Origin of the sequence: Aequorivita todarodis, assembly GCF_028561335.1 — a bacterium.
GTDB lineage: Bacteria > Bacteroidota > Bacteroidia > Flavobacteriales > Flavobacteriaceae > Aequorivita > Aequorivita todarodis.
This window is the reverse complement of the sequence record NZ_JAQQTG010000018.1, coordinates 57,672-115,342: the sequence shown is the minus strand read 5'-3', so window position 1 is coordinate 115,342 and position 57,671 is coordinate 57,672. Positions and strand designations below refer to the sequence as shown.

Genomic DNA, 57,671 nt, shown 5'->3' with positions numbered 1-57,671 from the left:
TTGGCCTCGGTGGTTGCCGGCAAAGAGGAATATGAAGTAACCAGAGGGTATATCACTTTTGAAAATGAGGATATTTCAGAATTGGATCCCGAGGAAAGGGCGCACAAGGGCATCTTTCTTTCGTTCCAATATCCTGTGGAAATTCCTGGGGTTTCGGTGACCAACTTCATAAAAACGGCCATCAACGAAACCCATAAGTCGAAAAAGATGGACGATATGCCTGCTTCCGAAATGCTAAAAATGATTAAGGAAAAGGCAGATATGCTGGAAATTGACCGCAAATTCCTTTCCCGTTCATTGAACGAGGGCTTCTCCGGAGGCGAAAAAAAACGCAACGAAATTTTCCAAATGGCAATGCTGGAGCCAAAGCTCGCCATCCTCGACGAAACCGATTCTGGGCTGGACATTGATGCCTTGAAAGTTGTTGCAAACGGTGTGAATAAATTGAAGAGCAAAGACAATGCAGTAATAGTAATTACACACTATCAGCGTCTGTTGGATTATATAATACCAGATTTTGTCCACGTAATCATGAACGGAAGAATCGTAAAATCCGGCACCAAGGAACTGGCTTACGAGCTGGAGGAAAAGGGGTACGATTGGATTAAGGAAGAACTGGTTTAAACTATTCAAAATTTAAAATTCAAGATTCAAAATAAGGACCTTGAATTTTAAACCTTGAATCTTGAATTAAAAGAAATGAGTTTTAAAGACAAATTATTATCATCATACATCGCCCTCGAAGATTATTTGGAGTTCGATTCGCCATTGCACGATGTGCGGAACAACGCCATTAAAATTTTTGAGGAAAAAGGATTCCCAACAAAAAAAGAAGAGGCTTGGAAATATACCTCCCTCAATTCACTGTTGAAACCCGATTACACCGTCTATTCAAATAAAGAACGGAACGTAGAGCTTAAAAATGTACGCAAGTATTTCCTGCACGAAATAGATACCTACAAATTGGTTTTTGTGGACGGCGTTTACAGTTCCTTCCTTTCAGAAACTACGCACGACACGCTGGACGTTTGTTTGATGTCCGCCGCGTTGAACAAAAGCAAATACAAACCTGTGATTGAGGCCTATTTCAACAAAGTGGCGAAGAGCGACAGTCTGACTTCGCTCAATACCGCTTTTACCAAAGAAGGGGCCTATATCAATATTCCTGCGCACAAAGAAGTTGAAAAGCCTATTGAAATCATCAATTTTTCCACGGGAAATGAAGCTGCAATGTTTCTGCAACCACGAAATTTAATTGTGGTGGGCGAAAATGCGCACGTTCAAATTATTGAACGCCACCAAAGCCTTTCCGGCAATGAGGTTTTGACCAATTCAGTAACAGAGATTTTTGCCGAAAAGCGCGCTTTTGTAGATTATTATAAAATCCAGAACGACGAAGCAACCGCTTCTTTGATTGATAACACCTATATTTCGCAAGAGCGCGATACAGTTTGCCGCGTGCATACGTTTGCCTTTGGCGGCAATTTGGTCCGCAACAACCTCAACTTTTACCAAAAAGGCGAAAACTGCGATTCAACGCTGAAAGGTATTACGATTTTAGAAGGCAAGCAGCATGTGGACCACAACACTTTGGTACACCACATTGCGCCAAACTGCGAAAGCCACCAAGATTATAAAGGGCTATTTGCGGAATCTTCCACGGGCGTTTTCAACGGAAAAATAGTTGTTGAAAAAGATGCCCAAAAAACAGACGCTTTTCAACAAAACAACAATATTTTGATTGATGACAAAGCCACGATAAACGCCAAGCCCCAATTGGAGATTTTTGCCGATGACGTAAAATGCTCGCACGGTTGCACCATAGGCCAGTTTGACGAAGATGCCTTGTTTTATCTGCGAAGCCGCGGCATTGGATTGAAAGAATCACGCGCTTTGTTAATGTACGCCTTCGCGAACACCGTTTTGGAAAGCGTAAAAATTCCCGAACTTAAAATGCGGATCAACAAGCTTATAGCCAATAAAATTGGGGTTAGTTTGGGGTTTGAGCTGTAAATTTTATCAAATGGATACCACACATAAAATAATAAATGGAGATAGTAGAGACATGAGTCTTTTAAAAGACGGGGCTGTGCAATTGGCCATTACTTCCCCTCCGTATTGGCAGCTTAAAGATTATGGTATTCAGAACCAGATTGGTTATCATCAATCTTATGAAGATTATATAAATAATCTGAATTTAGTTTGGAAGGAATGTTACCGAGTCCTGGAAAACGGTTGTAAACTCTGTATAAATATTGGCGATCAGTTTGCAAGAGCGGTTTATTACGGCAGATATAAGGTTATTCCCATTCGGACGGAAATTATAAAATTTTGTGAGAGTATCGGCTTTGATTATATGGGTGCCATAATTTGGCAAAAACAGACCACCACCAACACCACGGGAGGAGCCTCACTCATGGGAAGCTACCCAAACCCACGGAACGGTATTTTATCAATAGATTATGAGTTTATCTTGCTTTTCAAAAAACTTGGGACACCAAAAAAAATAGACAAAAAAACAAAGGAAGAATCCAAAATGACCAAAGAAGAGTGGAAAGAGTATTTTTCTGGCCATTGGAATTTTGGTGGTGCCAGACAGGACGGGCATATAGCGATGTTTCCCGAAGAGTTACCTAAAAGACTTATAAAAATGTTCTCGTTTAAAAACGAAACTATATTAGACCCCTTTTTAGGAAGTGGCACAACATCTCTTGCCGCAAAGAATCTCGGCAGAAATTCAGTTGGATTTGAAATAAACAAAGATTTCATTCCTTTTGCAACAGAAAAATTACAGAAAAATGATAACTGCAGTCTTGAGCATATCATCCATAGAACCAATAAAGATTTTGAGACAGAAATTGAAAAATTACCCTATGTTTTTAAAGACTACCATAATTTAGACAAAAAAGTAGATCCAAAAAAACTACAGTTCGGTTCAAAAATAGATAACGCATCCAAAAAAAGGGAGCAGTATTATTCCGTAAAGGAAATTGTGAGCCCGGAAATTGTAAAACTCAACAACGATTTAACAGTAAGGCTTATTGGGGTAAAAGAAGATAAAAAAGTTAATGGGAAAGCCGCTAAATTTTTAGAGGAAAAAACCAAAAACCAGCAGGTCTATTTAAAATTTGACGCAATAAAGCACGACGCGAATAACAATTTATATTGCTATCTGTATTTAAAGAACAAAACGTTTATCAATGCACACCTTATAAAAAAAGGCTATGTGGATATTGACACCTCTTTCGATTATAAATTCAAGGAAAAGTTTCTTGCATATACCGAACAATCGCAATGACAAAGATTAAACTTAAAAACGCCGAAATTCAAGAAATTTTAACCGATGAAATTTCAGATTATCCCAAATATACGACCCAGATCATAAACCTCGCCAATCAAAATGCCCAAGGCACCCGTCCAAAAGTGGTGGGCCAATTATCCGACCTTATAGTTGAGTTTGAAGGAAAATCGTTAAATGAATGGAAAGAATGGTATCTTAAAAAACACCCGAAAGCTATTGAAAATGCTGTTGACAAAATTTTTCCGATGATTGAGCGATTAAAAGACGCCATTCAAAAAATTGACAAAAAAATGGTCGAAGCCTGGGTAACCGATTTAGTAATTTTGAAAACATTTACTGGCTTGAAATTCCAAGAGGCAATTTTACATAAAATAGCTTTTATTAAAGGCCAAAATTACAGATTGGCCACCCCAAAAGAAGAGTCAAGAGGAATCGATGGGTTTATAGGAAACACTCCCGTAAGCATTAAACCGGACACTTATAAAGTCAAGGCCTCCCTTTCCGAAACTATTGAACAGCACATTATTTATTACAGCAAGAAAAAAGACGGTGTAACCATCAAATTTAATTTTTGATATGTCCTTCAACCTCCAGAAAATCCGCAACGATTTCCCCATCCTTTCCCGAAAGGTAAACGGCTATCCGCTGGTGTATTTGGACAATGCGGCCACTTCGCAAAAGCCGCAACAGGTAATTGATGCCATTGTGGATTATTACAGCCGTTACAACGCAAACATCCATCGCGGCGTGCACACCCTTTCGCAGGAAGCTACCGATGCCTATGAGGCGGCTCGCAAAAAAATACAAACCCATTTTAATGCGAAGGAAGCCTACGAAATCATTTTTACAGCGGGTACCACCCACGGAATAAATCTGGTGGCAAATGGTTTTTCTGAAATTCTAAAAAAAGGCGATGAAATTATCGTTTCGGCAATGGAACACCACAGCAATATCGTGCCGTGGCAAATGCTCTGCGAAAAAACGGGTGCCATTTTGAAAGTGATTCCAATGAACGAGGAAGGCGTTTTGGTTTTTTCGGAATATGAAAAATTGCTTTCCCAAAAAACGAAACTGGTTTTCGTAAACCATATTTCAAACGCCCTGGGCACTATCAACCCCATCGAAAAAATTATTGAAAAAGCGCACGAATTTGGAGCGTCCGTACTTATCGACGGCGCCCAATCCTGTTCGCATATAAAGCCCGATCTCCAAAAATTGGATGTAGATTTCTACGTAACCTCGGCTCACAAAATGTGCGGGCCCACGGGCGTGGGGATTCTTTATATGAAAGAGGAATGGGGCAACAAACTCGCACCCTACCAAGGCGGCGGCGAGATGATTGCCGAAGTTACTTTTGAAAAAACCACCTATGCCGGACTGCCGCATAAATTTGAGGCGGGAACCCCCAATATCTGCGGCGGTATTGCTTTTGGAGCCGCAATAGATTATTTGAACCGGATAGGTTTCGACGCGATCGAAGCCCACGAAACCGAACTCTTGAAATACGCCACTGAGAAACTTTTGGAAATTGAAGGTTTAAAAATCTACGGCACGGGGCCTGATAAAACCTCGGTAGTTTCTTTCAATATTGAGGGCATCCATCCGTACGATATTGGAACGATTGTCGACAAATTGGGCATTGCCGTGCGCACCGGCCACCATTGCGCCCAGCCCATTATGGATTTTTATAAAATACCCGGAACCGTGCGCGCTTCCTTCGCATTTTACAATACGCTGGAAGAAGTGGATGCCTTGGTTAACGCCGTGAAAAAGGCGAAAATGATGTTGGAATAAAATTCCAAATTTCAAAAACCAAATTCCAAAAACTCAAAGTATAGTCCCAAAAACTTGAAACTTGTAACCTGAAACTTGAAACAATAAATTATGAAAACACTCGCCACATTATCACTAATCCTGTTTGCCGTAATCGTTACGGGTTGCGACGAAACCAAAAAAGTAATCGACGTTGCCGGAAGTGTCCAGCTTACGGGCAGTTATACGGTAACCGCACTTAACGGAAAGAAATTGGTAAATACCACGAATCCTACCTTTACATTGTCGGCTTTGGACAATTCCTTCCGTGGCACAACGGGCTGCAATTCGGTGTTTGGCAACTATACCATTGATCTCTATACAATTAACTTCGGCCAACTCGCGGTGAGCGAAAAGATGTGTATGGACAAAAACATTATGAAAACCGAGCGGGACTTTTTGGACGCCCTAAACAATACCGGTTCCTATGCATTGGAAAACAATACACTTACACTGTATTCAAAAACAGACCGCAGTGTACTGTTAAGTGCGAAGAAAGACGAAAAATAATTGAACAAATTATGACGATTGAAGCAATACAGGAAGAATTGATCGATGAGTTTTCCATGTTTGAAGACTGGATGCAGCGCTACGAATACATGATAGAACTCGGCAAATCCCTTCCGTTGATTGACGAAAATTTAAAGACCGACGACAAGCTGATAAAGGGCTGCCAGAGCAAGGTGTGGCTACATTCAGAAATGAAGGATGGAAAAATAATTTTCACCGCAGATAGCGACGCCATCATTACCAAGGGAATAATCGCGGTTTTGGTGCGTGTTTTTTCGAACCAAAAACCGCAGGCAATTCTGGATGCAAACACCGACTTTATTGACGAAATAGGCTTAAAGGAACATCTTTCACCTACCCGCGCAAATGGGTTGGTATCTATGATAAAACAGATGAAAATGTATGCCTTGGCATACCAAACACAACTTAAAAATTAATACAATGGAAACAGATATAAACATGGCCGAACTTGGCGAAAAAATAATTGAAGTCATAAAAACCATCTACGACCCCGAAATACCCGTGGATATCTACGAGCTCGGACTTATTTATGACGTTTTTATAAACGAAGACCGCGAGGTAAAAATATTGATGACCCTTACCACGCCCAACTGCCCCGTAGCCGAAAGCCTGCCGATGGAAGTGGAGGAAAAAGTAAAATCCATGAAAATGGTAAAGGACGCCGAAGTAGAAATAACCTTCGACCCACCGTGGTCGCAAGAGCTCATGAGCGATGAGGCAAAACTGGAGCTCGGAATGCTTTAGCCCCTAAATCCCCTAAAGGGGACAATTAAGTAACTTATTAACCCAATAACTTTTTTTTCCTTTGTCCGAAGAAATAATAAACCGTGTAGCGAACAGCAAGCTTGTAACCTTTAACCTTGAGGATATTTATCCAAAAGGCGAAAGGGTTGCTTTTGATATTTCGCAATGGTTGCTGGAAGGCATCGTGCTGCGCGAAAGTGATTTTCGGGAGCAGGCAAAACAGCACGATTGGAGCCAGTACCAAGATAAATATGTGGCACTTTTCTGCAGTACCGATGCCATTGTTCCAGGTTGGGCGTATTTGCTATTGTCGCTGCATTTGGCTCCCTTTGTAAAAAAAGTAACCGTTGGAAGCTTGGAGGAACTGGAAAGCACACTTTTTGCCGAATTGCTTCAAAACCTGGATGTTTCGGAATACACAGACAAACCCGTAATCATAAAAGGCTGTGCCCACAAACCCATTCCGCAGAACGCTTATGTGCTTTTGGCGCAGAAACTGCAGCCTGTAGCAAAAAGCATTATGTATGGCGAGGCTTGCTCTTCGGTACCCCTTTATAAAAAAAGATAGCAGGTTTCGCTGGAAACAGTTTTCAATCTTAAAAAAACCCCAATTTTACTTGTTGTTTGGCCATCCTCCAAAAAGAGTTCTTATTTTTGCAAAGAACCAAATTCTTTATAAGATGAAAAAACTTTTACTTCTTGCAGTTCTTTTAGCTGCTCCATTGGCCGTCTTCTCACAGGAAGAAACTCCAAAAGATTCTATTCCGAACGGCTGGACGCGTGCTGGAAACATTTCGTTATTGTTCAACCAAGCCGCATTTAACCACGAATGGACCGGTGGTGGAACTTCCAATTATTCCGGAAACCTTTCATTGACTTACGATTTCAACTATAAGCAAGACAAAATTTCTTGGAACAACCGCTTGATTGGCGAATATGGCGTTACCAAAAACAAAGACGATAAATATTCCCGAAAGACCAATGACCGTTTGGAGCTGAACTCTATCTTAGGAAGGCAAATAAAGGAAAGTAACTGGTATGCCTCATTGTTTTTGAATTTCAAGACCCAATTTGCAAAAGGGTATGAATTTAATGAAGACCTTAATCCTGATGATGCAGGGTATCGAACTGAGACTACCCATATCCTCTCACCAGCTTATATTCAATTTGGCCCTGGTTTGCTTTGGAAAAAAAACGACAATCTTTATGTGAACGTTTCTCCCGCAACCGCAAAGTTTATTCTTGTTGATAAGGATTTTACCTCTGTGAACGAAGCTATTCCAGGGGCATTGGATGCCTATAACGAAAACAAATACTACGGGGTTGATGCCAACAAAAGCAGCCGTTTTGAATTTGGAGCTTCCCTTTCAGGCTATGCCAAATTTAATATTATGGCGAATATTTCCGCAGAAAACATTTTGAACCTCTATTCAAATTACCTTGAAGATCCACAAAATGTTGATATTGATTACACTTTTAACCTCGTGATGAATGTGAACAAATACATTACATCAAACGTTACCTTTCAAGCAATATATGACGACAATGCCGTACAGGGTTTCCAAATTCGGGAAGCTTTGGGGATTGGCGTAACTTATGGGTTTTAGGCATTAGGCATTAGGCATTAGGCGTTAGTTAGGCAAAAATAAAAAAGCTGTCAGGTTTTATTACTTGGCAGCTTTTTTATACTCTTACTACAAACAATTTTTAATCTTCCTCCGTGTATTCATCGTACAGAAAGTTGTTGTACGGGAAACGGGTGGTGTGGATTTCCTTCACTTTTTCATAAACCAACTTTCGGAACTCACTGAAGTTTTCTTTGTTCAAAGCTGAAATAAAAATGGCGTCACCATTCAGTTTTGCCATCCAAGTTTGTTTCCACTCCTCTAAAGTGTAGTGGGCCTTGGTTTTTTCGGTCATTAAATCGTCTTCTTCAATTTCCTCTGCTTCGTAAGCGTCAATTTTGTTGAAGACCATAATTGTGGGTTTGTCCGCACTGCCTATTTCTTCTAGAATTTTGTCCACCGAATCAATGTGATGTTCAAAGGAAGGATGGCTAATATCTACCACGTGCAGCAACAAATCTGCTTCGCGAACCTCGTCCAACGTGCTTTTAAAGGATTCTACGAGCTGGGTTGGCAGTTTTCTGATGAAACCAACGGTATCGGTAAGTAAAAATGGAAGATTGCCAATAACCACTTTCCGAACGGTGGTATCGAGCGTTGCGAAGAGCTTATCTTCTGCAAAAACATCGCTTTTACTGATCACGTTCATCAAGGTAGATTTTCCCACATTTGTGTAACCTACCAAAGCCACCCGCACCAAAGAACCGCGATTGCCGCGCTGCACCTCCATTTGGCGGTCAATTTTTTTCAATTTATCCTTCAGCAAAGCAATCCGGTCGCGAACAATCCGCCTGTCCGTTTCAATCTCCGTTTCCCCCGGACCGCGCATCCCGATACCCCCGCGCTGCCGCTCAAGGTGGGTCCACATCCCAGCAAGACGAGGAAGTAAATATTGGTATTGCGCAAGTTCAACTTGCGTTCGGGCGTAGCTGGTTTGTGCACGTTGTGCGAAAATGTCGAGAATTAAGTTGGTGCGGTCTATAATTTTGCACTGAAGGATCTTTTCAATATTTTTTTGTTGTGCAGGCGAAAGTTCGTCATCAAAAATGGCAACCCCCACTTCGTGCGCGTCCACATATTGTTTAACCTCCTCCAACTTTCCGGTGCCAATAAAGGTCTTCGGATTGGGCACCTCTATTTTTTGGGTGAAGCGTTTCAGCACCTCCCCACCCGCAGTGTATGCCAGAAATTCCAGTTCATCGAGGTATTCTTCAGATTTTTCTTCGTCCTGAAATTTTGTTATCAATCCAATTAAAACTGTTTTTTCGTAGGAAATGTCCGTTTGCTCTATCATATATTTTTATTGATGCTTTGATGCTTTTGATTCCGTAGATACTATTGCCACAGATTACTGACCACTGAATACTGAATACCCGCAAAGGTACAAAACACAAGTTTAGACTTCCATCTCCCTTAGGAGCAATTTAAGATGGTCAGACCGATATAGATGTTTTTTAAAAAACGGAAAGAAAATGAAAGGGATATTATTTAGAAAATTCATATATTTCGCTGTTAAAAAAAAGTTAACACGCAATAAAATACAATAATCACCAACAAAAACTTTATGAATAAAAAATTACCCCTCTATTTACAAAGTTGCCACTATTATTTTAAAGTCAACTTTAGACCGCACACGCTCGCACTTATTAGTTTCCTATTACTTTCTTTTTCTGCATTTGCACAAGGACCGGGATGTCCAAACGTTTATGCCGGTGAAGATGTGGAGCTGGACTGTGGGCAACCTTGTACAGACCTTACGGCAAGTTTTCTAAACACTGGAGAAACCACCAGTTATGCTGTTTCATCCATTCCTTATGATCCTCCTTTCCCGTTTACGGGAGGAACACCTGTGTCTGTGGACACAGATGACATTTGGTCCGATGCCATCCAATTGCCTTTTGATTTCTGCTTTTTTGGCGAAACCTATTCGCAAATGGTCATTGGTTCCAACGCAGTGGTTTCGTTCGACCTAGTCAATAATCCACCCGGCGGCTATTGTAGTTGGTTGTTTGATGAATCAATTCCAGATCCCAACCTGTTTTTTACAACCATCTTTGGCCCCTATATGGATGTAGATCCATCTGTAGGCGGTTCTGGCCAAATAAATTGGACCGTTTTTGGGGAATCACCCTGCAGAACAATGGTGGTTAATTTTCCGGGAATCCCATATTTTGACTGCAACAATCTTTCCCTAACCTCCCAAATAGTTATTTATGAAACTACAAACGTAGTGGAAGTTTATGTAGAGGATAGGCCGGATGGCTGTACCTGGAATGACGGAAATGCCGTATTGGGAATTCAAAACCAAAACGGTACGGTAGGTTATACCGCTCCTGGAAGAAATACCGGAAATTGGGCAGCTTCCAACGAGGCATGGCGCTTTACGCCAAACGGCGCTTCAAATGTTGTTTTTTCTTGGTTGGATTCAACAGGGACAGTTATCGGTACCGATCCAACGATAAATGTTTGTCCAACAGACCCTTCAACCACATACACCGCCCAAGCAGTTTACACAAATTGTAACGGCGATGTGGTTACGGAAACCGATGAGGTTACCGTAACAAGAATAGGCTCCTTTACAGTAGATCTTGGCGGCGACCAAGAACTTTGTGATGCCCAAAGCTATGATATTACTGCCGAAATAATTGGCGGAAACCCTGCCGAGGCTACGTTCCTATGGAATACAGGTGAAACTACACAAACTATTACCGTAACCACTTCCGGAACCTATACCGTGGAAGTAACCATTGGCACTTGTACCGTTAACGCCTCCGTGGTAATAAACTTTAACGAACTTCCTTTGATTGAACTGGGAGATAATATAGAAACCTGCTTCACTGAACCCGTGGTTTTAGACGCCTCCCCTTCCAACTATAACCCCGCAGATGCAACTTATGAATGGAGTCTTGACGGAAACGTTTTAGTCGGAGAAACAAACCCAACACTGAATGCTACTCAATATGGCGTTTACAGCGTAATAGTTTCAGTGGCCGATTGTGCCGCAACGGATGAAGTGACACTTTCACAACAAAACATTCAGGTTTCATTGGGAAATGATTTTACGTCTTGTTTTGAAACACCCGAAACCCTTACGGCTGAAGCAATAGATTACGATCCAACCTTAGCAACGTACGAGTGGAGCTTGAACGGGGTAATCCTTACTGGCGAAACCAACCAAACCCTCAATATTACCCAGCCCGGAACCTATGCGGTTACGGCTACTGTTAATCTCTGTACTACTACGGACAGCGTTGTGGTCGGTTTGGGGAATATTGAAGTAACAGTTAATGAGGATTTCCAAACCTGTTTTGATTCCCAAGTTGTTTTGGAAGCTTTGCTTACCGTTCAAAATCCAGATGCAACTTACGAGTGGAGCCTTGATGGTACCATTTTAGCCGGCGAAACAAATTCCACATTAATAATCACTGAAATTGGAACTTATACCGTAACGGCAACTGTTGGAAGTTGTACGGCATCAGATAGCGTAACGGTTTCCTATAGGGATGATCTTGAGGTTACTCTTGGCGACGATTTACTAACATGTCCTAACGAACCACAAACACTAACTGCAACTACCATTGAAGAAGGTGCAACCTACCAGTGGTTTTTGAACGGAACTTTATTGACTGGAGAAACAAATAGCACGCTGAATTTTATGGTTGAACCGGGAACGATAGGTACCCAAACCTATTCCGTGGTAATTTCAGTGGGCGGATGTTCCGGTACGGATTCAGTGGATGTTAATTTGTATGCCGTTGGAAATTGCGTAATTTCTGAAGGGCTTTCACCAAATGGAGATGGCTTTAACGATACCCTGGACCTTACCTTCCTAAATGATAGAACCGGAATCAATAAACTTCAAATCTTCAATAGATTGGGGACACAAGTTTATGAACAGAACAATTACATCAACCAATGGAAAGGCCAAACCAATGATGGTGAAGCGCTTCCCACGGGAACCTATTTCTACGTAATTGACCTTGCAGGGAACGATGCTGTCTACGGCTCACAGGCCACAGGTTGGATTTATCTTAACCAGAAAGCGAACTAACCCATTAAATACTTTTTAACTACCAAATAGATAAAAATGAAATGTCCACCAATTATTTCCAAAATGAATGCGAATACATTATCTGGACATTCCATCTTCCAATTTATCAAATATTTTATACAGATGAAAAAACATATATATAGCATAATAGTATTGATGGCGGTGCTGCTCTTTCAGGAAGCACAGGCGCAGCAGGACCCTCAATATACCCAGTACATGTACAATATGAACGTGGTGAACCCGGCCTATGCGGGCTCCAAGGAAAGTCTTTCGCTCACCGCACTTTACAGAAACCAATGGTCTGGGCTGGACGATAACCCAGTTACCTTTACCTTTTCGGCACATTCGCCCATTAGCGATAAAATAGGTCTGGGCCTTTCCGCCATAAAAGACGAGTTGGGTCCCGTAAGTGAGACCAATGTGTATGCGGATTTCTCCTACACCCTGCAATTGGGCAGCACCGTAAAACTTGCCCTGGGTCTAAAAGCCGGGGCCACCTTTCACGAGGTGGGCCTAAGCGGTCTGGAACTTCAGGATCCCAATGACCCATTCTTTTCAGAAGATATAAATAACACTTACCCAAACATTGGGGCAGGTGCTTTTCTGTACGGCGATAAGTTTTACGTAGGGTTCTCGGTTCCAAATATGCTGAAATCGGTTCACCTTGATGAAAACGGAATCAAGTACGGTTCCGAGACCAACCATTACTTCGCCACTGCCGGATACGTCTTCCAAGTTTCAGAAAACTTTAAGTTGAAGCCTTCCGTAATGGTGAAATCTGCCTTTGACGCTCCCATTTCCTACGACGGAAACCTGAACGCGCTGTTTTATGATAAATTTGAACTTGGGGCATCCTACAGATTGGACGATTCCTTTAGCGGCTTGGTTGGGTTCCAGATTACCCCAAACATCCGCGTGGGCTATGCTTATGACCACGTAACCTCCGACCTTAAAACAGTAGGTCCGGCCTCACACGAAGTGGTGCTGACCTTCGATCTGTTCTTTAAGCCGCGCGTTTTACGTTCACCAAGATTCTTCTAATAACCAAACAAATTTCATTTAAGATGAACAAGATATATACAATCCTTTTACTCATAGCGGTAAGCAGCACAATGGCTTTCGCACAAAACAGTAAAACAAAAAAGGCCGATCAGTATTACGACCGCCTGCAATATACCGATGCCGCCGAAGCCTATCAGAAATTGCTGAAAAAGGGCGAAGGCAGCACCTACGTTTTTGAACGTTTGGGAAACAGCTATTTCTTTATAAACGATACCAAAAAGGCCGAAACCTATTACAAACGCGTGGTAAAACGCAAAGATGTAGATGCCGAAACGGTTTACAACTATGCCCAATCGTTAAAGGCGAACGGCAAGTTTGGCGAGTACAATACCTATATGAAGCAGTTTGCCGAAATGAAACCGAATGATTCCAGAGCAGTGGCGTTTATGAAGAACCCTGACTACCTACCTAAAATTATTGACGAAAACGCCCAGAAATATGCTGCCACAAATCTTGATGCTCTCAATTCAAAATATTCAGATTTTGGCGGAACGGTTGTGGGGAACGATTTCTACTTTACTTCGGCGAGAAACACTTCCCGCAAAAAGTACGGTTGGAACGAAGAACCGTTTTTGGACATTTACAAGGCTTCCATCGTGGGTGGTGTTGAAAAAAATGAAGTATTGCTAAAAGGCGACGTAAATACGAAATACCACGAAAGCACCGTAGCCATTACCGCAGACGGCAAGCGCATGTATTTTGACCGAAACGATTATTACAACGGGAAGTACAAAAAAGACGAAGAAGGCATTAACCAATTAAATATCTATTGTGCTGAAAATATAGATGGTGAATGGAAAGACATTAAACCTGTACCTTTTAACGACCATCAATTTTCAAACAGTCATCCGGCTTTAAGTCCAGACGGAAACACCTTATATTTTACCAGCGATCGCCCCGGAGGAAAAGGGCAAGCCGACATTTATAAAGTATCTATTTCAAAAGACGGTACCTTCGGCACTCCCGTAAACCTTGGCGACAACATCAATACGGAAGGAAGGGAAGGTTTCCCGTTTGTGGATGCCAACGGCACGCTCTACTTTAGTAGCGATGCGCACTTGGGTATGGGCGGTATGGACGTTTTTGCCGCAGAGCCTCAAGGCGATGGTTTTGGGAAAGTGAGAAATCTTGGGCTTGGCGTCAACAGTAGCGATGACGATTTTGCGTATTCTTATGATCCTGCAACCCAGGAAGGCTATGTTTCCTCCAACAGAAAAGGCGGCAAGGGAAGTGATGATATTTACAAAATCAAAAAACTTGATATTTGTGATGTTATCATTAACGTAATCGTTGTTGATGCCAGCAACGACGAACCAATCGGCGGCGCACGTTTGGATCTGTTTGACAATCTTGAAAACAAACTGAAAAGCCAAACTACCGGTCCAAACGGAATCGGCAAAATTACCGTAGCCTGCAACCAAGAGCACGTTGTGCAAGCGTTCAAGGAAGGCTATGAAAGCAATGCCGAAACGGTTGCATCTTCCAAAGAAGGTGAAAAGAGCATCCGCATAGCGCTTCGACCAATAGACGAAATTGTGAAAGGCGATCTTGTAAAACTGAACCCAATTCTTTTTGACTTCGATAAGCACAACATCAAGCCACAAGCAGCCTTTGAATTGGACAAGCTGGTAGAGTTGATGAAGAAAAACCCTGAAATGGTTATAAAGGTTGAAGGCCATACCGACAACCGCGGTAGCGATGCCTACAATATGGACCTTTCGGAAAGACGTGCGCGCAGTACTGTACAATATGTAATTTCAAAAGGAATTGCGAAAGACAGAATTAGCGGGCAAGGTTTTGGCGAAAGCAGACCGGCCGTTGATTGTGGCGATAATTGTACTGAAGCCCAGCACCAACAAAACAGACGTTCCGAATTTATTATTGTGAAAAAATAAAGAGCACCATCTATTATTAACTGGAAAACCAACCAGAGAAAAAACCCTTGCTTGTCCATTATTTGGATTTCGCAAGGGTTTTTAACTTTCTATGTATGGCACAAAATAAAAGATGTTTTTTTTAATCATTAATCTGAGTTGATTACTATTTCATCAAACTCATAGGTTCCATCAAAAGCTTCTTCACCGCTGCCCACATATTTTAAGGCGATATAACCGCTTCCTGAAATACAGTCCAAATCAACATTTCCCGAAGGAAACCATGGCCCAAAAGCATCATCGTCCTGCGTTATGTATGCCGCGGAAAGTATGTCCCAAGTAGCGGAAGTAATATTCTCGGGATTTCCGTCCCAATCTGTTGATATAAACAATTCCAACGTGCTTCCGTCCGCAAAACTGTTTGAGGTTTTAAAGTTTAGGGTTTCGCCTTCTTGGGCATCAAAGTTTATTTGGGGCGTAATTAACCAAGCGATATTGCTGGCATCGCCAGAATTGTAAGCCTGCATTCTGGCAGAAATACCGAGCGATGGACTACTGCCCGTTGAGGTGAATGCTTCCCATTGCTCGGAACCGGCTTCTATATAATTTGTCCAACCGTTTCCTGAGATTGGATCTCCCGGAGTTTGTGTTTCGAAAAAATCACTAAAAAGCACATTTGTTCCGGTTGAAGCTGCCAAACCGCAATCAATTTCGCCCGGATCGCATCGTTCTTCACTGTCAAAATGTATTGTGGAAGGATCGCTTACGGTAATATTGAAGTCTTCTCCGTAGAAATCATAGGTTAAAATTGCGTCCATTGTTCCCCTTCCACTTGGCAAAAGCACGGCTTTATAATCAGCGTAGGTGCTGGTGCTAAAAATTGTGGAATAGCCAGTTTCACAATTTTCAAGTTTACGTTCAGCGTCAAATTGATCACCCGGTTCCGCGGCAAAGGTTTTGCGATTTTCGCCAACGGCCTCATGGCGGTCAAATTGAACATCCGTCAAACGAACAAAGAGGTTTGTTTTAGCATCTGAAAAATCAAGAATTGTGATGGGAAGTGCTTCAATAGTCGCAACTTCAACATCGCGAATCAAAAAATCAAACATAGCAGATTCCGGAATTTTCTGAATATTTGTTCCGTCCCGAATTCCCAAAGTCAACACGCCACTGTTTAAGCCGACGGTCAAGCCATCGAGTTTTACGTATATTTTTCTTCCAAATTCAAAAGAAGTGAAAAGCGGATTCGCATCAATCAAAATTTTCACACCCGTGTTTGGGTTTGATGCGCTGTTCTGGATAATTAATTCCTCAAAAAAGTTTCCGCCTTCATCGCTGGAAATTACATAGCCTGTGATGTATTTATTTGTTTCTTCCAAAGTTAAAATTGCATCCGGATTTCCAGTATTTGTTTGTTCCTGCTGCAATAAACTTCTTAATGAAGAAATTTCGATTATGTCATTTGGGTTGATATTGGGCGCGACTATTTCGGTATTCGGCACTTCAAAATCATCCTTTTTTACGCAAGAAACTACTGTAATTAATACGAAGAATAGCGTAAACACTTTGCAAAATTTTCCTGTTTTCATAGCTCAAGTATTTTATTGTTAAAACCGTACGTAAACATTTGCGTAATATGTGGTTCCATAGCCAAAGAAATAGCGATTGCCAAAAATGGGCGTATTTCTATTTTGATCTTCCTGCACTTTTTTATAATCTGCCAATCGCGAATCTTCAAAACCACCAGTTTTGTAGTGTTGGTCCAAAATATTATTGACGGTTGCAAAAAATCCAACGTAATACCCTTTGATTCTCCACGATTTTCCGCCGACAATATTTACAAGCATATATTCTCCAAAATCCTCTTGTTTTAAAAGGGTTTTGGCTACTTCGGGGTCATAATCGCTATAAGTTTGTCCATCGCCATCAAAAGTGAAAGCGTCGGATCTTCGCAACGTACTTACATCTATATATGCGTTTGAAAAATAGTTGGCCGTAACGCCAACCCACCAAAAATTGGGGTCGCGATATTCCAATCCTACTTGATACGCCCTTTCGGGACCGCCGGCTACGTGATAATTTTTCAGCTTTGTGGTTTTATCGCCGAAAGTTAGAATATCGAAATCATCGCTCGTTAAATATTGGTTCGGATTGTTTGTGTAAACATTTTCGCCAAAAGCTGCCGCTGCTTTCAACTTAAACGTTGGGGTAATTTGCGCTTCAATGCCCAACTCCGCGCCCATTTTTCGGGTGTCAATTCCTGTAATTACTTCCTGTACGAAAGCATATCCGTCTTTGTAACCTTGGGCAGATTCGGTAAAAAAGAAATTGATATCCGTCTGATTTTTGATGGTATTGAAATAACCCGTGAGCCGTGCTTTCACAATGGGTGAGCGGAAAATATAACTTAAATCTACATTCTGGATTTTTTCAGATTCCAGCCCGATTACGGTTGCATTGCTCTGTCGGGAGTTGCTGAAAGCATTTCGAAGCGTTGGCGCTTTGGTGAAATAGCCAGCATTAAAATCAACCAAATGTCTTCCAGAAATTTTATAAAGAAGACCGGCTTTTCCTCCAAAATTGGTAAAACTCAAGTTTTCACTTTTCCCTAAGGAAAGATTTCCGGGAAAATTGCCGTTTTCGAAAAGACCGTTGCGTTGGTAACTGGTCTGTGAAGCAGTTGCAGCGAAATACAAATCCGTCCGGCTATATTTAAACTGCCCCTGCACAAAACCCGAAATTACGCTGGCGTTCAATTCATAATTATATTTGTAGCGTTCGCCTTCGGTAACGATTCGGTTTCGGTTTTGCAAATCGCTTTGGGCCACATCGCCGATGATTGTATTGTTTACGCCTTCGGCAAAATAATCGATGTCCAAATAGCCCGTTCCGCCCAAAAGATCGTTCAGTTCGGCAAAGTTTTCACTTTTTAGATTGCGATAACTGAGGCTTCCGTTTAGGGTAATATTTTCGTTAACCCGGCTGTTTAGAATTGTATTCAACGTTAATTGGGTGTCATCCTGCCTATCTTCCTGAATGGCATATATGGAATTTCCGCCGCTATCCTTTGCAATTCTATTGGCTTCGTAAAGCGAGTCCCAGTCCAGTTGGCCATCATTTATAAACTCCCGCCCCGCCAAATAGGCAAGTTCATAATCATAAGCCGAAGGGTTTTCAAAGCGAAGAAAATAACTGGGCAAGCGTTGGTAATAATTGGGATACGGATTTCGGGCGCCCCCAATATATGCCTGCTGGCCGTCCACTTCAATCAAACGGGTCCCGCCGTAATCAATGCGGGTGTTTCCTATTTTTCCAAATTGATACCCAAGGTTTGTATTCAACGAAGTTTTATCGCTTAAATTCCAAAAATGATTGAGCATAATTACGGGCTCCTCCACCGTTTTTGTTTTTGAATTGCGAACATCGCCACTTTGATAGCCCCAATTTGGGTTGTAATCAATTCCTTTTAAATCTTCAACCTCAGCGGTTATGGGAGCTGATTTTCCACGATGGTTCGGCGTGTAAAATGCCGTGAAATTAAGGCTGCTGTTTTTGCCAAAATTTTTCTCCACGGAAGCGAAAAAGGAATTGGCATCATATATCGTTCCTTCCTGAAAACCACCGTTTCCAAAACGCCGCGAAAGCAACACCGAATACGCCCAACCATTTTTCCCCAAACCGCTATTATAAGAACCCATTACGCGTCCGCGATAACTTCTATTGGAAGATGCATACGAAACCCGTCCACCTTTGCGGTATTGGGAAGCACGCATAATTATATTGGTGGTTCCGGCAACATCTCCAAACGCATAGTCATTGGCCTTCAAGCCCATCGAGAATTCCTGGTTGCGCTGTACATCGTTCAACCCGCCCCAAGCTGCCCATTGCGGCCGGCCGTCGTATTGTTTGTTTATTTCAATACCGTTGATCAATACTTTTCCATTTGCATTGTCAAACCCGCGCGGCTTGAAAAAAGTAGCACTGAAATCATAAGCGGCGGCATTCAAAAAAATATCGTCTGATGCCTGCAACAGCCCGGAAATAGTATAAGAAGTGCCGGCGTCATCATCCAATTCGTTATCGGAAAGACTGATAACCCCAATTTGTTGCTCCACTTCGCGCAAATCTATCTCCATTAAAACCGGGTCCAAATTGATTGGCGCATCGTTTTGAATAATTATGGGAAGCTTTAAAGTAATGTAGCCTGATTTTGAAACAATCAGTATTTGCTGCCCTTGCGGAAGATTTTCCTGAAGAAAATTAAACTCGCCCAAAGCATCGGTTGTGGTATTGAAGCTACTGCCCTGAATGCTGATCCCGACATCAGGAATGGGCTCATAAGAATTGGTTTCCAGTACCCGCCCTTTTACGATGGCCTCTTGGGCAAATGACGAGAGCCCAGCCCAAAAAAACACATATCCTATAAAAATGAAGCGTTTCATCTTTAAATATGAATTTTACTGGGGAGAATATATTTAGGGGAGAATTTTAATTATAACGTCATAAATTTAATAAAAAAAGTGTCGTATATAAAATATATTTGTTAACTTTTTAAGAATAATAATCTTGCGGAAAATGGATCGACGCTTTCAATACCCTCTTTTTCTTTGCCTGTTTTATATTACTTTTTCATTTTCCCAAAGCGAGAAGGCATATAAAATAAACACGATTGCCTTTTACAACCTTGAAAATCTTTTTGACTACGAAGACGACCCAATAACATTTGACGATGACCGTACCCCTGAGGGCAAAGATCACTGGACCAAGGAAATCTACGAGGCGAAATTGGCCAATATGGCAAAAGTAATTTCTGAAATAGGCGAAGACGTTACGGGAACTTCCCCTGCAATTATTGGGGTTAGCGAAATTGAAAACCGTCGTGTGCTGGAAGATCTTTTGAACCAAGAACCCCTGGTAAACAAAGATTATGGTATTGTCCATTTTGACAGCCCGGACCGTCGCGGGATTGATGTGGCGCTATTATATCGGAAAAAACTCTTTACGCCCACAAATTATAAAGCCTATGAGCTTGTACTCTATGACGATCAAGACCGCAGCAAGCGCATTTATACACGCGACCAACTTTTGGTAAGCGGTATGCTCGATGGAGAAAAAATTAGCATTATTGTAAATCACTGGCCCTCCCGAAGCGGGGGCGAAGAGCGCAGTCGCCCAAAAAGAATAAAAGCCGCCGAACTGAACAAACATATAATGGATTCACTGTTCAGTGAAGACCCGTACGCAAAAATTATTACCATGGGCGATTTGAATGACGATCCAATAAGCCCGAGCGTAAAGGATGTGTTGAAAACCAAAAACAAAAAGGAAGATTTAAAGCTCAAGGAACTCTACAACCCAATGGAAAATATGTACAAGAAGGGAATGGGCACACTTGCCTACCGTGATGCCTGGAATCTTTTTGACCAAATAATTATTTCAACGGAATTGGCCAAAAAAGAGTATTCCTCCTATCGTTTTTACAAGGCTGGGATATTCAATAAAAATTATTTAACCACGCCCCGTGGGCAATACAAAGGATACCCTTTCCGAAGTTTTGTAAATGGTTATACAGGTGGGTATAGCGACCATTTTCCGGTCTTTGTTTATTTGATAAAGGAGAAATCGACTGCCAATTAAAACATGTAGGCGCACGATTAATCGCGCGCCTACATGTATGTATATAAATCCGAGGTTATTTTAGAACCAATGGTCCCAAGGAATCCGGCTGAGCATTAACACCAATGCAATGGTATAGAATATTGCCAAGGTTTTGAACTTGCCGTGCGAAAGGAGTTTCTTTTTGTGTTTTGAATAGCCAATTGTGATAAAGATCACCGTCAAAATCATTACGAAAGGGTGCTCTACCGCATAAAGCCTGAATTCAGAATTCTTCATTACTTCTCCCATTCCTACTTTGGCAATGTTTTGGAACCCTAAAGGGGAAACAAAATAAAGAACCAGCCCAATGAGAATCTGAATGTGTGTTACAATAAGTGCGAATAGTGAAATTCTAAAATCTTTAGCCCCGTATTCTCTTTTTGAGAAAAACCCGGCAAGTGCATTGAATGTTGCGAGCAGAACGATCAAAAGAACCAAATATGCCCAATAGGAATGGACGAATTGTAAGGAAGTAACCATAGTATTTATTTTTTATAAGTGTTCCAAAGATAAGGTTTATAAATAATAAAAATGCCCCAAAAGTCTGGGGCATTTTTTTAAAACAATAGTCTGTTTATTAAAAATCGTAACGAAGGCTTGCATTCCAAGTTCTTCCATTACCGTAAAAATAACCGAAAGAATCTTTTTGGCTCAAATACATTTCGTTAGTGACGTTGTAGCAGTTTGCCCTGAATGTAAAATTATTACCTCCAAAATCAAATTTGTAAGTAATTCCCGCATCCAATACACTGTATGCCGGCAAGCGCTCGGCTTGGTACACAACACCGGCCTGAGCGGCATTGGTCACTTCTTCGGCATCCACAAAACCATAAAGATCTGTATAAATGTTATAGTCTGCATCAACTGTCAAACCTCCAAAAATGTTGTATTTGAAGCCAAAACCAAAAGAAGTCTGTGGCGCGTTGCCTACTTTGGTACCGCTAAGGTTTACCGTTCCTTCTTCCAGCAATACGTTGGTCTCATCTTCTCGGGTCTGATACGGGGTTTCACCGTCATATTTCCAGTTGCCGATGCTTCCAAAAGCTCTAAGCATAAACGCGCTTGAGTATCTGTATTTCCCTTCAAATTCAAATCCTTTGTGAACTTGGGTAATATCAGTGAATCTTTGGTAACGATCTTTTTGATTGACAGGGTTGGGATCGTTTGGATTTCCTTCAATAAAACTTCCTGAAAGGAAACGGTTACCCCAACTGGTGTAGTAGCCATTTAAGTCTAAACTAAATGCTCCCGCACGAAGTCTATACCCAACTTCAACACCTAAAATTTCCTCATTGTCAATTTCGTTTTCGCCTTCAAGTATATAGTTTGAGTTTCTGATATCAGAGAAAATATTATCCAAGAAAGGTTGTCTTGAATAGTAACCTGCATTGGCAAAAAGGGTATTGTTCTCAATAAAAGTATAGCCCATACCCCCTTTAATGTTGTAGCCCATTTTGTTTACTTTGTCAGATTTTCCAAGACCGTTAACGCCTTCTACTTCCCTACCTTCGGCACGACCTTCCCTTTGGTAGCTTTGGGTTGAAACGGCTCCCTGAACAAAGGCTGAGAAACTATCGGTCTTGTATTCGGCTTGACCGAAACCACCTATGTAATTTATGTTTTCTGAATAATCGTAATTGAAACGTTGGCTCTCATCTGCAGAATTGAACAAAGCCGCCCAAGGATTTGCTTCAAAAGTATCGCTAATTACGTAATCGCTATCTCTTGCATCGCCATATCCACGGTTGTCCGCATAGCCTTGAAGGCCCAAAAGATTGTTCATTTGGTACCAGTGGCTTCCTTTGTAGAAACGGGTATCCACACCAAGATTGAAGGTGAAGTTATCACTTACGGCACTTTCAAGGTTTGTAAGGAAGCCGAACCAGTTGTGGTTATTTACGGACATTCTTCTTGCTACTGAACCCCTCCGAAAGCTTCCTATTCCGTTTTCGGCGCTTGCAATGTTGTTTTCTTCCAGTTCATTAAAATCTATTTCGCCATGATTGTCGCGTACCGCATCAATGTTTCGAGAACTTCCCGCAGGGCCCGTTCCGCCGCCACGGCCAAAAGAAGCATATGCTACGGAAGACAGATTTGTTCTATCGCTAATGTTCCAGTCCCAGTTAAGGTTGATGATTGGCTTGTGGTAGTAATTTCTTCTAAAGGTAAATCTCTCGCCGTTATAGAAACCGGAGTTGCTGTTATATCGTTTTCCGTACAGATCGTAATCTTCCAAAGAATCTGAGAAGTTTTGGTCGTGCCATTGTGGCGCTCCCGTAAGTAAGAAGTTAAAGGAATGGGTATCGTTAGGAACATAACCTATTCCCACAAAATAGTTTTGGCCCTGCCCAGCAGTTCCGTCAGAATATTTTCTGTGTGCTTGCCAGTGGTCCAGCAAAAAGCTGTATGCCCATTTTCCTTTAAGGCCGGAGTCATAACTTATTGTTCCTTTGAAATAGCTATCGTTACCGGTCATAAAACGCGCAAAACCACCTTCTTTTCTACCGGCGGCACGCGAAATGATGTTTACAGTTCCGCCCACTGACGAAATGGCCAGTTTTGAAGAACCCAAACCACGCTGAACCTGTACTGCGTTTGCCACGTCAGACATACCGGACCAGTTGGACCAGTACATTTTTCCGTCTTCCATTCCGTTGATCGGCTGTCCGTTCAAAAGGAAAGCGGTGTTGGTTTGGTCAAAACCGCGCAAGAACATTTGTGAATCGCCAAAACCTCCGGCTTGGTTAGAAACGTAAACACTCGGGGTGCTTTTTACGGCCTCTGGAAATTCTACGTTACCAATTGCCTTCGCCTGAATTTCAGCAGAAGTAATGGTAGAAACAGCAATAGGAGTTTGACGGTCCTTCGCCAAATCTATAATTCCTTTTCCAACTATTACAACTTCTTCAAGAGCATCAGAATCCACTGTAATTTTAACTGTGCCAAGGTCTGCAGTTCCATTTACGATCTTGAACGGCACTTTTTCAATAGTGTATCCAATGTATGAAATGGTAAGTGTACCCGTTTTAGCGGAAGTCTCTAAAGTGAAATTTCCGTCAAAATCGGTAATGGCGCCATTTGTTGTGCCAGTCTCAACCACGTTGGCTCCTGCCAAAGGGTCGTTTGATTCAGAATCGATTACCGTTCCAGTAACCGTTGATTGTGAAAAAGCGGCAAAACCGCCCAGTAAAAAAACAAGTAGTAAAAGTTTTCTCATGAATTTAAATTTTAAGTTTAAAAATTTCGGCAAAAATACAACCTTAAATAGGTTATTTAAAACAAAAATGACCAAGAAATGATCACGTAAAAATAACCGTAAATAAAGGTAAAATTTAAAAGCTAAAGAGCTGAAAAGTTGAGTGTTAGTTAATAACAAGGTTATCAACATTTTGGGAAATCGAGAAAATTAAAAAGAAATGCAATCCAATTGTTCCTTCATTGGGAGCATATTTGCGGAAAATTGTTCCTGCAATTCCTTAGGAAGTGGTTTTGAAAAAGGGGTGTCTTCCTTAAATGGATCTACTTCTTTTCCATTTTTCCAGAAGCGGTAACACACGTGTGGGCCGCTGGTGTTTCCGGTCATCCCGATCCAGCCAATTACATCGCCTTGGCTCACGTGTTGGCCTACTTTAACGTTCCGGGCTTTCATATGAAGGTATTGCGTTTCATAGGTGCCGCTGTGTCTTATTTTAACATAGTTTCCGTTGCCGCCGCGGCGTTCAGATTTAGTTACCACGCCATCTGCCGTTGCCAAAATGGGCGTACCTATGGGGGCGGCAAAATCGGTCCCTCGGTGCGGGCGAAGTTTAAAACCGTAGTATTTTATGCGTCTGTTCAGGTTGTATCGGGAAGATATTCTGCTGAATTGTACAGGAGCTTTTAGAAAGGCGCGCTTCAAATTGTTGGCCTGCTCATCGTAATAACCAGAAATTTTACCCAAAGAATCCGAAGAAAATTTAAAGGCGTAAAGCGGTTTTCCACGGTGCTCAAAATAGGCGGCTTTTATTTCCTTTAGACCTCCGGGAATGGTGTCATCTATAAACTTTTCAGTATAAATTACCTTAAAGCGATCGCCGGGCTGCAGCTTAAAAAAGTTGATGGTCCAGGCATAGATATTTGCTAATTGATCCGTCATATAAGGGCTTAAATTCTGCTCCTCCATTGTGGCGGAAAGTGAACTGGTAATGACCCCCGATGCCTCCCTGTCCTCATACCGGACCGGTTTTTGACTGTTGAAGATGGAAAGGGTGTCCCTAAAATCCACCACGGCATAGTCCACGTTATTCGTTTCATAAATAAAAACCTGGGTCTTGTTCAGCGAGTCTTTGGAATTAAGCAGGACGTAAGGTTTTCCTACCACTATTTTCCGAACATCAAAGCTGTCGCGGAATTTGGTGGCCACCTCCATGATTTTTTCCTGTGAAACGCCATTGGCGAAAAGAATATCGCCAAAAGTATCGCCTTTCCGAATAGTGTCGCGAATTACATTAAAATCATTCAACACGTAACCATATTGTTCAATTATTGCTTCCTCCGCCACGATATTGGTATCGGTCAACTCTTCTTTCTTATTTTCACAAGCGGTGGTAAGCAGGGTAAGTGATAATACAATTAAAATTAAATTCTTCAATGTTGGGGAGTTTTCGGTATTATATTTTATTGATTTGCCAATATTTTGAAGGAATGTTGCAATCCCTTAAATTCGGTCAATGTCGCTTTTAAAGAGCCTACGGCCAAATCTGCCTTTACCAGCAGGGGTATTTTGTTTTTATCATCACTTATCCAGACCGTTAGGCTTTCCTTTTCCTTAAAAACCCGGCCCGATTGAACGTAAGGCCTAAAAATCAAGGTGCGGACGCGGCCAAAATTAGTATCTAAAACTTCTTTTCCAAGGAATTTTAACCTGAATTTGTAATTTTCTTTATCAAAAAACATATTCATCTCCACCACATCGCCTTCTTTTATGTTTTCGGTGTCCAATTTATTGCGAAGGTAATAAAATGCCGAAATCATATCCTGCGTTTCTTTAGGGAAGGAAAGCACGGTGGTTTCGTTGTGCTTTCTGTCGTTTACCGTGGCTTTGTTGTTGGAGTGGTTAAAATCAATTTGAATATCCTTGGTATAACCGCCTTCGTCAATCTTCCGAATAAAACGATAGGGGATATCCTTTTCCTTGTCAATATAGGATTGGTAATCGTCCTCCACTTTAAAAAACCATTTTGAAACGCCCACGGTTTCACCAAAACCGCGCACATGGAAAACATCCTTTCCGTTTATAGTGGCATTCTTGACCTTTAAAGTTGCATAACCTGCAGTTACAAAACCATAATGAACCCTGAATTTAAAAAATTCGCCATCGCCATAAGCCCGTTCTTGTGCCGAAAGGAGAAATATATTGCCAAAAAGAAATAAAAGCGTGAGCAGCTTTTTCATAGATAGAGACTTTGGGTTTTAACGGTTCGGAAATTACAACTATTGTTCCAAAAAGAAAATGGGGGTTTTTGACGGATGACAGAAGACGGATGACAGAAGTTTACACTGCTGTCATCCGTCTTCCGTCTTCAGTTCTCTGTTTTCTCAAAGTGTTCCTCTTTGGGCCTGTTCGCGCTCGATAGATTCAAAAAGTGCCTTAAAGTTTCCGGCACCGAACCCTTTTGCACCCATGCGCTGTATGATTTCAAAGAAAAGGGTCGGTCTGTCCTGCAGGGGTTTTGTGAATATCTGCAACAGATAGCCGTCTTCATCGGCGTCAATCATAATTGAAAGTTTTTTTAGCTCGCTGATGTCTTCCTTCATCATTTTCATATGATCTCCCAAACGACGGGGAATGTCGTCGTAATAGGCTTGTGGCGGTGGCGGCAAAAACTCGATACCGCGTTCCTTCAATTGGCTTACTGTTTTAATAATGTCGTCTGTGGCGACCGCTAAATGCTGCACTCCGGAATCTTCGTAGAAATCGAGATATTCCTCAATTTGCGATTTTTTTATTCCTTTGGCCGGCTCGTTTATGGGGAATTTGATGCGCCCGTTGCCATTGCTCATCACCTTGCTCATCAAGGCCGAATATTCGGTGTGTATCTGCTTGTCGTCAAAGGAAAGGAAATTCACGAAGCCCATCACGTCCTCATACCATTTTACCCATTTGTTCATTTGGCCCCAGCCTACGTTGCCTACCATATGGTCTATATATTTTAGGCCTGTTGGGGTTGGGTTGTAATCGCTCTTCCATTCGCGGAACCCGGGTAAAAATGTTCCTTTGTAGTTTTTGCGTTCCACAAACATATGTACTGTTTCGCCGTAGGTATAAATTCCACTGCGGACCACTTCGCCGTGTTCGTCTTTTTCAACGGTGGGTTCCATATAAGGTTTTGCGCCGCGTTTGGTGGTTTCTTCAAAAGCACTTGTGGCATCGTCCACCCAAAGGGCAATTACCTTTACCCCATCGCCGTGTTTTACGATGTGGTCGTTAATCGGCGATTTGCTGTTTAAGGGCGTTGTTAAAACAAGCTTGATTTTATCCTGCTTCAGTACATAACTCACCGAATCGCGCGAGCCGGTTTCCAAACCTTTATAGGCGTATGATTGAAAACCAAAGGCCGTTTTATAGAAATGTGCGGACTGTTTAGCATTGCCCACGTAGAATTCTACATAATCGGTGCCCAATAAGGGCAGAAAATCTTCTGCGCCCTCAAATATTTTTTCCAGTCCGTAATCGACTGATTTTACTTCTTTGCTCATAATTTAAGTTTTCAATAATCTTATTAATTTAACTCAGAATATTTCAGATAGAACAGCTTCATTTATAAAGAAAATAGTTTCCAAATTCCTTTAACCGCAAAGGCGCAGAGAACGCAAAGACCACAATCTACTGCTTACTGCGACTACCAACTCATTCCTCCAACCAGCTCTGGTAATACGTACCATCCGAAAGTTTTAAACCATCTTCGGTAACCTGTAACGGTTTAAAAGTATCTACCATAACGGCCAGTTCTTCCGTTTCTGTTTTACCGATACTTCTTTCCGCGGCACCGGGATGCGGGCCGTGTGGAATTCCTGCCGGGTGCAACGTTATTTGGCCCGCTTCAATATCGTTTCGGCTCATAAAATCGCCGTCAACATAATAGAGGACCTCATCGCTATCTATATTGCTGTGGTTGTACGGTGCGGGAATACTGTCTGGGTGATAGTCGTAAAGCCGCGGCACAAAACTACAGACTACCATCGCATCGGTTTCAAACGTTTGGTGTACTGGTGGCGGTTGGTGGATTCTTCCGGTAATTGGTTCAAAATCGTGGATTGAAAAGGCGTACGGAAAATTGTAGCCATCATACCCAACCACATCAAAAGGATGTGTGGCATAGACCATTTCAAAAATTTCGTCGCGTTTTTTCACTTTTACCAAAAACTCACCTTTTTCATCGTGTGTCTCCAGTTCCTGTGGCTTGCGGATGTCGCGCTCACAATAGGGCGAATGCTCCAACAATTGGCCAAACCAGTTTCTGTAACGTTTCGGCGTATAGATGGGTCTATGCGATTCTACGATAAAAAGACGATTGTCTTCCGTATCGAAATCTATTTGATAGATAATTCCGCGTGGCACCAATAAATAATCTCCGTATTTAAAGTCTAAATTTCCTAAAAAAGTCCTCAATTTTCCGCCGCCTTTGTGGATGAAAATCAACTCATCGGCATCGGTATTTTTATAAAAATAATCTTTTAATGATTTTTGGGGTGCAGCCAGGATAATACTGCAATCGCTATTGGTAAGTACCGTTTTTCGACTGTCCAAATAGTCTTTTTCAGGTTTTACATCAAATCCTTTAAGGCGAAGCGAATGCAAATTGTTCGATTTTGCAATCTTTGGGGCCACGCTGTATTGCTTCTTGATCTCCTTTACCTGAGTAGGCCTATGTTCGTGATAGATGTTACTGTACATCCCATCAAAACCAACGGTGCCGAAAAGTTGTTCAGAATAAAGGCTCCCGTCCGGTTTGCGGAATTGCGTATGGCGTTTGGGCGGTATCTTGCCCAGTTTGTGGTAGAAAGGCATCTTTTATTGTTTATTGCTTATTTTTATTTTTTATTGATTCTTAGGCATAAAATACGTTAAAATCAAGCTTCCCACAAATATCGGAAAAATATTGAAGCCAGACCTTTAAGTTTATGCTAAAACCGATACCCCAGCGCCACATACCATTCGCTTTGGTCCCTTTCGGGAGAATAGGAATATTTAATCTCCATCGGGCCCAAAACGGTTTCCAAACCGTAGCCTGCCGAAAAACCTGAATAATCCACTCCATCTATCCACTGACCGTTCTCAAAAAGATCGTTGCCCACATTGGCAATATTAGCCGAAATATTGATATGGTTCTTTCTGAATATTTCATAATCAAAGGTAAGTGTCGATTTCAGATAGGTATTTCCGCGGAGCGAGATGGCCTCATAGCCCATAAAAGGAACAATGTTGTTCATCTCCTTAAAACCATAACCGCCCAAGGCAAAGTCCAAGGAAGTGGTTTCCGGTCCGCCCCATTTAAATCCGCCCTCGGTTGTTAAATTTGCCGAAATTGTGTTGAAAAAAGTATGGGCATACCCCAATTTGGCCTTTGCCAACGAAAAAGGCTCAAAATCTTTATTGCGTCCATTGGCCAAAAGATACCAATGAAAGTCGCCCGAAAAATAGGCCCCGCTTTTTGGAAAGAAACTATTGTCGTACGTATCATATTTCAAAAAACCGAAGGCGCTGTAGTAATTGGTACTTTCAAAAACGGTTCGCGGCAGGTTATTGGCATCGGTCCCAATAGTTTCGGACAGATACCGAAGGTATTTATGTTCCCCTCCCAAACCTAAAATAAAAGTTCTGCGGAAGAGGGTTTCAAAATAAAGCTGATTGGTAAAATCGCTATACTTTATTGAAATGCTGTTTATGGGCAATGAAAGCTCGGCATCCAAATCTGCCCCAACAAAGCTTAACGATACGTCGGTTTCAAAAAAGTGGTATCTTGAGTTGAAGCCAACGCTCCAATAAAAACCCTTGTCTATATAATATTCAAAGTTGTACCGCAGGTTGTCCCCCGCTATAAGATCTAGCGAAGCAATATCGTTATTGGTTAAAAGTCGTTTTTTTGTAATATTCACCAAGGCTGCAGTTCGGAACAAATCGTCATAATGTGCGGCAAACCGCAGCATCATGGACGAGTTGCTCTCCCTTAGGTGTAAAAACAGTACATTTTCATTCTTTTCATCTTCAATAAATTTATAATTGATATCCTGAAAATTTCCTGTTGCCGAAAGATTGTTGATACCTTCACTAAAATCCTCGTAAGTAATCTTATCTGGGATCCGCAATTTCAGTTTTCCCAAAACGTAACTACGGGTATATTTTTTGTTCCCCTCAATTTTTACTTCTTTTATAAAAATGGTGTCATTGGTTTCAAACTTAATTTTTTTATGCTTTACTAATTTTTGCCTCAAAGCAATTTTTTTAAGCTCCTCTAGTTTCAATTCGGCCGCAACAACACCGGATGCCACAATGTTTTTACCTTCATCAAAAGAAACTACCGAGAAATTCTTAATATTTGGGTGAATGTAAACGTCGGTTTTTTTGCGTTTTTCCGTCATATCCTTGATGGTGCGGTAGTTGTTTATCTGTACCAAGACATCAAAAGCCGAACTCAGGTTATCACGGGTCTTTAGGCTATCCTGCACGTCCACGCCAATAATGATGTCCATTCCTTTTGATTTCACCTCACTCACGGGATAATTGTTTACCACCCCGCCATCAATGAGCACTTTGTCGTCAATCACTACGGGGCTAAAAAGCGAAGGCAAGGCTCCACTAGCGGTAACTGCCCGTGGAAGATAACCATGGTCCAAAATCACTTCCTGTCCATTCTCAACATTGGTGGCAACACAGAAAAAGGGAATGGGAAGCTTACTGAAATCTGAAATCGTGCTAACGTGGCTCGTTAATTTGGAAAGTAGGTTGTAAACATTTTGCCCCTTTGAAAGTCCCGAGGGGAAACCAATTTTGAAGCCATCAAACGGAAGCACCAAGGCATATTTTTCAGCTTCCTTTTTTTCGTAAAACGTTTTTGCGCTTCGCGGAATATCGTCCTGTATCAAGGTGCTAAAATCTGTTTGTTGAAAAATACTGTCCAACTGATGTGCCGAATATCCCGAAGCATACAGCGCGCCTATAATTGCGCCCATGCTCGTGCCGCCAATATAGTCTATACGAACGCCCGCCTCCTCAATTACTTTTAAAGCTCCGATATGCGCGAGGCCTTTGGCACCGCCGCCGCTCAAAACAAGGCCTACTTTTACATCCTGTTCGCTTTTTTCCTGTGAGAAGGAAAGGGTTGAGATTATTAGGAATGCTATGAGGAGTAAATACTTCATTAACGTGGTTATTGTTTATTGCTATTAGTATTGCTGAAATGTTCAACCAACTTCTTCGCCCGGCTCGGACCGATCACTTTTGAAAGCTCCTCAAAACTTGCCGAGGCAATCCGCTTCGTGCTTTTAAAGTGTTTCAACAATTCCACGACCGTTTTTTCGCCAATGCCGGGAATGGTTTCCAGTTCAGTATTTAAAGCCTGCTTGCTGCGCTTGCTGCGGTGAAAGGTAATGCCAAAACGGTGCGCTTCGTTGCGCAATTGTTGTATTATTTTTAAAGTCTCGCTCTTCTTGTCCAAATACAGCGGGATGGGGTCGTCCGGATAAAACAATTCCTCCAAACGTTTTGCAATACCAATAATGGCAATTTTCCCGCGTAAGCCCAACTTGTCCAGACTTTTTAGAGAAGAAGACAACTGCCCCTTTCCCCCATCTATGATGATGAGTTGCGGCAAGGGTTGCTCTTCTTCCAGCAATCTTTTGTAGCGGCGATAAACAACTTCTTCCATCGAGGCAAAATCATCGGGTCCTTCAACCGTTTTAATATTGAATTTGCGATAATCCTTTTTACTCGGTTTCCCGTTTTTAAAAACCACACAGGCCGCCACGGGGTTTGTGCCCTGAATATTACTGTTGTCAAAACACTCTATATGTCGTGGTTCCTCGCTTAACCTTAAATCTTTTTTCATCTGCGCCATAATGCGCTTTTCATGACGGTCGGGGTCCACAATCTTTGCCTGTTTAAACCGCTCCATGCGATAATACTTGGCATTTCTTTCGGAAAGGTCGAGGATTGCTTTTTTATCCCCCAGTTTGGGAATATGCGTTTTTATGTCCTCGCCCAATTCCACCTCAAAAGGCACATAAATTTCCTTTGAAAGCGAATTGAACCGTTGCCGGATTTCCACAATGGCAAGCTGAAGCAGTTCCTCATCGGTCTCGTCCAACTTCTTCTTTATTTCCAACGTATGCGAACGGATAATCGCCCCGTGCGAAAGCTGCAGAAAATTAACATACGCATAGCTTTCATCAGAAATTATCGAGAAAACATCCACGTTGTTGATCTTCGGGTTTACCACCGTGCTTTTACTTTGGTAATTCTCCAAAATATCGATCTTCTCTTTTACCCGCTGTGCCTGCTCAAACTTCAGATCAGCCGCCAATTGCTTCATTTGGTTTTTAAATTTGTGCAGCGAATCCTTAAAATTTCCCTTCACAATATTGCGGATGGCCTCAATATTTTCATTGTAATCTTTTTCAGACTGAAGCCCCTCGCAAGGCCCCAGACAGTTTCCCAAGTGATATTCCAGACACACTTTATACTTGCCTGCCCTAATTTTTTCTTCGGAAAGATCGTAGTTGCAAGTGCGCAACGGATACAGGCCTTTTATCAAATCAAGCAGCGTGTGTACGGTTTTCATACTCGTGTAAGGCCCGTAATATTCACTGCCGTCCTTTATCATGCGCCGGGTAGGGAAAACCCGCGGAAAGCGTTCGTTCTTAATGCAGATCCAAGGGTAGCTTTTGTCGTCCTTCAGCATCACATTGTAGCGCGGCTGATAGTTTTTTATCAAATTGTTTTCCAGCAAAAGCGCATCGGTCTCGGTCTTTACGACGATGTGCTTAATGGTCGCAATTTTCTTTACGAGAATTCGGGTTTTACCGTTGTCCTGCGTTTTGTTGAAATAGGACGAAACGCGTTTTTTCAGGTTTTTTGCCTTGCCCACATACAGCAGTTTCCCGTCCTTATCGTAATATTGATAAACACCGGGCGAATCGGGAAGAGTTGCAATTTGAAGTGTTACCGAAGCATTGGCCATAGGCTCAAAGATACTTGCTATTTTGTTTTTTAAGGAATTTTTCCGCTATCAAAAATAGTTAAGAAACGGTTAAATGAAGCTTATTCAAAATCCAAATTCCCCAATCTTGCGTATCTATTTACAACCAACCCAAAATAATGCTTAAAAGCAAATTACATATTTCCTTTAAAAAGTATTTTGTGCTTTCCCTGTCGATTTTTTATCTGCTCAACCCGATGCAGAAACAGCTTTCGGAGGGAATGCACACTTTTTCGCACGTAATGACGCATACCGATTATGGGCATCACGAAAAAGACCATGTGTTGGGCCACGAACACACGCACGAACACAAACTGATTACATTTTTCTCAAAAATATTTTCTTCGGAAGAGACCAGCGACCACGATGGCGTGTTTTTCAATTATACTTTTGATAAACATTTTGCACAGGAATATCCCCCAATCGATTTCAAAAAAGAAACTAATACCAAACACAATTTCTTTTATGTTTTTCATATTCCGAAAAGCGTAAAAACCATCCCCAGCCCGCCTCCGGAAGTATTTATTTCATAAACCTTTAGTTGAATTCATAATGCTTTAAAAATGTCGATTGTATGCAATGTGTCAGTCTGAGCTTGTCGAAGACATTTCGCTTGGCGCTTCGACAAGCTCAGCGTGACATACAATATCAAATTAGCATTTTAAAATTCATTATTGTCAAAGTTCATTGCTGAAAGAAACCGTCTTTCAGTCATTTAAATTATTTAAATTTTTTAAACCAATCACCCATGAAAAGAATACTCTTAATGGGGCTGCTGCTATGCTTTGGTATTGCGCAATCGCAATCACTAACAGGAAAAGTAGTAGGCCCAAATAACAACCCGCTGGAAAATGTGGCGGTTTTTGACCGAACCTCGGGCAATCACACGCACACCGATACCTCGGGAAAATTTTCACTTGAAAATGTGAAGGAAGACGACATCATCAGCTTCTCCTTTTTAGGTTTCGCAACCTATGAATATTCAGTTACCGTTGAAAGTTTTGCGGAACCCATAAACATCACTTTAAACGAAGCCGCGGTTTCTTTGGAACAAGTGACCATCACGCCCGAAGTGAACACACTCAGCCAAATAGTGGCGGTAGATTTAAAGACCGCGCCCGTAAAATCGTCGCAGGAAATCTTGCGAAAAGTCCCCGGACTTTTCATTGGCCAACATGCTGGTGGCGGAAAAGCTGAGCAAATATTTTTGCGAGGCTTTGACATTGACCACGGCACCGACATCAATCTTTCGGTGGACGGAATGCCGGTAAATATGGTATCGCACGCGCACGGGCAAGGGTACAGCGACCTGCACTTCGTAATTCCCGAAACGCTTGATAAAATTTCCTTTGGAAAAGGGCCGTACAATGCGGAATACGGCGATTTTGCCACTGCGGGTTACGTGGCGTTCAAAACCTTGGACAAGCTCGACAAAAGCTCCGTTTCCGTGGAATACGGGCAGTTTGATGCTTTTAGGACCGTTGGACTTTTCAATCTTTTGGATACCAAAACCAGCAATGCTTATGTCGCTGCTTCACTCAATACTTTTAACGGTCCGTTTGATTCGCCGCAGAATTTTAACCGTTTCAATATGATGGCGAAATACAATCTGAAATTGCCCGACAACCAAAAACTGCAACTTACCGCTTCGCATTTCCAAAGCAAGTGGGATGCTTCGGGGCAGATTCCGCAGCGCGCCATTGATGATGGTTCCATCGGGCGTTTTGGCGCCATTGACGATACCGAAGGCGGAAACACCAGCCGCACCAATTTGCTGATAAACCATTCCAAATTGCTTTCGGAAAACAAAAAGTTGGAAACCCGTGCGTATTATTCGCATTATGATTTTGAACTGTTTTCAAACTTCACTTTCTTTTTGGAAGACCCAGTAAACGGCGACCAAATTGCACAGCGCGAAGACCGAAATATTTTGGGTTTCCAAACGGAGTTTTCAGATAAAATAAATTCTGAAACGCTCGATTTTAAGTACACCGCAGGAATTGGCGTTCGTTACGACGATGTGAACGACGTGGAGCTTTCGCACACCAAAAACCGTTATGAAATTTTGGACCGGATTGCCTTCGGAAATGTGGACCAAATAAACAGTTTTGCGTTTTTGAACACGGAATTCGGTTTGGGCAATTTCAAAATAAACCCCGCCGTACGATTGGATTATTTCAAATTTGATTACGAAAACAAACTTTCGCCAACCTACGATAACCGAAGTGAAAGCAAGGTTTTCGCCAGCCCGAAGTTGAACTTTATTTACAGCCCCAACCGCGATTTCCAATTGTTTTTGAAAACGGGAATCGGTTTCCATTCCAACGATACACGCGTAGTTGTTGCCAATGGCGGCGAGGATATTTTGCCCGCAGCTTACGGCGCAGATTTGGGCGGAATTTACAAACTGACGGACAATCTAATTTTTAATACAGCCTTTTGGGCGTTGTTTTTGGAACAGGAATTTGTGTATGTTGGCGATGCCGGAATTGTGGAACCCAGCGGAAAAACCCGCCGATTGGGCGTTGATTTTGGCCTGCGTTACGAAGCCTTGGACTGGCTGTATTTTTACGGCGATGCAAACTATACCTACGCGCGAAGCATCGAGGAACCCAAAGGCGAGGATTACATTCCGTTGGCGCCGGATTTTACCTCAACAGGTGGAATTGCCGTTGAAAATCTCGCAAATTTTTCGGGCGGATTGAACTATCGCTATATTAAGGATAGGGCCGCAAACGAAGACAAAAGCATTATTGCCGAAGGTTATTTTGTAACTGATTTCAACATAAATTATACTTTTAGAAACTTTGTTTTCGGGATTGCAATTGAAAATCTCTTCGATACCGAATGGAACGAAACCCAATTTGCAACCGAAAGCAGGTTGTTTGACGAACCCGAAGCTGTGGAAGAAATACACTTTACGCCCGGCACGCCTTTTTTCCTTAGAGGAAAGGTAACCGTTAATTTTTAACTAATGATTTTAGGGGCAATGTTCTTTTTGGTTAAATTGCACGCACAATAACCAATTATGAACATTGCCATTTTATCGCGTGGGGAAGCGCTTTATTCCACCCAAAGTCTTTTAAAAGCTGGCGAAGCGCGCAACCACACCATGGAGGTTTTGGACCCTTCTTATTGCAACCTCGCCGTGGAAAACGGAAAAGCCGTCCTCTATTTTCAAAATGAATTGGTGGATGACCTGCACGCGGTAATTCCCAGAATTGGTGCCTCAAATACTTATTTTGGTACGAACGTGGTCCGCCATTTTGAATCGATGGGCGTTTTTAGCGTGGTTTCTTCCGAAGGAATTACAAACAGCCGCGACAAATGGACTTGCTTTCAAATTTTGGCAAAACATCAAATTCCCGTGCCACGCACAATATATGCTTCATTTTTTGAATTTGAGGAACAATTGAAAACCTTTAACGGCAAGCCAATAATCATCAAACTTTTGGAAGGCACGCACGGCGAAGGCGTTATTCTTACCGAAAGCCCGCAGAATGCTTTGGCAACGATTGAAACCTTAAATGCCGCCGGCGTGAAATTTCTATTACAGGAATATATTGAGGAAGCCAATGGAGCTGATGTTCGTGCGATTGTGGTGGACGGCGTTGTGGTTGCGGCGATGAAACGCAAATGCAAAATTGGCGATTTCCGTAGCAACCTACACCGTGGCGGCACTTCGGAAATGATTTCGCTCTCTTCCGCAGAGGAAAAAATTGCCATAAAAGCAGCAAAAGCGATGAATTTGGGCTTTTGCGGGGTGGATATTCTGCAATCCAAAAACGGGCCTTTGGTTTTGGAAATCAACAGTACGCCGGGACTGGAGGGTATCGAAAATACCTCGGGAAAGAATGTTTCGAAAAGCGTGATTGGGTTTATTGAGCGGAATAGAAAGTCGCAGTAGCCAGTCGCAGTTTATAGTAGGCGCGCGATTCATCGCGCGCATCTTAATCAAATAATTTAATGGAAAGTAGAAAGTCGCAGTTTGCAGGCTTCAAAATTTTGAATTTTTTTGTTTTTTGGGATTTATTTGGAATTTGTTATTTGCCAATTGGAATTTATATTAGTTAACTTGCAATTACAAAATTTCTATAACATTGAAAAGAAACATCGGCAGAATAGACAAGGCAGACTTTCCATTGCTGAATCTATATGATATTGAAGTGAAAATTGACACGGGCGCCTACACTTCTTCCATACATTGCAAAAACATGAAAGTTGAGGATAACTATCTGAAATGCAACTTTTTGGACGAAGAGCATCCTAGCTACCACGAAAAGGAAATCATTTTTGACGAATATGACGTAAAAGTGGTAAGAAGCAGCAACGGCCAGTCTGAAGCGCGATATAGAATTAAAACGGAAATTGTTCTTTTTGGAAAGACACATCCCATTTATTTAACATTGAGCGACCGCGAAGAGATGCGTTTTCCCGTACTTTTGGGGCGAAATTTCCTAAGCAAGAAATATATGGTTGATATTAACAAAACCAACCTTTCCTACAAACTAAAAACCAAAAAATGAACATAAAGATATTATCGGCAAACGCAAATTTATATTCCACCAAACGTCTTGTGGAAGCGGCAAAAGCCAGAAAACACGACGTAGAGGTTATAAATCACGCAAAGTGTGATATTGTTATCGAAAAGAAAAATCCGGTAATTATTTACAAAGGCCACAAATTAGACCACACCGATGCCATCATTCCACGGATTGGGGCGTCCGTAACTTTTTACGGCACCGCGGTAGTGCGACAGTTTGAAATGTTGCGCGTTTTTACCACGACCGAATCGCAGGCCTTGGTCCGTTCCCGCGATAAATTGAGAAGTCTTCAAATTCTTTCCCGCGCGGGATTGGGGTTGCCGAAAACCGTTTTTACCAATTATTCCAAAAACGTAAAGGAAATCGTGGACCAAGCCGGTGGCGCACCCGTAATCATTAAGTTACTGGAAGGCACACAGGGAATTGGCGTTATTTTGGTTGAAACCAGAAAAGCCGCGGAATCTGTGATTGAAGCCTTTAACAATTTACAGGCGCGGGTTATCGTTCAGGAATTTATAAAAGAGGCCGGAGGCGCAGACATACGTGCGTTTATAGTGGATGGACAGGTAGTTGGCGCAATGAAACGGCAGGGAAAGGAAGGCGAATTCCGAAGCAATCTGCACCGCGGCGGAACAGCTTCAGTAATAAAACTTACCGACGAGGAAGAGACCGCCGCCCTGAAAGCCGCAAAAGCCATGGGCCTCGGAATTGCTGGGGTTGATATGTTGCAATCGGCACGTGGACCGTTGATTTTGGAAGTGAATTCATCTCCCGGTTTGGAAGGAATTGAACAAGCCACAGGCAAGGATATCGCAAACTCAATCATAAAATATATAGAACGCAACGTATAGAGATTGCAAAATTGAATGATATTTCTTTATCATTAAAAGTTGAGTATTTATTAAATCATTTTAAATAGATAATTATCTTTACAATTATGTACAGAGAAAAACTAAAATTTATTGACCTATTTTGTGGAATTGGCGGGTTTAGAGTAGCTTTTGAGGAGGCTTGCGAGGAAAATGATATTCAACCAGATTGTGTTTTTTCCTCGGACATTGACAAATATGCCCAAGAAAGTTACGAAGCAAATTTTGGGGAAAAACCAAAAGGCGATATCACAAAAATAAATGAAAATGATATCCCAGACCACGACATTCTGTTTGCTGGTTTTCCTTGTCAACCTTTCAGCATCATCGGACAGATGAAAGGTTTAAATGATACGAGAGGAACTCTTTTCTTTGATATTGCCCGAATTATCGAGGCAAAAAAGCCTAAAGCCTTTATTTTGGAAAACGTTAAACAGCTTGTTGGACACGACCAAGGAAAGACTTTAAAAATCATCGTTCAAGCCTTACAAGACTTAGGTTATCACGTTCAATATAGTGTATTAAACGCATTGGACTACGGTTTGCCACAAAAGCGAGAAAGGGTTGTAATTGTTGGACACAGAGAGCCGATAATGTTCACATTTCCAAATCCTGAAAAGCCTTATAAATCGTTAAACGAAATACTGGAAACTAAAGTTGATGAGAAATACTTTGCTTCCGATTTTATTCAAGAAAAACGAAAAGAAAAACACAAATCTTCATATTATCCATCAATTTGGCACGAAAACAAATCAGGCAATATCTGTTCATATCCATATTCTTGCGCACTTCGTTCAGGAGCATCACATAATTACCTTTTGGTAAATGGCGAAAGACGTTTAACACCAAGAGAAATGTTTAGATTACAAGGTTTCCCAGATTGGTATAAAATTGTTGTCAGTGATGCACAAGCGAAAAAACAGGCTGGAAATGCAGTTCCTGTAAATATGATTAAGGCAGTTGTTCAAAAATTACTTCCTTACGTGGCAAGTTCACTCGAACCAGCATCCGTTTTGAGAGAATATGATTTAAAGTACAATCCAAGTTAATGGCAAAACGCAACTCACCAAAATTAAGAACAGTCAACAAATCTGTTGCTGCATTTCCACTAAACCAATTCAATTCGGATTTTCCCTACTTGCTCGGACAAGAAATTGTTTATCTTTTAGCAAGTAAAGGACGTGGCGACCTTGAAGGTTCAGAATGGGAACAAATTTTTGCAATTTGCATCGGAGCAGATTGGAAACCTTCTAACGTTGGACTTGACGATGTTGTAATGGGAAATACAGCTTGGGGCGCAAAAACTGTAAAATCTTCATTAAAAGATTTCAAAAATCTAAAACAAATTCGACTTATTTCGGGTAGAAACTCGCCTGTCTATTCTTATGGCGGAACAATCGATATAACCGCTGACCCTAATGAAATTGGAGAGCAAGTTTTGGAAATATGGAACGAACGCGTCTCTGCAGTTCGTGAAAAATTCAAGAATTTACGAACTGTAGTTCTCGTTAAGTCAAATAATCTTTCTCAAGTAGCTGTTTTTGAATTTGAAACAATACGTTACGACCCGGAACTTTTTGACTTCGTTTGGAATAGTCGAGGAAATTTAGAGGGTTTTGTTAAAGGAACCAAAACCAAACGCTTCACTTGGCAACCTCACGGCTCACAATTTACCATTCACGAGCCTGTTCCAGAACATACGTTGATTTTGACAATCAAGCAACCTGAAAGATTAGATAAAGAAAAAATTCTCGATGCAATTGGATTTGATAAGTCTTGGGTTACTATAGAGCGAAAATAAATTTATGGCCAAAAAGGAAGAACGTGATATTGTAATTTTAAATGAACGGATTGCGCTGGGTGAAAGCCGTACAGTTGATTTTAGCATTGCGAAACTTTACACTTCCACCAAGGTTGAAATCCCAATAATCATTGAACGCTCCAAAATCCCCGGACCTACGGTTTTAATAACAGCCGCCATTCACGGAGACGAAATAAACGGGGTAGAAATTGTTCGCCAACTCATTGCCCGAAAATTGAACAAGCCCAAACGCGGCACTATAATTTGTATTCCAATTCTGAACGTTTTCGGGTTTTTAAATGGGGACCGTTCTTTCCCCGATGGGCGCGATCTCAACAGGGTTTTTCCGGGAACCAAATCGGGTTCCTTGGCAAGCCGCGTCGCCTATCATTTCACCAAAAAAGTGTTGCCGCACGCCGATTATTGTCTCGATTTTCACACGGGTGGCGCCAGCCGCTTCAATGCGGCACAGATTCGCATAAAACCGGGCGATGAAAAATTGCTGGAACTTGCAAAGGTTTTTAATGCTCCCTTTACCGTGTATTCAAATACCATTGAAAAGTCTTACCGAAATACTTGCCATAAAATGGGCATTCCCACATTACTATTTGAAGGCGGAAAAAGCCGCGAAAGCAACAAACATATCGCAAAAGAAGGCGTGGACGGGATTATGCGTATTTTGGAACATTTGGATATGCTCGGGAAAAGACACGTTGCCCCAGACCCTGCCAAAAAAACTGTAATTATAGAAAAAAGCAAATGGATCCGCGCCCATCGCAGCGGCTTGCTCCACGTAAAAGTTGACTGCAACAAACACGTGGAAAAAGGCGAATTTTTAGCCACGATTACAGACCCCTACGGAAAAATGCGGTTTAAGGTTACTTCGCCCAATGAAGGCTATATCATTAATGTAAACCAATCGCCGATTGTAAACCAAGGGGATGCTATTTTTCATATTTCAACCGTAAATACTGCAAATACGGAAGACGAGGAAATGGAGGACTGAAAGGGATTTAGGATTAACGATTGACGATTTTAGATTTTTGAAGTACTATGGGCAATAAAAAAATGCTTCGTTTGAAATATAAAAAACTCCGGGAAGAGCTTTCCGAGGAATCCGTTGAAACAATGAGTCTTCAGATTGCGAACCAGGCTTTGAAACTTCCTATTTGGGATAAAACGTATTATCACATATTTCTTCCCATTTCAGAAAAAAAGGAGGTGAACACCGAATATCTACTGCATATTTTACAGGGAAAGGATAAGAGTATCGTCGTTTCAAAAGCAGATTTTAATTCTGGGGAAATGAAGCATTTTTTGTTGCAGGAAAACACAGTCTTAAAAACTTCGGAATACGGAATTCCCGAACCCGTTTCGGGCATTGAAATTTCACCGGAAATAATAGAAGTTATTTTTGTTCCCCTTTTAGCATATGACCAAAACGGCCATCGCATTGGCTACGGAAAAGGGTTTTACGATCGTTTTTTGGAAAAATGCAGCCCACATACCATCTTTATTGGACTTTCATTTTTTGATGCTGAGCCTGAAATTTTTTCGGCTGTGACCGATATTCCATTAAATTTTTGCATCACACCAAAAAAAATAATTGATTTTCAAAATAACCCATTATCTTTATGAAGTTAATATTTTAATAACCAATAAGATAAAAATTATGGAAACTACTACTCTTTCTGAAAATACAATACCTAATAACAATATGACTTTAGCAATAATTGCTACTATTTTAGGATTATGCTCTCCTTGCTGTTTAGGACTTATTCTTGGAATTGTTGCGATTGTATTATCAAGTCAGGTTAAAACAAAATTTGAAAATGGTGATTTTGCTGGAGCTCTTTCTTCCGCTAAAAATTCTAAAATATTATCGTATATAGCAATAGGGCTTGTTGCTTTAAATTTAATATACTTCTTCGTTTTTGGAGGAATGGCTGTATATCAAGAATTATTAGAGAACTATAATATTTACTAATTATTAATTTGAATAATAAACTTTTATCAATAGTTGCATTCATTCTTTTAGTAGTTGTTATTTATTATTTTTATTACAATGATCCTTCAAATGGAGAGGCAATATTTATAAGTTGTATTACTAAATCTATTAGTGGATTTGATTGTCCTGGTTGTGGTTCACAACGTGCGTTTCACGAATTATTACATGGAAATTTTATAAAAGCCGCTCAATTTAATTTGCTCATATATTTTTTTGTACCCCTATTGCTTTTTATTTTTTTAAAAATAACCTTAAAGCCATTTAATATCTTTTTACCAGATATCATTATTTCAACTAAATGGCTTGTTAGCATTTTAGTTTCAATAATTCTTTTTTCTATAATTAGAAATGTAATATAAACTTAAGATACTTTTTCAAAGTTTGAAGATGGGCTAGCAGTTTTCTTTTCTTTATTCGGAAATGCTTTTTTATTAAAAATAAGCAGCAAAATCACCCCAACACTGATGGAAGAGTCAGCGATGTTGAAAACTGGGTCAAAAAACGTGAAATATTCTCCACCCCAAAATGGAAGCCATTCTGGCAAAGTACCTCCGTAGAGCGGAAAGTAAAGCATATCTACTACCTTTCCGTGAAATAGTGTACCGTAGCCTCCAGCTTCAGGAAATAATGTTGCAACTTGGTGATGGCTATCATTGAAGATTATACCGTAAAAAACAGAATCAATAATATTGCCCAAAGCACCCGCAAAAATCAAGGCAACACAAAAAATCAGGATACTTGGCAGGTTTTTTCTAACAGAATCCCACAGCCAATAACCAATTCCCGCTATAGCTACGATTCTAAAAAGCGTTAAAAAAAGTTTGCCGTACTCACCCGGAATTTTTGCCCCCCAAGCCATCCCTTCATTTTCAACGAAAAGAATACGAAACCAATCAAACACTCGAATTTCTTCGCCTAAAACAAAATGTGTTTTGATATAAAATTTTGAAATCTGATCTATCAGCAGAATCAGTACAATAATAAAAGTGGCTTTTTTTAGGCTCATAGTTTTTCCGACGAAGGCACTCTCTCGCTAAAGCTTCGGAGTGCGGAGGCAAAAATAGCAATATTATTTGGTTTGTAGGAACGAAATGTTACCATTGATACTTTCAGCTTCGACAAAGAATTTTCCCTTGTTCAAAAAATTATTTTCTACAGTCCCGTTTTTTGAAATTGCTTTTCCTGAAACATTATTTTGGGCCTGGACAGTTATGTTTCCTGCAATAGTTTTAAGCTGGGCGTTTCCTAAAAAATCATTTAAAACGCAATTCCCGTTTTCCAAGGAAATAGTGAGGTTTTTATAAATTCCATCAGTATATACGGAAGCCAATTTCGATTTAATTTCAACGGCCATCTTCTCGGGAACCGTTATTTTCAGTTCTATCGCCATTACTTTGTGTGCGGCAAGTTTGTCGTTTTCCATTTTGAAGAATGGGGCGAATCCCGTTTTCAACGAAAGGATGCCATCCGCAATTTTTTCTTCAATAATCACACTTTCTGAGTGTTCGCCGGAAATATGTGCCGAAATTTTTAAAATTGATTCTTCGGAAGATTGGATGGTTATTTTATAAATGGCATCATCTGCTATGGAAAGCGTTTTTATTCCTTCCGAAGAAAATTCCTTTTGAATGGTTTTTTGGGCCATTATGGAATAACTTCCGAAGAAAATAAATACAATAATGAAGAGTGTTTTGAACATTGGTTTAACCACAAAGTAAACAAAGTTTTTCGCAGAGGACACAAAGAATTTGACACAATAAAAAAAGCCCCGAAAAAATTCAGGGCTGTAATTTTACGGACTCAACTTCCTCCCCTTTCGGAAGTGTTAAGCCTATTTCTGCAAATTCTTTGCCTCAATACTCAAGGTAGCGTGCGGTACAAGCTTTAGGCGCTCTTTGTTGATGAGCTTCCCTGTTACGCGGCAAACGCCGTAAGTTTTGTTCTCAATACGCACCAAGGCGTTCTTTAGGTCGCGAATAAACTTTTCCTGACGGATGGCCAGCTGGGAGTTCGCTTCCTTGCTCATCACCTCGCTGCCTTCGTCGAAAGCCTTAAAGGTTGGCGAGGTATCGTCAGTACCGTTGTTGCTGTCGTTTTTATAGGAACTTTGGATAAGCTCCAATTGTTCGGTTGCCTTTTTTATTTTTTCGTTTAAAAGTATTTTAAATTCTTCCAGTTCGGCATCTGAATATCTGGTTTTTTCTGTGTCTGTCATGATTACTATTTTTTAATGCTTATACGTGTTTCAATATCGTCAAATGCAATTTCGGTTCCGTCTTTTATTTGTGGTTGAAATTGCAAAACCTCCGTTAATGTCTCTTCTTTTATATACTGCAGGTTTTGGTTTACCGCCGCCTTTAGTTTCTCGTTGTCCTGAAGGGTTACCTCAATGCGGTCCGTTACTTCGAAACCGCTGTCTTTCCGTAGGTTTTGAATTCTATTTACCAATTCCCTGGCTATTCCTTCATTTCGCAACGCTGGGGTTATGGTAACATCCAATGCTACTGTAACTCCGTCTGCATTTGCAACCAACCAGCCCTCAATATCCTGCGAACTGATGATTACGTCAGCGAGTGCCAAAATAGTATTTTTTTCATTAATAAAAACTGATATTTGCCCGTCTTTTTCAAGTGTTGCAATTTCTTTCTGTCCAAAGCCCGAAATAGCTGCCGCCACGGCTTTCATATCTTTTCCAAAACGTGGGCCCAAGGCTTTAAAATCGGGCTTTATCTGTTTTACCAGCATGCCCGAACCTTCGTCTATCAGTTCTATTTCCTTTACGTTTACCTCGCTTTTAATCAATTCTGAAACCGCTAAAATTTCTTCCTTTTCCGAATCTTCCAAAACCGGAATCATTATTTTTTGGAGCGGTTGGCGTACTTTTATTTTCTCTTTCTGTCGTAACGAAAGCACCAGCGACGATATTGTCTGTGCCTTCTGCATCTTGTGTTCCAACTTTTTATCAATGAACGACGCGTCCGCTTTTGGAAAATCGGTTAAATGTACCGATTCCATACCTTCTTTTGAAGTGCCGGCCGTCAAATCCTTATAGAGTCTATCCATAAAGAAGGGAGCTACGGGAGCGCCCAATTTTGCAACGGTTTCCAAACAGGTGTAAAGCGTTTGGTAGGCCGAAATTTTATCATCATTATAGCTGCCTTTCCAATATCTTCTTCGGCTCAATCGCACAAACCAGTTGCTCAAGTTTTCCTGTACAAATTCCGAAATGGCACGCGTGGCCTTGGTTGGCTCATAATCTGCATAATACTCGTCCACTTTTTGGATGAGCGTGTGCAATTCTGAAAGTATCCAGCGGTCAATTTCCGGGCGTTTTTCCAGCGGAAGATCTTTTTCAATATACTCAAAATTATCGAGATTGGCGTAAAGACTGAAGAAACTGTACGTATTGTAAAGTGTTCCGAAGAATTTATTGCGCACTTCCGAAATGCCGTCCTGGTCAAACTTTAAGTTGTCCCAAGGATTTGCGTTGCTGATCATATACCAGCGCGTGGCATCGGGGCCGAAAACGTCCAAGGTTTCAAAAGGATCTACGGCATTGCCGAGACGCTTGCTCATTTTCTGGCCGTTTTTGTCGAGAACAAGTCCGTTTGAAACAACGTTTTTATAGGCAACATCGTCAAAAATCATGGTCGCGATTGCATGCAGGGTGTAAAACCAGCCGCGGGTTTGGTCAACGCCTTCCGCAATAAAATCAGCTTTTCTCCATGTTTTTTCAACCTTTTCCTTATTTTCGAAAGGATAATGCCATTGTGCATAGGGCATGCTTCCGCTGTCGAACCATACATCTATCAAATCGGCTTCGCGCTTCATGGGTTTTCCGCTTGGGGAAACGAGGATTATTTCGTCAACAATATTTTTGTGAAGATCCACTTTCGCGTAGTTTTCTTCGGAAAAATCGCCGGGTTTGAAATTTTCGAAAATATCTTTCTCCATCAAACCAGCTTGTACGGCTTTCTGCATTTCGGCTTTAAGTTCTTCCACCGACCCGATGATTATTTCTTCCTTGCCATCCTCCGTTCGCCAAATGGGCAACGGAATGCCCCAATAGCGGGAGCGGGAAAGGTTCCAATCGTTTGCGTTTGCAAGCCAGTTACCAAAACGGCCTTCGCCAGTGGCTTTTGGCTTCCAATTTATTTTTTTGTTCAGCTCGAACATTCTATCGCGGAATTCGGTCACTTTTATAAACCACGAATCCAGCGGATAGTATAAAATAGGCTTATCGGTACGCCAGCAGTTTGGGTAGCTGTGCAAATATTTTTCAACTTTGAAGGCCTTGTTTTCGGTCTTCAGTTTTATTGCGATTTCAACATCAACCGATTTCTCGGGCACTTCGGCATCATCGTAATATTCGTTCTTTACATATTTGCCTGCAAGCTCCTTCATTTCGGGACGGAATTTTCCTTGCAAATCCACAAGCGGAACCAGATTTCCGTTTTCATCTTTTACCAACATGGGCGGAACTTCCGGCACGGCTTCCTTGGCAACCTTGGCATCATCGGCACCAAAGGTTGGCGCGGTGTGAACGATTCCGGTTCCGTCTTCGGTGGTAACAAAATCGCCCGCAATTATTCTAAAAGCATTTTCGGGATGGTCATGCGGCTTTGCATAATCCAAAAGCTGTTCATAACGGATTCCCACCAAATCGGCGCCCTTAAATTCCTTCGCAATAAAATAGGGAATCATTTTATCGCCCTGTACATAGGCTTCGAGAACTTCTTCATTTGGTTTTTCCTCGTAATTCTTTGCGAATTGGCTTGCGACCAAATTCTTGGCAAGAATAACGTTTATGGGCTGAAAAGTGTATTGGTTAAATGTTTTTACCAAAACGTAATCAATCTTGGAACCCACGGTCAATGCGGTATTGCTGGGAAGCGTCCAAGGCGTGGTGGTCCAAGCGAGGAACCAAATGTTGTTTGATTCTTCCGCAAGGAAATCGGGCAAGGTTTCGGCCATCGCCTTAAACTGGGCCACCACCGTTGTATCGGTAATATCCTGATAGGTTCCCGGCTGGTTGAGCTCGTGCGAGCTTAAACCCGTTCCGGCTTTTGGGGAGTAGGGTTGAATGGTGTAGCCTTTGTAAATTAGGTTTTTGTTGTAAATTTCCTTCAGCAGCCACCAAACGGTTTCCATATATTTTGGCTCGTAGGTTACGTATGGGTCGCTCATATCTACCCAATACCCGTAGTTTTCGGTTACTTTGTTCCAAACATCGGTATAGCGCATTACCGCTTTTTTGCAGGCCGCATTGTAATCTTCCACCGAAATCTTTTTGCCGATGTCTTCCTTGGTGATCCCCAGTTCTTTTTCAACACCCAATTCTATGGGCAAGCCGTGCGTATCCCAACCTGCCTTTCGGTCCACCTTAAAACCCTTTTGGGTCTTGTAGCGGCAAAAAATATCCTTGATGGCGCGCGCCATTACGTGGTGGATTCCGGGCAGTCCGTTCGCGGATGGCGGCCCTTCAAAAAACACAAATGGCTTTGCCCCTTCGCGAATGGAAATACTCTGCTCAAAGATGTTTTCTTCTTTCCAAAAATTGAGTACTTCTTCCGCCAGTTTAGGGAGGTCCAGCCCTTTGTATTCCTTAAATTTTTTGCTCATAATGTGGATGTTGCAATAAAGTTTGCAAAAGTAAGGTTTTTTGAAGAAATAAAAGAGCGCTTAGGGTTTTGGAATTCCAGAAATAAAAAAACGCCAGTCTTTAAAAAAGATGGCGTTTTTAAAACTAAAAATGTCTTGCTATCTTGAAAACCTTGCCTCTTGGGTAATAACAGTTGAACTATTGCCAACGGTAACTTCTGTTTCGGAATATAGCCTCATCTCCGTTTGGGAATACTCGGTAATTTCAAAAACTTGTGATTCTCCATCGGTAGTTATGGTCAATATTTTGCTCGTCGGGTTTAGCGTATATGTACCCGCACCTATTTCTACAGCCGCATCGTGAATAATAGGATCGTCTGTTTGGGTGCTTCCGTCTGGATTGATGGTAGTTTGAACCGTAGTATAGTAACCGCTCGCTGCAAAAGTTCCATCAGTGTTAAAAACAAAACTCACATTTTGAAAAAGAGTCCCTTCAATTTTGGTAGTGGATGTTGAGGTAGAACCATTACCAAAAGTTATCGTTTCAACAGATTGAAATTCTAAAAAGTTCATGGAGTATGTGTCCACAAAATTAGTTCGGGTCAGCTCATACGGTGGTTCCGGATTATTATCATCGTCATTTTTATTACAGCTTATAGCACCGATAGTTAGCACAAAAAGCAAAATCAATTTTGTCAATTTCATAGTTCTGGGTGTTTTTAAATTTTCGGCGAATATAGTGCCATTTTAGAAACTAACGCCTTCCTAAGGTTTTTTATTATTCTTTTCAATGAATAAACAAACAGTGGTCCATTTCCTTTTCTGAAATAATACAACCAACGGTTTTGTTGGAAATTCTTGTTTTCTGTGCTATTTCAACCACATAATAGTAGCGTATCTTTATATTTGTATTTATTTTTAAGGGTTTTTTCCCAAAACCGCATCATAATTTTGAATACTGCATTTTTTCCCTCAAATTTGGTGTCCTTTAAAGATTTTATTTAAATATTATTCCCTAATGAAAAAGATATACCTCTTTCTCCTTCTCGCCACAATTTCTCTCGCATCCGTCCAATCGCAGGTTCTCGACCCGGTAAAGTGGTCCACAAGTATTAAAAAAATATCGGAAACCGAATACGATCTAATTTCAAAAGCCACCATTGAAGACAAATGGCACTTGTATTCGCAGGTAGTCCCAGACGATGGCCCTTTACCAACGAACCTCACTTTCGAGGAAAACAGTGCTTATAAATTAGTGGGAACAGCGAAGGAAAGCAAAGGCCATACCGTTCACGACCCTGTGTTCGATATGGTAATTACCTTTTTTGAAAACACCGCAACATTTACCCAACGCATAAAATTAACAGGGAACGAAGGCACCACAGTAAAAGGTGAGGTTGAATTTATGGTGTGTGATGATACGCGCTGTTTGCCGCCGAGCTATGTTGATTTGGTGTTTAAAATTCCCGCGCCAGATAAAAATGCAGCAACTGCCGAAACTCCTGAAAACGAAGAAACTCCAGAGGCCACAACCGAAATTATTGAAGAGGTTATCGTAGTAGATAGCGTAAAAACTGAAGTTGCAAAAGACACCGTTCAGGCAGCTACTGACAGATCGCTTTCTGCGATTGAACAAAATAAAAAACACGAGAAAAAAGGGCTTTGGACCATCTTTATAGTGGCCTTTCTTTTTGGGTTTACCGCGCTGTTAACTCCTTGTGTGTTTCCAATGATCCCTATGACGGTGAGCTTTTTTACAAAACAAAGCAAGACACGTGCAGCGGGCATTAAAAATGCCATTATTTACGGGCTGGCAATTATTGTGATTTATGTTTTCTTGGGGGCTGTAGTTACAGGGGTTTTCGGAGCCGACGCACTCAACGCGCTTTCCACCAACGTTTGGTTCAATATCATTTTCTTTTTGCTTTTGGTTGTTTTCGCACTTTCGTTTTTGGGAGCTTTTGAAATTATGCTGCCCAATTCCTGGGCCAACAAAGTTGATAAACAGGCAGACCGCGGTGGATTGATTGGCATTTTCTTTATGGCCTTGGCTTTGGCAATCGTTTCATTCTCATGTACCGGCCCAATTGTGGGAACACTTTTGGTTGAGGCGGCTTCAAAAGGAGGCATTGCCCCTTTTGTGGGGATGTTCGGTTTCTCATTGGCTTTGGCGTTGCCTTTCGCACTATTCGCAGCTTTCCCCGGCTGGATGAACTCCTTGCCAAAGTCCGGCGGATGGTTAAACACCGTAAAGGTATTTTTAGGATTTCTGGAATTGGCATTGGCCTTCAAGTTTTTGTCGAATGCCGACCTTGTGCTTCAACTTCACTTGCTTGAGCGGGAAGTATTCCTGGCTATTTGGATCGCGGTTTTTGGGACCTTGGCCTTGTATCTTTTCGGAAAAATTCAGTTGCCGCACGATTCACCGTTGACGCACATTTCCGTGGGAAGATTGAGCCTCGGGCTTATCGTGTTGTCGTTTACAATTTATATGATTCCAGGTCTGTGGGGCGCCCCGCTGAAATTGATTAGCGGTTTCCCGCCACCGATGCAGTATAGCGAATCGTCATACGGCGTGGGCTACACAAAGCTAAGTAGTGGCGCAACTGTCTCTGCAGATCACGACTTTCCCGAAGGAGCACATTTAGGGCCACAGGACATACTCTCCTTTTATGATTATGAAACAGGCCTGGCCTATGCCAAGAAAGTTGGCAAACCGGTTTTGATAGATTTTACGGGATATGCCTGCGTAAACTGCCGAAAAATGGAAGAACGCGTTTGGAGCGAACCCAAAATTTTGAAATTGCTCAATGAAGACATCGTGCTTATTTCACTTTACGTAGATGACAAGCGCCCACTGCCCGAAGGCGAGGAGGTTACCTCTGAAATATCTGGGAAAAAACTGCGCTATATCGGTCAAAAGTGGAGCGAGTTCCAGATTCTGAAATACAAGGCAAACGCACAACCCTTCTATGTATTGATGGACCACGATGAAGAAAACCTTATCGATCCCGTAGGTTACACCCCTGATATTGAAGAATACTATGCTTGGCTTCAAAAAGGAGTTGGCGCTTTTAAGAAATAATGAAGATCTTAAATGGCAGATATTGATTAATTTTATAGAAAACAATTAATTTATCAAAACCGAAGGGTTCAAATATTTATAGATAGGTTCATTTTCAGATAACAATTCGACCTCGATAGGGTTCGCAAATAAATAATATTTATATTTCCATAAATGTATTTTCCCGTCGGGATATCATTTTGAAATAAAAAACACAAACGATGATTTCTTCCGAAGAAAAAATAAAAACCACGGCACTGGAAACGTTTTTTGAACCTTTCCGGAAGAATATTGTTGGTATTGACCAAGAATTTGATTCCCCTTTCGGAAGAAAAAAAATAATCTATACCGATTGGACCGCGAGCGGCCGCTTGTACGCTCCCATTGAAGAAAAAATGCTGAAGGATTTCGGACCGTTTGTGGCAAACACCCATACCGAAACATCGGTAACGGGAACGGCAATGACCAAGGCCTATCACGAAGCGCGAAAAATCATAAAAAAGCACGTAAACGCCAACGACCAAGATGTACTGATAACCTGTGAAAGTGGAATGACGGGAGCCATCAACAAGTTCCAGCGTATTTTGGGGCTGAAAATTCCTGAAAACATAAAGCCTTACACAAACATACCCGACGAGATTAGGCCCATAGTTTTTGTAACCCACATGGAACACCACAGCAACCAGACCTCTTGGCTCGAAACCATTGCAGATGTTGTGGTCGTACCGCCAAACGACGATGTGCTGGTCTGTATGGAAACCTTCGCAAAAACCGTTGAAAAGTACAAAGATTATCCCATAAAGATTGCAGCGGTTACAAGTTGTTCCAACGTAACGGGCATTCAGACCCCATATCACGAAATAGCAAAACTTATGCACAAAAACGGCGGTCTCTGCTTTGTTGATTTTGCCTGTTCGGCACCCTATGTTTCCATAGATATGCACCCCGAAGCGGAAGGTGCCTATTTAGATGCCATCTTTTTTTCGCCCCATAAATTTTTGGGCGGGCCGGGCTCCAGCGGGGTGCTTATTTTCAACAACAATCTTTATAAAAATACCATTCCGGACAATCCCGGAGGCGGCACCGTTTCGTGGACCAACCCGTGGGGAAACCACAAATATATTGACGATATTGAAACCCGTGAAGACGGCGGAACCCCTGGGTTTCTTCAAACCATTCGCACTGCGCTCTCCATTCGGTTGAAAGAAAAAATGGGAATTGAAAATATTTTGCAGCGGGAACACGAACTATTGGCGATTGTTTTTGAAAAGCTCAACAAAATTCCAAACCTAAAAATTCTTGCCCCAACTACCGAAGACCGGCTGGCGGTAATCAGTTTTTATATTGACGAGCTGCATTTCAACCTTGGTGTTAAATTGCTTAACGACCGTTTTGGAATACAAACCCGCGGCGGGTGCTCCTGCGCAGGAACCTACGGCCATTATTTGCTTCACGTAGATCAGGAAACCTCCAACAGGGTTACTTGCGAGATTGACCACGGCGACCTTACCCACAAGCCGGGCTGGATACGGATGTCCATCCATCCCACAACCACAAATGCCGAAGCTGAATACGTTTGCAATTCCATAAAACAATTGGCCGAAAATTTTTCGGAATGGGGCAAAGACTATACGTACAATTCCAAAAGCAATGAATATTTTCACACAAAGGAAATAGCGGACGACAAAATGAAGGAATGGTTTACATTTGAATGATGAACTGTAATTAATCAATAACAACTTGAAAAGACTTTTACTCCTAACTTTTCTTTTCCCTTTTTTCAGCTCTGCACAGGAATATGTGGATCTTTTCAGAATTGGCTACGGACAAACGCTCAACAATAGTTTTGAAGGGGTTGACAGCAGTACTTCCGTAACATCTTTTGAAGCCGGGATTACATTTCCAGTGGTTCTTAACGAAAATCAAGCGTTGATAACCGGTGCGGATTTTAGCAGCAACAAGCTGCAACTTTTTCCCGAAGCTGAATATACCAGCCTTTACAGCGCCAATATAAAATTGGGTTTGGCCTCAACCTGGTCCGAAAAATGGAGCACGACCCTGGTTTTGCTTCCGAAGCTGGCTTCAGATTACAAAGCTATTTCCGGGGATGATTTTTACTTTGGTGGTTTCGCTCTTTTAAAATTGAAGAAGAATGAAAATCTTAAATACCGTTTTGGAGTTTATGCCTCACAGGAAGCCTTCGGTCTTTTTACGACACCTATTTTAGGGTGGTATTATCTAAGCCCGAACAAACGGTTTGAGATGGACATGAGCTTGCCGATCGCTGCAGATGTAAGCTATAAATTAGGCCTTACGACCCTTGGGATGGATTACTTCGGAATTGGCCGTAGTTATAACGTTCATTATGAAAACCTGCCCACACTTTACGCCGACCTCAGCTCGTTGGAATTTGCGGGCTATCTCCAGTTCAATGCTTTGGAAGAAAGTGTTTTGCTGCGAGCGAAAGTGGGCTATTCCAGCAATAATTATGAAATGTATGCCGAGGATGACAAAATAGATCTCGGCGTTTCAGCTTTCAGTTTTGGAGATGATCGCACCCAACTGAATCCTTCGCTCAACGGCGGAATATTTCTGAAGTTTGAAGCTATTTATAGGTTTCACATAGCGGGAAATCCCAAATCCCAAGAACCATCCAGATAGCTATCGGGATGGAGCTTGCGATTTGAGACTTATTTGGAATTTGGGATTTTAAGCATTGGGATTTATTTTGAAAAAATCTATCTTTAAAAGATGGAAAGAACCTGTCCGGAATGTGGCGATAAAATCATTGGGCGCGCAGATAAAAAATTCTGCAGCGATGCCTGCCGCAATGCGCATAATAATTCCCTGAACAAGGACAACAAAAATCTGGTTCGGAACATCAATAACCGTCTTCGGAAAAACTACCGCATACTCGAAAAGCTGAACACCGAGGACAAAACCAAAACGACCAAGGACAGACTGCTCAGAATGGGTTTCAGTTTTGATTATTTCACTGGAATCTACACTACAAAATCGGGATCCACCTATTATTATCTTTACGATCAGGGGTATCTTCCTCTGGACAATGATTTTTATCTTTTGGTAAAAAAAGACCTTAAATAATTACTTCAAGCTTCTCAAAAACAGCTTTTTAGAATAAACTTTCTTTCGAAATTTGGGAAATTCTTATACATAATCTAACAGTTATTTAACCCGCATCGCACTGTTTATAGGGTATCTTTAAAATTAAAACAAAAAAACAAGGATTATGAAAACGAAAAAACTTTTAACGATGGTGATGCTGTTTTTCAGTATCTCGCTTTTTGCACAGAATGCAGACGACAAAAAAGTAATTAAGGATGCCGAAAAGGCAAAAGCGGCTTTTCTTGAGGCAAATCCAAAATTACAAGGCTATTTTGATGATGCCAAAGCCTATGCAATTTTTCCAAATGTTGGCAAGGGAGCAATGATAATTGGTGCCGCATCAGGTAACGGAGCCGTTTACGAACGAGGTGTGCTGGTGGGAATGGCGAACATGAAACAATTGGATATTGGTGCACAAATTGGAGGAAAAGCCTATAGTGAAATAATATTCTTCAAAACGGACAAAAGTGTTCAGGAATTTATGGATGATAAGTTCAGTTTTGGATCAAACCTTTCGGCTATCGCCGCAAACCAAAGCCCCCCTTCATTTGATGTTACCTATACTGATGGGGTTGCCGTATTTACTTTACCCAAAGATGGATTGATGGCTGAAGTATCCGTGGGCGGACAGAAATTTGATTTTGAAGGCCTTGATTAAGTACTTCAGATTTTAGCATATAAAATCCTGAACTTTTTTAAAACTGTTTAAGACTTCTTTTGTGTCCTAAACAGTTTTTCTGCGTTTACGGTCTAACCAAAAAAAACGGACAACCATTATTATTTGATACCTTTGAAAAAAGATTGAAGCGCGTATTTATGACTATAGAAAAAAACCTCAAGGAACGTATCAAAGAGCTTACCTGTCTCTACGAAGTATCTTCCATTATTGTAAATAACGATTATAAGGCACTGGATAAAACCTTGTATTCCATCGCGCTGAGTCTTCGGAAATCGTTGCAGTTCAGCAAGGATGCCACGGTCGAGATTGTTTCGGAACCTTTCCACCTTATTTCTTCGGCTTTGCCAAAAAGGACCGTGTCCATTGAAAGCAATATCTCTATTTTCAACGAGCCCAAGGGTTTTATAAGGATGCATTATCCCGCGGATAAATTCACCAAAAAGGATTTTTTAAAGGAAGAGAAAAAACTGCTGCAAAACGTCTCCATAAATGTGGGTGATCTGCTGGAGCGTGTAGCCATTCGCGAAAACGAAGCTATCGTAAAGCGAAAAATGGAACACGCGGACCGCTTGAGTATTTTAGGGGAAATAACTGCCGGCATAGCCCACGAGCTAAACACACCGCTCGCCAATATTTTGGGCTTCGCCGAATTGCTGAAAAGTAAGGAACCCGAAAACACACAAAACAGCAAGGATATCGATAAAATTATAAACAGTGCCATTTTCTCGCGCGAAGTGGTAAAAAAACTGATGTTCTTTGCCTGCGAAATGCCGCAGAATTTAGGACAAACAGACATTGTTCCCGTCATTAACGAGGCGATGAACCTGCTGGATCCAACTTTTAAAAAGAACGAAGTAAAATACAAAGTTACGCTTCCCAAGGGAGAAGTTTTAATGAAAGCCGACACCATCCAGTTGACGCAGGTTATTTTCAATTTAGTGCTGAACGCAATCTATTTTTCGCCCAAAAATGGATTGATAAAAATTACTTTGGAAGAAACAAAAAAGAACATAATTCTAAAAATTGCTGACGAAGGCCCGGGTATTTCCGCTGAAAACGTGCAGAAAATATTCCAGCCCTTTTTCACCACAAAAACCGTTGGTGATGGCTCTGGCTTGGGGCTTAGCGTAGTCCACGGTATTATAAGAAGCCACCGCGGAACTATAGATTATCAACCAAACAATCCCACAGGAGCCATTTTTATTATTACTTTTCCAAAACAATAAACCCCGATGCTTCAAAAGGAAAACATACTGATAGTAGATGACGACATCAACATTTTGGAATTGCTCCAGCGGCACCTGCATTCCATGAATTACCATACCTATAAGGCCGTTTCGGTAAAAGAGGCCGTAGCCATTTTGCGCGACACCGAAATAGATTTACTGATAACAGATCTAAAAATGCCGGAAGTGGACGGTTTTCAGCTCATCCAGTTTGCTTCCGAACATTACCCAAATATGCCAAAATTGGTAGTTACGGGCTATCCTTCGGTGCAGGATGCGCTTTCCGCAATAAAATCGGGCGTTGTGGATTATTTAGTGAAGCCATTTACAAAGGAAGAATTAAAACAGGGCGTTTTAAAATCGCTTTCCACAAAGACGAAACGGAAAACCGCAGCTGAAACCTCCCAACACGGCGGGCAGGCCGAGAAAAAAAGATATGACGAAATAATTGGCGAGAGCGAAGCCATCAAAAACGTAACCCAAATAATTGAACGGGTAAAGGACAATAAAGCCACCATTTTTATAAGCGGTGAAAGCGGCACGGGCAAAGAGCTGGTGGCGCGTTCCATTCACTACAACGGCAAGTTTTCGCGCGCACCGTTTATTGCGGTAAACTGCGGCGGAATTCCTGAAAATCTTTTGGAATCGGAACTTTTTGGGTATGTGAAGGGTGCCTTCACCGGTGCCAACGATAACCGCGACGGATTTTTTCAAGCGGCGGATGGCGGCACTATTTTTTTGGATGAAATCGGGAATGCCCCGTTGTCAGTTCAATCCAGGCTTCTGCGGGTGTTGCAGGAAAAGGAAGTAATGAAGGTTGGCGACCGGAAAACCGAAAAAATTGACGTGCGCGTGATTGCCGCCACCAACAGCAATTTAAAAGAAATGATTGCGAAGGAAACCTTTCGCGAAGACCTCTTTTACCGTTTGACGGTCGTGGAAATAAACGTGCCACCGCTTCGCGACCGGAAAGAGGATATTCCGCTGCTGGCCGATAAATTCCTCTTTAAATACGGCAATGAATATAAAGACCGCTACATCACCATCGACCCCGAGGCCCAAGCACTGTTACAGCGCTATGATTGGCCCGGCAACATCCGCGAGCTGGAAAATGTAATCCAACGCGCCGTAATTATGTGCGACCGGACCATTGGCGTTAAAGACTTGCCCGAAACCTTAAAGTATCAAATAGATTTCCCAGAGGACGAATTGGTTCCGCTGAAGGAAATGGAAAAAAAGTATATTCAAAAAGTACTCGCCGCAACGGGCAACAACCAAACCAAGGCCGCCGAAATCCTCAACATAGACCGGAAGACACTCCGCTCGAAAATTAGTTGAGGGGTTAATTTGGAATTTGTTGATTCGGGATTCGTTGATGCGTAGTTGTACGTTAAGCTTGGCTCTTTCCGCTTTTCTATATTTAAAAATAGAAGCAACAATCATTTTAAGGGAAAGGGGTTCTTCGCTCCGTTATTTCATTTTGGGATAACTATTCATTCTAATGGACGGAAGAGGTTGTGTCGATAATGTTCAAATCCCAAATCCCAAAAAAAAGCTTTGGAATTTGGAGTTTCTCCTTTTTGGAATTTGAACTCACTGGGTAATTTCTCCCCAAAGCGGAAAATATTCCCCAGTTGTTTCTTATTGAATATTTCTTCTTAAAATATTGAACACGCTGTAAATCAATTAGTTATAGATTATTTCAAAATAATTTTTTTAAATGGCACACCCCTTGCCAATAGGAATGGCAAACAATGAGCAATTATGATTAATAACCCTACAAACCTTTGTCTTGAATGTGCGCACGCTGCCTATTGTGTGCTAACGCACAATCATTCAGCGGTGTTTTCCTGTAGTGA

At 41.5% G+C, this 57,671-nt stretch carries 48 protein-coding genes (1 of these 48 only partly in view); 32 read left to right on the top strand and 16 right to left on the bottom strand.

The features are described from left to right. The 10 genes from sufC to POV26_RS08025 all read left to right on the top strand — a co-directional run. Positions 1 to 624, top strand: the 3' portion of a protein-coding gene (gene sufC, locus POV26_RS08070; protein WP_272855964.1) for a Fe-S cluster assembly ATPase SufC. It extends 126 nt beyond the left edge of the window; the window shows 624 of its 750 coding nt (coding positions 127–750); its start codon lies off the left edge, out of view; it ends in the stop codon at positions 622 to 624. A 75-nt stretch (positions 625 to 699) separates the two neighbouring features. After that, positions 700 to 2,013 (top strand): Fe-S cluster assembly protein SufD, encoded by a 1,314-nt coding sequence (sufD, locus tag POV26_RS08065; protein ID WP_272855963.1) that lies wholly within the window; start codon positions 700 to 702, stop codon positions 2,011 to 2,013. 10 nt (positions 2,014 to 2,023) lie between these two features. After that, positions 2,024 to 3,298, top strand: a complete 1,275-nt coding sequence (locus POV26_RS08060) for a DNA methyltransferase (RefSeq protein ID WP_272855962.1) — start codon at positions 2,024 to 2,026, stop codon at positions 3,296 to 3,298. Then, on the top strand, positions 3,295 to 3,876 hold the full coding sequence (locus tag POV26_RS08055; protein WP_272855961.1) for an MjaI family restriction endonuclease: 582 nt from the start codon (positions 3,295 to 3,297) through the stop codon (positions 3,874 to 3,876). Before POV26_RS08060 ends, POV26_RS08055 begins: the two co-directional genes overlap by 4 nt. 1 nt (position 3,877) lies before the next feature. Further along, positions 3,878 to 5,095 carry an aminotransferase class V-fold PLP-dependent enzyme gene (locus tag POV26_RS08050; RefSeq protein WP_272855960.1) on the top strand — a complete coding sequence of 406 codons (1,218 nt, stop codon included), beginning with the start codon at positions 3,878 to 3,880 and terminating at the stop codon, positions 5,093 to 5,095. Between the two features lie 90 nt (positions 5,096 to 5,185). Beyond that, positions 5,186 to 5,623: an META domain-containing protein gene (locus POV26_RS08045; RefSeq protein WP_272855959.1), complete on the top strand. Its 438-nt coding sequence runs from the start codon at positions 5,186 to 5,188 to the stop codon at positions 5,621 to 5,623. Between the two features lie 11 nt (positions 5,624 to 5,634). Continuing rightward, the gene (locus tag POV26_RS08040; protein ID WP_272855958.1) at positions 5,635 to 6,060 is read left to right on the top strand and encodes a SufE family protein; all 426 of its coding nucleotides are present in this window, start codon (positions 5,635 to 5,637) and stop codon (positions 6,058 to 6,060) included. A gap of 4 nt (positions 6,061 to 6,064) precedes the next feature. After that, on the top strand, positions 6,065 to 6,388 hold the full coding sequence (locus POV26_RS08035; RefSeq protein ID WP_272855957.1) for an SUF system Fe-S cluster assembly protein: 324 nt from the start codon (positions 6,065 to 6,067) through the stop codon (positions 6,386 to 6,388). A 61-nt stretch (positions 6,389 to 6,449) separates the two neighbouring features. Further along, complete coding sequence (locus POV26_RS08030) at positions 6,450 to 6,956, top strand: DUF2480 family protein (RefSeq protein WP_272855956.1); 507 nt, start codon at positions 6,450 to 6,452, stop codon at positions 6,954 to 6,956. A 112-nt stretch (positions 6,957 to 7,068) separates the two neighbouring features. Then, positions 7,069 to 7,995: a DUF3078 domain-containing protein gene (locus POV26_RS08025; protein ID WP_272855955.1), complete on the top strand. Its 927-nt coding sequence runs from the start codon at positions 7,069 to 7,071 to the stop codon at positions 7,993 to 7,995. Between the two features lie 100 nt (positions 7,996 to 8,095). Here the strand turns inward: POV26_RS08025 and hflX are convergent, their stop codons facing one another. Next, positions 8,096 to 9,307: a GTPase HflX gene (gene hflX, locus POV26_RS08020; RefSeq protein ID WP_272855954.1), complete on the bottom strand. Its 1,212-nt coding sequence runs from the start codon at positions 9,305 to 9,307 to the stop codon at positions 8,096 to 8,098. A gap of 270 nt (positions 9,308 to 9,577) precedes the next feature. On the opposite strand from hflX, the gene POV26_RS08015 reads away from it, so the two are divergent. From POV26_RS08015 to POV26_RS08005, 3 genes are all read left to right on the top strand, one after another. Then, a complete protein-coding gene (locus POV26_RS08015; protein WP_272855953.1) occupies positions 9,578 to 12,064 on the top strand; it encodes a T9SS type B sorting domain-containing protein in 2,487 nt (828 codons plus the stop codon). Between the two features lie 123 nt (positions 12,065 to 12,187). Next, positions 12,188 to 13,105 (top strand): PorP/SprF family type IX secretion system membrane protein, encoded by a 918-nt coding sequence (locus POV26_RS08010; RefSeq protein ID WP_272855952.1) that lies wholly within the window; start codon positions 12,188 to 12,190, stop codon positions 13,103 to 13,105. Positions 13,106 to 13,128: 23 nt separating this feature from the next. Continuing rightward, complete coding sequence (locus POV26_RS08005) at positions 13,129 to 15,021, top strand: OmpA family protein (RefSeq protein ID WP_272855951.1); 1,893 nt, start codon at positions 13,129 to 13,131, stop codon at positions 15,019 to 15,021. A 128-nt stretch (positions 15,022 to 15,149) separates the two neighbouring features. Here the strand turns inward: POV26_RS08005 and POV26_RS08000 are convergent, their stop codons facing one another. Then, positions 15,150 to 16,589 carry a DUF5689 domain-containing protein gene (locus tag POV26_RS08000; RefSeq protein WP_272855950.1) on the bottom strand — a complete coding sequence of 480 codons (1,440 nt, stop codon included), beginning with the start codon at positions 16,587 to 16,589 and terminating at the stop codon, positions 15,150 to 15,152. An 18-nt stretch (positions 16,590 to 16,607) separates the two neighbouring features. Then, positions 16,608 to 19,442 (bottom strand): TonB-dependent receptor, encoded by a 2,835-nt coding sequence (locus tag POV26_RS07995; protein WP_272855949.1) that lies wholly within the window; start codon positions 19,440 to 19,442, stop codon positions 16,608 to 16,610. A gap of 133 nt (positions 19,443 to 19,575) precedes the next feature. Between POV26_RS07995 and POV26_RS07990 the strand changes: the two genes are divergently transcribed. After that, positions 19,576 to 20,637: an endonuclease/exonuclease/phosphatase family protein gene (locus POV26_RS07990; protein ID WP_272855948.1), complete on the top strand. Its 1,062-nt coding sequence runs from the start codon at positions 19,576 to 19,578 to the stop codon at positions 20,635 to 20,637. A gap of 60 nt (positions 20,638 to 20,697) precedes the next feature. Here the strand turns inward: POV26_RS07990 and POV26_RS07985 are convergent, their stop codons facing one another. The 8 genes from POV26_RS07985 to uvrC all read right to left on the bottom strand — a co-directional run bounded on the left by POV26_RS07985 (position 20,698) and on the right by uvrC (position 32,876). Continuing rightward, positions 20,698 to 21,138, bottom strand: coding sequence for a hypothetical protein (locus POV26_RS07985; protein ID WP_272855947.1), 441 nt, complete (start codon positions 21,136 to 21,138; stop codon positions 20,698 to 20,700). 97 nt (positions 21,139 to 21,235) lie between these two features. Beyond that, complete coding sequence (locus POV26_RS07980) at positions 21,236 to 23,875, bottom strand: TonB-dependent receptor (protein WP_272855946.1); 2,640 nt, start codon at positions 23,873 to 23,875, stop codon at positions 21,236 to 21,238. A gap of 189 nt (positions 23,876 to 24,064) precedes the next feature. Further along, positions 24,065 to 25,288, bottom strand: coding sequence for a M23 family metallopeptidase (locus tag POV26_RS07975; protein WP_272855945.1), 1,224 nt, complete (start codon positions 25,286 to 25,288; stop codon positions 24,065 to 24,067). Between the two features lie 26 nt (positions 25,289 to 25,314). Further along, positions 25,315 to 26,091 (bottom strand): DUF3108 domain-containing protein, encoded by a 777-nt coding sequence (locus POV26_RS07970; RefSeq protein WP_272855944.1) that lies wholly within the window; start codon positions 26,089 to 26,091, stop codon positions 25,315 to 25,317. 144 nt (positions 26,092 to 26,235) lie between these two features. Further along, a complete protein-coding gene (gene hppD, locus POV26_RS07965) occupies positions 26,236 to 27,396 on the bottom strand; it encodes a 4-hydroxyphenylpyruvate dioxygenase (protein ID WP_272855943.1) in 1,161 nt (386 codons plus the stop codon). 151 nt (positions 27,397 to 27,547) lie between these two features. Further along, the gene (locus POV26_RS07960) at positions 27,548 to 28,708 is read right to left on the bottom strand and encodes a homogentisate 1,2-dioxygenase (RefSeq protein WP_272855942.1); all 1,161 of its coding nucleotides are present in this window, start codon (positions 28,706 to 28,708) and stop codon (positions 27,548 to 27,550) included. A 116-nt stretch (positions 28,709 to 28,824) separates the two neighbouring features. Next, entirely contained in the window at positions 28,825 to 31,059 is a 2,235-nt protein-coding gene (locus POV26_RS07955; protein WP_272855941.1) for a patatin-like phospholipase family protein, read from the bottom strand. Between the two features lie 8 nt (positions 31,060 to 31,067). Further along, entirely contained in the window at positions 31,068 to 32,876 is a 1,809-nt protein-coding gene (gene uvrC / locus POV26_RS07950) for an excinuclease ABC subunit UvrC (RefSeq protein WP_272855940.1), read from the bottom strand. 137 nt (positions 32,877 to 33,013) lie between these two features. Between uvrC and POV26_RS07945 the strand changes: the two genes are divergently transcribed. The 11 genes from POV26_RS07945 to POV26_RS15365 all read left to right on the top strand — a co-directional run bounded on the left by POV26_RS07945 (position 33,014) and on the right by POV26_RS15365 (position 42,475). Next, positions 33,014 to 33,427 (top strand): hypothetical protein, encoded by a 414-nt coding sequence (locus POV26_RS07945; RefSeq protein WP_272855939.1) that lies wholly within the window; start codon positions 33,014 to 33,016, stop codon positions 33,425 to 33,427. Positions 33,428 to 33,642: 215 nt separating this feature from the next. Further along, positions 33,643 to 35,865: a TonB-dependent receptor gene (locus POV26_RS07940; RefSeq protein WP_272855938.1), complete on the top strand. Its 2,223-nt coding sequence runs from the start codon at positions 33,643 to 33,645 to the stop codon at positions 35,863 to 35,865. Positions 35,866 to 35,922: 57 nt separating this feature from the next. Further along, a complete protein-coding gene (locus POV26_RS07935; RefSeq protein WP_272855937.1) occupies positions 35,923 to 36,801 on the top strand; it encodes an ATP-grasp domain-containing protein in 879 nt (292 codons plus the stop codon). A gap of 193 nt (positions 36,802 to 36,994) precedes the next feature. Then, entirely contained in the window at positions 36,995 to 37,420 is a 426-nt protein-coding gene (locus tag POV26_RS07930; RefSeq protein WP_045080218.1) for an ATP-dependent zinc protease family protein, read from the top strand. Further along, positions 37,417 to 38,289, top strand: coding sequence for a 30S ribosomal protein S6--L-glutamate ligase (rimK, locus tag POV26_RS07925; RefSeq protein WP_272855936.1), 873 nt, complete (start codon positions 37,417 to 37,419; stop codon positions 38,287 to 38,289). The genes POV26_RS07930 and rimK overlap by 4 nt, the downstream gene beginning before the upstream one ends. Positions 38,290 to 38,375: 86 nt before the next feature. After that, positions 38,376 to 39,356, top strand: coding sequence for a DNA cytosine methyltransferase (locus POV26_RS07920; protein WP_272855935.1), 981 nt, complete (start codon positions 38,376 to 38,378; stop codon positions 39,354 to 39,356). Beyond that, a complete protein-coding gene (locus tag POV26_RS07915; protein ID WP_272855934.1) occupies positions 39,356 to 40,108 on the top strand; it encodes a hypothetical protein in 753 nt (250 codons plus the stop codon). The genes POV26_RS07920 and POV26_RS07915 overlap by 1 nt, the downstream gene beginning before the upstream one ends. A 4-nt stretch (positions 40,109 to 40,112) precedes the next feature. Next, on the top strand, positions 40,113 to 41,114 hold the full coding sequence (locus POV26_RS07910) for a succinylglutamate desuccinylase/aspartoacylase family protein (protein WP_272855933.1): 1,002 nt from the start codon (positions 40,113 to 40,115) through the stop codon (positions 41,112 to 41,114). Positions 41,115 to 41,161: 47 nt separating this feature from the next. Beyond that, positions 41,162 to 41,746 carry a 5-formyltetrahydrofolate cyclo-ligase gene (locus tag POV26_RS07905; RefSeq protein WP_272855932.1) on the top strand — a complete coding sequence of 195 codons (585 nt, stop codon included), beginning with the start codon at positions 41,162 to 41,164 and terminating at the stop codon, positions 41,744 to 41,746. A gap of 34 nt (positions 41,747 to 41,780) precedes the next feature. After that, complete coding sequence (locus tag POV26_RS07900) at positions 41,781 to 42,095, top strand: CD225/dispanin family protein (protein ID WP_272855931.1); 315 nt, start codon at positions 41,781 to 41,783, stop codon at positions 42,093 to 42,095. An 8-nt stretch (positions 42,096 to 42,103) separates the two neighbouring features. Beyond that, positions 42,104 to 42,475, top strand: coding sequence for a DUF2752 domain-containing protein (locus tag POV26_RS15365; RefSeq protein ID WP_419180010.1), 372 nt, complete (start codon positions 42,104 to 42,106; stop codon positions 42,473 to 42,475). A 2-nt stretch (positions 42,476 to 42,477) separates the two neighbouring features. Here the strand turns inward: POV26_RS15365 and POV26_RS07895 are convergent, their stop codons facing one another. The 5 genes from POV26_RS07895 to POV26_RS07875 all read right to left on the bottom strand — a co-directional run bounded on the left by POV26_RS07895 (position 42,478) and on the right by POV26_RS07875 (position 48,422). After that, on the bottom strand, positions 42,478 to 43,122 hold the full coding sequence (locus POV26_RS07895; protein WP_272855930.1) for a lipoprotein signal peptidase: 645 nt from the start codon (positions 43,120 to 43,122) through the stop codon (positions 42,478 to 42,480). A gap of 63 nt (positions 43,123 to 43,185) precedes the next feature. Next, positions 43,186 to 43,815 carry a DUF4097 family beta strand repeat-containing protein gene (locus POV26_RS07890; RefSeq protein WP_272855929.1) on the bottom strand — a complete coding sequence of 210 codons (630 nt, stop codon included), beginning with the start codon at positions 43,813 to 43,815 and terminating at the stop codon, positions 43,186 to 43,188. Positions 43,816 to 43,947: 132 nt separating this feature from the next. Next, positions 43,948 to 44,331, bottom strand: coding sequence for a TraR/DksA family transcriptional regulator (locus POV26_RS07885; protein ID WP_272855928.1), 384 nt, complete (start codon positions 44,329 to 44,331; stop codon positions 43,948 to 43,950). 5 nt (positions 44,332 to 44,336) lie between these two features. Further along, a complete protein-coding gene (gene ileS / locus POV26_RS07880; protein WP_272855927.1) occupies positions 44,337 to 47,738 on the bottom strand; it encodes an isoleucine--tRNA ligase in 3,402 nt (1,133 codons plus the stop codon). Between the two features lie 138 nt (positions 47,739 to 47,876). Then, the gene (locus tag POV26_RS07875) at positions 47,877 to 48,422 is read right to left on the bottom strand and encodes a hypothetical protein (protein ID WP_272855926.1); all 546 of its coding nucleotides are present in this window, start codon (positions 48,420 to 48,422) and stop codon (positions 47,877 to 47,879) included. Positions 48,423 to 48,735: 313 nt separating this feature from the next. Between POV26_RS07875 and POV26_RS07870 the strand changes: the two genes are divergently transcribed. The 7 genes from POV26_RS07870 to POV26_RS07840 all read left to right on the top strand — a co-directional run bounded on the left by POV26_RS07870 (position 48,736) and on the right by POV26_RS07840 (position 57,150). Next, a complete protein-coding gene (locus POV26_RS07870; RefSeq protein WP_272855925.1) occupies positions 48,736 to 50,802 on the top strand; it encodes a protein-disulfide reductase DsbD family protein in 2,067 nt (688 codons plus the stop codon). Positions 50,803 to 51,002: 200 nt separating this feature from the next. Beyond that, on the top strand, positions 51,003 to 52,496 hold the full coding sequence (locus POV26_RS07865; protein ID WP_272855924.1) for an aminotransferase class V-fold PLP-dependent enzyme: 1,494 nt from the start codon (positions 51,003 to 51,005) through the stop codon (positions 52,494 to 52,496). 25 nt (positions 52,497 to 52,521) lie between these two features. Beyond that, positions 52,522 to 53,442 (top strand): DUF6268 family outer membrane beta-barrel protein, encoded by a 921-nt coding sequence (locus tag POV26_RS07860; protein ID WP_272855923.1) that lies wholly within the window; start codon positions 52,522 to 52,524, stop codon positions 53,440 to 53,442. Positions 53,443 to 53,532: 90 nt separating this feature from the next. After that, positions 53,533 to 53,886, top strand: coding sequence for a DNA gyrase inhibitor YacG (locus tag POV26_RS07855; protein ID WP_111843278.1), 354 nt, complete (start codon positions 53,533 to 53,535; stop codon positions 53,884 to 53,886). A 145-nt stretch (positions 53,887 to 54,031) separates the two neighbouring features. Continuing rightward, positions 54,032 to 54,565 (top strand): lipid-binding SYLF domain-containing protein, encoded by a 534-nt coding sequence (locus POV26_RS07850; protein WP_272855922.1) that lies wholly within the window; start codon positions 54,032 to 54,034, stop codon positions 54,563 to 54,565. A 158-nt stretch (positions 54,566 to 54,723) separates the two neighbouring features. Next, on the top strand, positions 54,724 to 55,812 hold the full coding sequence (locus POV26_RS07845; RefSeq protein ID WP_272855921.1) for a sensor histidine kinase: 1,089 nt from the start codon (positions 54,724 to 54,726) through the stop codon (positions 55,810 to 55,812). Positions 55,813 to 55,818: 6 nt separating this feature from the next. After that, positions 55,819 to 57,150 (top strand): sigma-54-dependent transcriptional regulator, encoded by a 1,332-nt coding sequence (locus POV26_RS07840; RefSeq protein WP_272855920.1) that lies wholly within the window; start codon positions 55,819 to 55,821, stop codon positions 57,148 to 57,150. Positions 57,151 to 57,671 lie beyond the last annotated feature (521 nt).

Coding starts and splice junctions, on each gene's coding strand:
- sufD (WP_272855963.1), top strand. CDS start 700: ATGAGTTTTAAAGACAAATTATTATCATCATACATCGCCCTCGAAGAT.
- POV26_RS08060 (WP_272855962.1), top strand. CDS start 2,024: ATGGATACCACACATAAAATAATAAATGGAGATAGTAGAGACATGAGT.
- POV26_RS08055 (WP_272855961.1), top strand. CDS start 3,295: ATGACAAAGATTAAACTTAAAAACGCCGAAATTCAAGAAATTTTAACC.
- POV26_RS08050 (WP_272855960.1), top strand. CDS start 3,878: ATGTCCTTCAACCTCCAGAAAATCCGCAACGATTTCCCCATCCTTTCC.
- POV26_RS08045 (WP_272855959.1), top strand. CDS start 5,186: ATGAAAACACTCGCCACATTATCACTAATCCTGTTTGCCGTAATCGTT.
- POV26_RS08040 (WP_272855958.1), top strand. CDS start 5,635: ATGACGATTGAAGCAATACAGGAAGAATTGATCGATGAGTTTTCCATG.
- POV26_RS08035 (WP_272855957.1), top strand. CDS start 6,065: ATGGAAACAGATATAAACATGGCCGAACTTGGCGAAAAAATAATTGAA.
- POV26_RS08025 (WP_272855955.1), top strand. CDS start 7,069: ATGAAAAAACTTTTACTTCTTGCAGTTCTTTTAGCTGCTCCATTGGCC.
- hflX (WP_272855954.1), bottom strand. CDS start 9,307: ATGATAGAGCAAACGGACATTTCCTACGAAAAAACAGTTTTAATTGGA.
- POV26_RS08015 (WP_272855953.1), top strand. CDS start 9,578: ATGAATAAAAAATTACCCCTCTATTTACAAAGTTGCCACTATTATTTT.
- POV26_RS08010 (WP_272855952.1), top strand. CDS start 12,188: ATGAAAAAACATATATATAGCATAATAGTATTGATGGCGGTGCTGCTC.
- POV26_RS08005 (WP_272855951.1), top strand. CDS start 13,129: ATGAACAAGATATATACAATCCTTTTACTCATAGCGGTAAGCAGCACA.
- POV26_RS08000 (WP_272855950.1), bottom strand. CDS start 16,589: ATGAAAACAGGAAAATTTTGCAAAGTGTTTACGCTATTCTTCGTATTA.
- POV26_RS07995 (WP_272855949.1), bottom strand. CDS start 19,442: ATGAAACGCTTCATTTTTATAGGATATGTGTTTTTTTGGGCTGGGCTC.
- POV26_RS07990 (WP_272855948.1), top strand. CDS start 19,576: ATGGATCGACGCTTTCAATACCCTCTTTTTCTTTGCCTGTTTTATATT.
- POV26_RS07985 (WP_272855947.1), bottom strand. CDS start 21,138: ATGGTTACTTCCTTACAATTCGTCCATTCCTATTGGGCATATTTGGTT.
- POV26_RS07980 (WP_272855946.1), bottom strand. CDS start 23,875: ATGAGAAAACTTTTACTACTTGTTTTTTTACTGGGCGGTTTTGCCGCT.
- POV26_RS07970 (WP_272855944.1), bottom strand. CDS start 26,091: ATGAAAAAGCTGCTCACGCTTTTATTTCTTTTTGGCAATATATTTCTC.
- hppD (WP_272855943.1), bottom strand. CDS start 27,396: ATGAGCAAAGAAGTAAAATCAGTCGATTACGGACTGGAAAAAATATTT.
- POV26_RS07960 (WP_272855942.1), bottom strand. CDS start 28,708: ATGCCTTTCTACCACAAACTGGGCAAGATACCGCCCAAACGCCATACG.
- POV26_RS07955 (WP_272855941.1), bottom strand. CDS start 31,059: ATGAAGTATTTACTCCTCATAGCATTCCTAATAATCTCAACCCTTTCC.
- uvrC (WP_272855940.1), bottom strand. CDS start 32,876: ATGGCCAATGCTTCGGTAACACTTCAAATTGCAACTCTTCCCGATTCG.
- POV26_RS07945 (WP_272855939.1), top strand. CDS start 33,014: ATGCTTAAAAGCAAATTACATATTTCCTTTAAAAAGTATTTTGTGCTT.
- POV26_RS07940 (WP_272855938.1), top strand. CDS start 33,643: ATGAAAAGAATACTCTTAATGGGGCTGCTGCTATGCTTTGGTATTGCG.
- POV26_RS07935 (WP_272855937.1), top strand. CDS start 35,923: ATGAACATTGCCATTTTATCGCGTGGGGAAGCGCTTTATTCCACCCAA.
- rimK (WP_272855936.1), top strand. CDS start 37,417: ATGAACATAAAGATATTATCGGCAAACGCAAATTTATATTCCACCAAA.
- POV26_RS07920 (WP_272855935.1), top strand. CDS start 38,376: ATGTACAGAGAAAAACTAAAATTTATTGACCTATTTTGTGGAATTGGC.
- POV26_RS07915 (WP_272855934.1), top strand. CDS start 39,356: ATGGCAAAACGCAACTCACCAAAATTAAGAACAGTCAACAAATCTGTT.
- POV26_RS07910 (WP_272855933.1), top strand. CDS start 40,113: ATGGCCAAAAAGGAAGAACGTGATATTGTAATTTTAAATGAACGGATT.
- POV26_RS07905 (WP_272855932.1), top strand. CDS start 41,162: ATGGGCAATAAAAAAATGCTTCGTTTGAAATATAAAAAACTCCGGGAA.
- POV26_RS07900 (WP_272855931.1), top strand. CDS start 41,781: ATGGAAACTACTACTCTTTCTGAAAATACAATACCTAATAACAATATG.
- POV26_RS07895 (WP_272855930.1), bottom strand. CDS start 43,122: ATGAGCCTAAAAAAAGCCACTTTTATTATTGTACTGATTCTGCTGATA.
- POV26_RS07890 (WP_272855929.1), bottom strand. CDS start 43,815: ATGTTCAAAACACTCTTCATTATTGTATTTATTTTCTTCGGAAGTTAT.
- POV26_RS07885 (WP_272855928.1), bottom strand. CDS start 44,331: ATGACAGACACAGAAAAAACCAGATATTCAGATGCCGAACTGGAAGAA.
- ileS (WP_272855927.1), bottom strand. CDS start 47,738: ATGAGCAAAAAATTTAAGGAATACAAAGGGCTGGACCTCCCTAAACTG.
- POV26_RS07875 (WP_272855926.1), bottom strand. CDS start 48,422: ATGAAATTGACAAAATTGATTTTGCTTTTTGTGCTAACTATCGGTGCT.
- POV26_RS07870 (WP_272855925.1), top strand. CDS start 48,736: ATGAAAAAGATATACCTCTTTCTCCTTCTCGCCACAATTTCTCTCGCA.
- POV26_RS07865 (WP_272855924.1), top strand. CDS start 51,003: ATGATTTCTTCCGAAGAAAAAATAAAAACCACGGCACTGGAAACGTTT.
- POV26_RS07855 (WP_111843278.1), top strand. CDS start 53,533: ATGGAAAGAACCTGTCCGGAATGTGGCGATAAAATCATTGGGCGCGCA.
- POV26_RS07850 (WP_272855922.1), top strand. CDS start 54,032: ATGAAAACGAAAAAACTTTTAACGATGGTGATGCTGTTTTTCAGTATC.
- POV26_RS07845 (WP_272855921.1), top strand. CDS start 54,724: ATGACTATAGAAAAAAACCTCAAGGAACGTATCAAAGAGCTTACCTGT.
- POV26_RS07840 (WP_272855920.1), top strand. CDS start 55,819: ATGCTTCAAAAGGAAAACATACTGATAGTAGATGACGACATCAACATT.